This window comes from Microbacterium sp., from assembly GCF_011620665.1.
Classification (GTDB): domain Bacteria; phylum Actinomycetota; class Actinomycetes; order Actinomycetales; family Microbacteriaceae; genus Microbacterium.
Window position 1 is genome coordinate 1 of record NZ_WOYQ01000082.1, and the last position, 56,415, is coordinate 56,415.

General features: G+C 65.3%; 45 protein-coding genes. 21 read left to right on the forward strand and 24 right to left on the reverse strand.

What is annotated here, in order from left to right; genetic code table 11:
- Nucleotides 1-544 precede the first annotated feature (544 nt).
- A complete protein-coding gene (locus QZV81_RS10295; protein ID WP_292836726.1) occupies nt 545-844 on the forward strand; it encodes a hypothetical protein in 300 nt (99 codons plus the stop codon).
- Between the two features lie 64 nt (nt 845-908).
- On the opposite strand, the gene QZV81_RS10300 is transcribed toward QZV81_RS10295, so the two are convergent.
- The 3 genes from QZV81_RS10300 to QZV81_RS10310 are packed head-to-tail and all read right to left on the reverse strand — an operon-like array spanning nt 909 to nt 4,087.
- Complete coding sequence (locus QZV81_RS10300; RefSeq protein ID WP_292836729.1) at nt 909-1,802, reverse strand: carbohydrate ABC transporter permease; 894 nt, start codon at nt 1,800-1,802, stop codon at nt 909-911.
- Nucleotides 1,792-2,739, reverse strand: coding sequence for a sugar ABC transporter permease (locus QZV81_RS10305; RefSeq protein WP_292836732.1), 948 nt, complete (start codon nt 2,737-2,739; stop codon nt 1,792-1,794). Before QZV81_RS10305 ends, QZV81_RS10300 begins: the two co-directional genes overlap by 11 nt.
- A 13-nt stretch (nt 2,740-2,752) precedes the next feature.
- Nucleotides 2,753-4,087: an extracellular solute-binding protein gene (locus tag QZV81_RS10310; protein WP_292836735.1), complete on the reverse strand. Its 1,335-nt coding sequence runs from the start codon at nt 4,085-4,087 to the stop codon at nt 2,753-2,755.
- Between the two features lie 175 nt (nt 4,088-4,262).
- Between QZV81_RS10310 and QZV81_RS10315 the strand changes: the two genes are divergently transcribed.
- The 4 genes from QZV81_RS10315 (at nt 4,263) to QZV81_RS10330 (ending at nt 10,631) form a co-directional block, all read left to right on the forward strand.
- A complete protein-coding gene (locus QZV81_RS10315; protein ID WP_292836738.1) occupies nt 4,263-5,861 on the forward strand; it encodes an FAD-dependent oxidoreductase in 1,599 nt (532 codons plus the stop codon).
- A 117-nt stretch (nt 5,862-5,978) separates the two neighbouring features.
- A complete protein-coding gene (locus QZV81_RS10320; RefSeq protein ID WP_292836741.1) occupies nt 5,979-8,777 on the forward strand; it encodes a sugar-binding domain-containing protein in 2,799 nt (932 codons plus the stop codon).
- A gap of 165 nt (nt 8,778-8,942) precedes the next feature.
- Nucleotides 8,943-9,842 carry an SIS domain-containing protein gene (locus QZV81_RS10325; protein ID WP_292836744.1) on the forward strand — a complete coding sequence of 300 codons (900 nt, stop codon included), beginning with the start codon at nt 8,943-8,945 and terminating at the stop codon, nt 9,840-9,842.
- A gap of 48 nt (nt 9,843-9,890) precedes the next feature.
- Nucleotides 9,891-10,631 (forward strand): SDR family oxidoreductase, encoded by a 741-nt coding sequence (locus QZV81_RS10330; RefSeq protein ID WP_292836747.1) that lies wholly within the window; start codon nt 9,891-9,893, stop codon nt 10,629-10,631.
- Nucleotides 10,632-10,649: 18 nt separating this feature from the next.
- On the opposite strand, the gene rbsD is transcribed toward QZV81_RS10330, so the two are convergent.
- From rbsD to QZV81_RS10375, 9 genes are all read right to left on the reverse strand, one after another.
- The gene (rbsD, locus tag QZV81_RS10335) at nt 10,650-11,042 is read right to left on the reverse strand and encodes a D-ribose pyranase (protein ID WP_292836750.1); all 393 of its coding nucleotides are present in this window, start codon (nt 11,040-11,042) and stop codon (nt 10,650-10,652) included.
- Between the two features lie 16 nt (nt 11,043-11,058).
- Complete coding sequence (locus tag QZV81_RS10340; protein ID WP_292836753.1) at nt 11,059-11,784, reverse strand: SDR family oxidoreductase; 726 nt, start codon at nt 11,782-11,784, stop codon at nt 11,059-11,061.
- Between the two features lie 10 nt (nt 11,785-11,794).
- Nucleotides 11,795-13,282, reverse strand: a complete 1,488-nt coding sequence (locus QZV81_RS10345; RefSeq protein WP_292836756.1) for an FGGY family carbohydrate kinase — start codon at nt 13,280-13,282, stop codon at nt 11,795-11,797.
- 1 nt (nt 13,283) lies between these two features.
- A complete protein-coding gene (locus QZV81_RS10350; RefSeq protein ID WP_292836759.1) occupies nt 13,284-14,252 on the reverse strand; it encodes a shikimate dehydrogenase in 969 nt (322 codons plus the stop codon).
- Nucleotides 14,249-14,941: a deoxyribose-phosphate aldolase gene (gene deoC, locus QZV81_RS10355; protein ID WP_292836762.1), complete on the reverse strand. Its 693-nt coding sequence runs from the start codon at nt 14,939-14,941 to the stop codon at nt 14,249-14,251. The genes QZV81_RS10350 and deoC overlap by 4 nt, the downstream gene beginning before the upstream one ends.
- Nucleotides 14,925-15,536: a glucose-6-phosphate isomerase family protein gene (locus QZV81_RS10360; RefSeq protein ID WP_292836765.1), complete on the reverse strand. Its 612-nt coding sequence runs from the start codon at nt 15,534-15,536 to the stop codon at nt 14,925-14,927. Before QZV81_RS10360 ends, deoC begins: the two co-directional genes overlap by 17 nt.
- Nucleotides 15,537-15,728: 192 nt before the next feature.
- Complete coding sequence (locus tag QZV81_RS10365) at nt 15,729-16,652, reverse strand: aryldialkylphosphatase (RefSeq protein WP_292836768.1); 924 nt, start codon at nt 16,650-16,652, stop codon at nt 15,729-15,731.
- Entirely contained in the window at nt 16,649-17,278 is a 630-nt protein-coding gene (locus QZV81_RS10370) for a bifunctional 4-hydroxy-2-oxoglutarate aldolase/2-dehydro-3-deoxy-phosphogluconate aldolase (protein WP_292836771.1), read from the reverse strand. Before QZV81_RS10370 ends, QZV81_RS10365 begins: the two co-directional genes overlap by 4 nt.
- The gene (locus QZV81_RS10375) at nt 17,275-18,258 is read right to left on the reverse strand and encodes an NAD(P)-dependent oxidoreductase (protein WP_292836774.1); all 984 of its coding nucleotides are present in this window, start codon (nt 18,256-18,258) and stop codon (nt 17,275-17,277) included. The genes QZV81_RS10370 and QZV81_RS10375 overlap by 4 nt, the downstream gene beginning before the upstream one ends.
- Nucleotides 18,259-18,438: 180 nt before the next feature.
- Here QZV81_RS10375 and QZV81_RS10380 point away from each other — a divergent pair, with 180 nt between their 5' ends.
- Nucleotides 18,439-19,392, forward strand: coding sequence for a zinc-binding alcohol dehydrogenase (locus QZV81_RS10380; RefSeq protein WP_292836777.1), 954 nt, complete (start codon nt 18,439-18,441; stop codon nt 19,390-19,392).
- A gap of 8 nt (nt 19,393-19,400) precedes the next feature.
- Nucleotides 19,401-19,853, forward strand: coding sequence for a VOC family protein (locus QZV81_RS10385; protein WP_292836780.1), 453 nt, complete (start codon nt 19,401-19,403; stop codon nt 19,851-19,853).
- A 322-nt stretch (nt 19,854-20,175) separates the two neighbouring features.
- Here the strand turns inward: QZV81_RS10385 and QZV81_RS10390 are convergent, their stop codons facing one another.
- Nucleotides 20,176-20,499, reverse strand: a complete 324-nt coding sequence (locus QZV81_RS10390; RefSeq protein ID WP_292836782.1) for a helix-turn-helix transcriptional regulator — start codon at nt 20,497-20,499, stop codon at nt 20,176-20,178.
- Nucleotides 20,500-20,881: 382 nt separating this feature from the next.
- Between QZV81_RS10390 and QZV81_RS10395 the strand changes: the two genes are divergently transcribed.
- The 12 genes from QZV81_RS10395 to QZV81_RS10450 all read left to right on the forward strand — a co-directional run bounded on the left by QZV81_RS10395 (nt 20,882) and on the right by QZV81_RS10450 (nt 33,720).
- Nucleotides 20,882-21,619 (forward strand): hypothetical protein, encoded by a 738-nt coding sequence (locus QZV81_RS10395; protein WP_292836785.1) that lies wholly within the window; start codon nt 20,882-20,884, stop codon nt 21,617-21,619.
- 1 nt (nt 21,620) lies between these two features.
- Entirely contained in the window at nt 21,621-22,232 is a 612-nt protein-coding gene (locus QZV81_RS10400; RefSeq protein ID WP_292836788.1) for a M23 family metallopeptidase, read from the forward strand.
- A gap of 23 nt (nt 22,233-22,255) precedes the next feature.
- The gene (locus tag QZV81_RS10405) at nt 22,256-22,552 is read left to right on the forward strand and encodes a hypothetical protein (RefSeq protein WP_292836790.1); all 297 of its coding nucleotides are present in this window, start codon (nt 22,256-22,258) and stop codon (nt 22,550-22,552) included.
- Nucleotides 22,552-23,991, forward strand: coding sequence for a hypothetical protein (locus QZV81_RS10410; protein WP_292836794.1), 1,440 nt, complete (start codon nt 22,552-22,554; stop codon nt 23,989-23,991). The genes QZV81_RS10405 and QZV81_RS10410 overlap by 1 nt, the downstream gene beginning before the upstream one ends.
- Nucleotides 23,988-25,481: an SCO6880 family protein gene (locus QZV81_RS10415; protein ID WP_292836797.1), complete on the forward strand. Its 1,494-nt coding sequence runs from the start codon at nt 23,988-23,990 to the stop codon at nt 25,479-25,481. The genes QZV81_RS10410 and QZV81_RS10415 overlap by 4 nt, the downstream gene beginning before the upstream one ends.
- Nucleotides 25,481-27,091, forward strand: coding sequence for a hypothetical protein (locus QZV81_RS10420; RefSeq protein ID WP_292836800.1), 1,611 nt, complete (start codon nt 25,481-25,483; stop codon nt 27,089-27,091). The genes QZV81_RS10415 and QZV81_RS10420 overlap by 1 nt, the downstream gene beginning before the upstream one ends.
- A 2-nt stretch (nt 27,092-27,093) precedes the next feature.
- Nucleotides 27,094-28,383 carry an AAA family ATPase gene (locus tag QZV81_RS10425; RefSeq protein ID WP_292836803.1) on the forward strand — a complete coding sequence of 430 codons (1,290 nt, stop codon included), beginning with the start codon at nt 27,094-27,096 and terminating at the stop codon, nt 28,381-28,383.
- Between the two features lie 13 nt (nt 28,384-28,396).
- On the forward strand, nt 28,397-30,235 hold the full coding sequence (locus QZV81_RS10430; RefSeq protein WP_292836806.1) for a TraM recognition domain-containing protein: 1,839 nt from the start codon (nt 28,397-28,399) through the stop codon (nt 30,233-30,235).
- Entirely contained in the window at nt 30,232-30,627 is a 396-nt protein-coding gene (locus tag QZV81_RS10435; RefSeq protein WP_292836809.1) for a hypothetical protein, read from the forward strand. Before QZV81_RS10430 ends, QZV81_RS10435 begins: the two co-directional genes overlap by 4 nt.
- Nucleotides 30,624-31,106: a hypothetical protein gene (locus tag QZV81_RS10440; protein WP_292836812.1), complete on the forward strand. Its 483-nt coding sequence runs from the start codon at nt 30,624-30,626 to the stop codon at nt 31,104-31,106. Before QZV81_RS10435 ends, QZV81_RS10440 begins: the two co-directional genes overlap by 4 nt.
- 36 nt (nt 31,107-31,142) lie before the next feature.
- Nucleotides 31,143-31,589, forward strand: a complete 447-nt coding sequence (locus QZV81_RS10445) for a single-stranded DNA-binding protein (protein WP_292836815.1) — start codon at nt 31,143-31,145, stop codon at nt 31,587-31,589.
- Nucleotides 31,590-31,755: 166 nt separating this feature from the next.
- Nucleotides 31,756-33,720, forward strand: coding sequence for a DUF262 domain-containing protein (locus QZV81_RS10450; RefSeq protein WP_292836818.1), 1,965 nt, complete (start codon nt 31,756-31,758; stop codon nt 33,718-33,720).
- Between the two features lie 14 nt (nt 33,721-33,734).
- Here the strand turns inward: QZV81_RS10450 and QZV81_RS10455 are convergent, their stop codons facing one another.
- The 6 genes from QZV81_RS10455 to QZV81_RS10480 form a co-directional block, all read right to left on the reverse strand.
- The gene (locus QZV81_RS10455; RefSeq protein ID WP_292836821.1) at nt 33,735-34,283 is read right to left on the reverse strand and encodes a hypothetical protein; all 549 of its coding nucleotides are present in this window, start codon (nt 34,281-34,283) and stop codon (nt 33,735-33,737) included.
- 25 nt (nt 34,284-34,308) lie between these two features.
- Nucleotides 34,309-35,139: a hypothetical protein gene (locus QZV81_RS10460; RefSeq protein ID WP_292836824.1), complete on the reverse strand. Its 831-nt coding sequence runs from the start codon at nt 35,137-35,139 to the stop codon at nt 34,309-34,311.
- 129 nt (nt 35,140-35,268) lie between these two features.
- Nucleotides 35,269-38,274 (reverse strand): MobF family relaxase, encoded by a 3,006-nt coding sequence (gene mobF / locus QZV81_RS10465; protein WP_292836827.1) that lies wholly within the window; start codon nt 38,272-38,274, stop codon nt 35,269-35,271.
- Between the two features lie 118 nt (nt 38,275-38,392).
- Nucleotides 38,393-40,165 (reverse strand): hypothetical protein, encoded by a 1,773-nt coding sequence (locus QZV81_RS10470; RefSeq protein ID WP_292836830.1) that lies wholly within the window; start codon nt 40,163-40,165, stop codon nt 38,393-38,395.
- A gap of 238 nt (nt 40,166-40,403) precedes the next feature.
- Nucleotides 40,404-40,601: a hypothetical protein gene (locus QZV81_RS10475; RefSeq protein WP_292836833.1), complete on the reverse strand. Its 198-nt coding sequence runs from the start codon at nt 40,599-40,601 to the stop codon at nt 40,404-40,406.
- A 4-nt stretch (nt 40,602-40,605) separates the two neighbouring features.
- Nucleotides 40,606-43,221, reverse strand: a complete 2,616-nt coding sequence (locus tag QZV81_RS10480) for an ADP-ribosylglycohydrolase family protein (protein ID WP_292836836.1) — start codon at nt 43,219-43,221, stop codon at nt 40,606-40,608.
- Between the two features lie 444 nt (nt 43,222-43,665).
- Here QZV81_RS10480 and QZV81_RS10485 point away from each other — a divergent pair, with 444 nt between their 5' ends.
- Both QZV81_RS10485 and QZV81_RS10490 read left to right on the forward strand, forming a co-directional pair.
- Nucleotides 43,666-44,172 carry a hypothetical protein gene (locus QZV81_RS10485; RefSeq protein ID WP_292836839.1) on the forward strand — a complete coding sequence of 169 codons (507 nt, stop codon included), beginning with the start codon at nt 43,666-43,668 and terminating at the stop codon, nt 44,170-44,172.
- Between the two features lie 93 nt (nt 44,173-44,265).
- Nucleotides 44,266-44,772, forward strand: a complete 507-nt coding sequence (locus tag QZV81_RS10490; RefSeq protein ID WP_292836842.1) for a hypothetical protein — start codon at nt 44,266-44,268, stop codon at nt 44,770-44,772.
- 41 nt (nt 44,773-44,813) lie between these two features.
- Here the strand turns inward: QZV81_RS10490 and QZV81_RS10495 are convergent, their stop codons facing one another.
- The 5 genes from QZV81_RS10495 to QZV81_RS10515 all read right to left on the reverse strand — a co-directional run bounded on the left by QZV81_RS10495 (nt 44,814) and on the right by QZV81_RS10515 (nt 56,137).
- A complete protein-coding gene (locus QZV81_RS10495; protein WP_292836845.1) occupies nt 44,814-48,359 on the reverse strand; it encodes a sigma factor-like helix-turn-helix DNA-binding protein in 3,546 nt (1,181 codons plus the stop codon).
- Nucleotides 48,349-51,684, reverse strand: a complete 3,336-nt coding sequence (locus QZV81_RS10500) for a UvrD-helicase domain-containing protein (RefSeq protein ID WP_292836848.1) — start codon at nt 51,682-51,684, stop codon at nt 48,349-48,351. The genes QZV81_RS10495 and QZV81_RS10500 overlap by 11 nt, the downstream gene beginning before the upstream one ends.
- Nucleotides 51,671-54,769, reverse strand: a complete 3,099-nt coding sequence (locus tag QZV81_RS10505; protein ID WP_292836851.1) for a PD-(D/E)XK nuclease family protein — start codon at nt 54,767-54,769, stop codon at nt 51,671-51,673. The genes QZV81_RS10500 and QZV81_RS10505 overlap by 14 nt, the downstream gene beginning before the upstream one ends.
- 586 nt (nt 54,770-55,355) lie before the next feature.
- Entirely contained in the window at nt 55,356-55,877 is a 522-nt protein-coding gene (locus tag QZV81_RS10510) for a hypothetical protein (protein ID WP_292836854.1), read from the reverse strand.
- A gap of 44 nt (nt 55,878-55,921) precedes the next feature.
- Entirely contained in the window at nt 55,922-56,137 is a 216-nt protein-coding gene (locus tag QZV81_RS10515) for a hypothetical protein (protein WP_292836857.1), read from the reverse strand.
- Nucleotides 56,138-56,415 lie beyond the last annotated feature (278 nt).

Below are 56,415 nucleotides of genomic sequence, written 5' to 3' on the forward strand. Positions count from 1 at the left end.
TTAAAAGGGATCTCGGGGCTTCGGCTGTGGCGGTGACGGTGGGATTTGAACCCACAACGTCAAGATCTGCCTCGCTCTGAAACCCAGGTTTGGCAGGGATTCACTCAGGTGGACGCCCCGCTTCAATCAACTGAGTCCGGTCCAATTTCGTTCAGTTGTTGCCACTGTGTTGCCACACGGGTCGGGCCTGGACAACACAGGGCAACACTGCGGAGGTTCTCTGCGACCATTCGGCGATCTAGTCCGATTCTCTCGCACATGGTCAGGAGCCGCCGCGCAGCGGCGAGGTCCTCGCGATGCATGAATGGACGGAACTCGGTGTCTCTTGCGAGACACGAGGCCTCCGCGCCCCCCGGCTGACAACCACGAGTGGCGAGAGCGCGAACCCGGCCGGTAAGGCGATGACCAGCAGGAGGACGACCAGCGAGTTGCGGGTGGCGCCGCTGATGACGACAGCTCGTCGACCGGGTACGTCCAGTCGCGCGATGTTGCCGGAGAGCGTGCCGATGGGAACATCACGGCCGCGAACAGCACGGCTACGGGGATGACTGGGAGGAGAAGGCTCATCTGCTCGCTGACGTGGAAGATCTGTGATGCGACGACGACGGCGAAGGTGACCATCATCAGCGGCACCATGGCGGCGGCTGCGATCCTGCTCACCGCTTTCCCTGGGAGTGTGCTGGCCAGGAGCTGGGTGGGCACGGCGGCCGCGAGCGGGTTCACGATCAGGAACACGAACGCATCGATGAACGGACGAACGTCGATGGTCTCGACGAACTCGGGACCGACCATCACGCCGACATTGGGCCTCGTCGACATTCCATCGCTGGTGGAGACGCGCTGAAGTGCAGGTTGGCTCCCCTCCCGTGCGCCAAGCACTGGTGGATCGCGGCACACAGGATGACTCGCTAACCCTTCACTCCGCTTCTCGCCAACGCTTCGACGAATTGCCGCTGGGCGAACAGAAACACGATCAGCACAGGAATGATCGTTAGTGTCACTGCTCCGAGTTGGGTGTTGTAGAGCGGCTCGCCTAAACCCAAGCTAAACCGCGTGATTCCAACGCTGACGGGCAACACTTCCGGCGACCTGAGCAGAATCATTGGTTCGAAGTACATGTTGAAGGCGGTCAGGAACTTGAGGATGGAAACGGTGGCGATTGCGGGGCCGGAGAGCGGAAGGGCAATCCTCCAGAACAGTCCCCAACGACCGAGTCCGTCAATGCGCCCTGCGTCCTCAAGTTCCACGGGCAGGGACAGGAAGTACTGTCGAAAGATGAACACCGAGACAACGGAGCCGGGACCGAAAGTGTAGAGCACGATGATCGGGATGTGGTTGTCCATCAGCCCAAGCTCGGACACCCACTGGAAGATCGGGATGATGGTGACCTCGGCCGGAATCATCAAACCCGAAATGAGCACAAGGAACAGCAGGTTCGATCCTCGGAATCTGATACGCGCGAACGCGTAGCCCGCCATTGCCGCAAGTATGACTGTGGCGGCAGTGATCAGAACCGCCATATACAACGAGTTGTAGTACTGGACGGCGAACGGTGTCATTGTGAAGATTCGCTCCACGCCCTCAAGCGTCCACTCACGCGGCAGCAATGTCGGCGGGGTCGCGAACATCTCGCTATTCGGCTTGAACGCCGCAAAGATCATCCAGATCGTCGGGTAGACGAATGGTACCGCGAGGACGGAAAGCAGAAGGAACAGCAGGGTTCGACCAACCATCACGCGTCGGCGGCGCCCACTGGTGGCACGAATTGAGGTATCCGGTCGGCGGGTGGTCTCAGACTTCATCGTGAATCCAGGCCCTCCTGCTACTCCACTGCAGTGCTGCCAGAGCGAAGACGACCACGAAGAGCAGAACGCCGATCGCACTCGCGTAGCCGAACCGCTGCTCGGCGAAAGCTGTGCGGTAGAGGAGGTAAGACAGGACTGTGGTGGAGTCGCCCGGGCCGCCTGACGTCAGCACCTGGATCGGGACGAAAACGTCCATCGCCCCGATCGCGGTCAAGATGCACACCATGAGGATCGTCGGCGCTATCAGTGGAAGGACGATTGATCTGAACACAGTGAACCGACCTGCACCATCCATTCGTGCAGCCTCGACTAGTTCAGTAGGCACACCCTGCAACGCGGCGAGAAAGAAGATCATGTTCAACCCCAGCCCCTTGAAGACTTGGATCACGACCACGGTGAAGAGTGCCCAACCGGGTTCTCGGAGCCAGTTCGGGCCAGCGACTCCGACTAAGGCGAGGACGCCGTTTATCCCGCCATTCGGGGCAACCAGGTAGCTCCAAACGACGACCCATGCAACGCCAGAGACGACCACCGGAAAGAAGAAGGCAGCACGGAACACCCCCACTCCGCGGATGCGGCGGTTCAACAGCACGGCCAGCAACAACGCAAACGGGATGTTCAACACCATGAGCATTCCCGCGAATGCGAATGTCGTTCCTAGCGAGGACCATACTCGGGCGTCGCCCAGCATTGTCGCGAAGTTGTCGAGGCCGATCCACTCGAATCGACCGCTGAGCGGAGACCAATCGTGCAGGCTGTACCAGATCACATAGGCGAACGGAACAAGCCCGAGCACAATGACCCCAAGCACCAGTGGTGCAACGAAGGCGAGCCCAGTCGCAGCATCGATGCGCCGGAGGCGCGTGGATGCGTGCGTCACGTGGGGGGTGCGGCCAGGGCGCGATGGCCGGGCCGCACCCGTCACTTGCGTCATTGAGTTCCAGTGCCTATAGCGCTGAGATCACGGGATCGATGTTGTCACACACCAACTGCGCCGCGCTTGCCGCGTCACCGTCTGGTACCCACAACGAGTCCAGTGCAGACCGGACGAGAGGCACGATCGTGTTCATCTTCGGATGCCCCTCCTTCGTACTGCCCTCGAGTGCCTGGTCGATAACGGTGGCCTGGATTTGCTCGTTCGTAAGCGCCGGCGCCGCCTCCGAGATTACCTCGATCGTGAGAAGCGACTCGCGCGCCGGGGGGAAGAACGCAGCCAGCTGGCTCACACTCTCCGGGCTGGTGAAGAAGGCGAGGAACTGGGCAGCGACCTCGGGATTGTCGCCACGAGCGACCACGCCAACCCCCGCTTGTCCCACGACGGGGGCGACCCCAGCGGGCCCAGCCGGAAGGGGCACGAAGTCCCATTCAAGGTCCTCTCCAAACGCGCGCGTCCAACTCATCTGGCCCAACGCCAGCGCCGCCTGGCCGGCAGCGAAGTCCGCTGCCTCACCGGGTCGGGGGATGGCATCCGCTTCGAAGACTTGCGTGTGGAACCACTCTAGGAACGAGACCATTTCGGGCGACGTGAACTCGCACGTCGTGCCATCCGCCGACCAGCCGTTCGCTCCCCAGCTCTCCCAGAGGACGGGCAGGACGTCGTTCCAGGCTACATACGGATCCCCGACGAACAAACCGCCGACGTCCGCCGTCTGCGATACCGATGCGGCAATCTCCGTCGCTGCGTCCCACGTCCAGTCGCCCGAGGCGATGAGATCGCGCGGGTTGGGCTGCCCAGCTTGTTCGAGGAGGGCGGAGTTCACGAAGATGCCGTAAGGGCTATTTGAGAACGGGTAGGCGAAGACATCACTACCCTGTGACCACGGCGCGAGCGTGTCGATGAGGATGTCGTCGAAGTCGTAACCTTCAGTGCTCTGCAGCACATCAGTGACGTTAGCGAAGACCCCCTGCTGCACGAACTCGGGACCATTGCGTTCGAAAACCCATACAAGGTCTGGTGAATCTCCGCCCGCGATCTGGGTAGTCAAAGCCGCGATGTAGTCCGGTGCCGTGATGGACTCGTAGGTCACCGCAGAAACGATATCCGGGTTCGCCTCTACGAATGCGGAGCCAATAGCGTTGAGAACCTCAAGGTGCCCCTCATTGGCCGTCCAGACCGCCATCCTCAGCTCCACCGGACCATCTGGCTCGGCTGCCGGCGAGCACCCGGCCATGGCCACCATGGCGGCGGCTAGCGATACTGATAGAACCACTCTGTGTCGACGCATTACTTCCCCGTTCCTCAGACCTTCGAGCCGTACCGACATTGGTTCGGCGCGCTCCATCAGGCCACGTGTGTAGGCGACCCGTTCTGGATCGTCTCTCTCTGCTGTGTAGTAACACTATCCATAATGACGTGGAATCGCCAAAGATCTCGCCAGAATGGCTTCAATACCTTGGATATTCAGTAGGATGGCTACCGAACTAGACCGTGGAACGCGCAATCGGGAGGCACATAGCATGCACATTCAGGCGCACATCGCCGTGATCGGAGGCGGATTCGGCGGGGTCTCCGCAGCACTCGCCGCGCTCGGGGCAGGCCGAACCGTCGTGATGACCGAGCCAACCCGCTGGCTCGGCGGCCAACTGACCAGCCAGATGGTTCCTCTGGATGAGCATCGTTTCATCGAAACCGACGGCGCGAACGAGTCATACCGACACTTTCGCAACATGTTGCGTGAGTACTACAGGCAGAACTTTCCGCTTCGACCAGAGGCCAAGTCGACGCCGAATCTGAATCCGGGAGCTGGGTGGGTCAGCCCGGTCTGCGTTGATCCGCGAGTTGCCGTCGCCGTCATCGATCAACTGCTCCTGCCCCACCTGATTTCGGGGCGTCTGAGACTGCTGACGGAAGTCGCGGTTGTCTCGGTCGCGACAGAGGGCGACTTCATCGCCGGAGTGACGGTACAGGCCGCAGATGGGGAACAAACGACCATCGGCGCCGAGATCTATCTGGACGCGACGGAGCACGGCGACCTGCTCGACCTTGGAGGGGTCGAGTTTGTGACTGGAACGGAGTCACAACGCGAGACCGGGGAGCCAGGCGCCCCCGACTTCTCCGACCCCCTCAATACTCAGGCGGTCGCGTGGTGCTTCGCCCTGGAGCATAGGGAAGGCGAGAACCACACGATCGATAGGCCGCAGGACTACGCGCACTGGAGGGACCTACGCGCGCCGCAACTCCACGACGAGCCTCTCTTTGCCTTCGCTCCGCGCGATGAGACTCAGCACGGCTGGACATTCGAACCCAACCCCGATGACGATCCCTTCAGGGTCAACCTCGATCACTACGATCAAGGCCTACGCCCGTCGCTCTGGCTCTTCAGGAGAATTGCAGCACGCAAACTCTTCGCGCCCGGCTACCTTGCTAGCGACATCACGCTCGTGAACTGGCCGATGAATGACTACTTCGGCGGCTCACTTTACATGGGCGAGGACGCCCCGAAGCACTGGGGCCAGGCAAAGGCTCAGAGCACCAGCCTCTTGTACTGGCTGCAGAACGATGCGCCGCGACCCGACGGCGGAACAGGGTGGCCGGGGTTGCGACTGAGATCGGATGTGGCCGGCACGTCTGACGGATTCGCGATGCATCCGTATATCCGTGAATCCCGCCGGATCAAGGCGCGCAAGACCATTCTTGAGCAGGAACTGTCCACGGCCTATCGGGGAGACCGCGGAGCCGAAAGGTACTGGGATACGGTCGGCACCGGGCACTACTTCTGGATAGATCGTCATCACACGACGCGGCACGATCTACCCTTTCTCGGCTATCCGCACCCCTTCGAAATCCCTCTGGGAGCGCTAATTCCCGTTCGTATGCGAAATCTGCTACCTGCCTGCAAGAACATCGGCACAACGCAGATCACGAACGGCAGCTATCGCCTGCACCCGGTCGAATGGAGCATCGGCGAGGCAAGTGGCGCCTTCGCTGCCCACTGCCTAGACGTGAACTCCGAGCCTCACGCGATCTACGACGATCCCCAAGCCGTCGCCAACTTCCAGAACGTTCTCGCACACCGTGGAATCCAGTTGCGTTGGGCCGACTCAAAACGCCGTTGAACTGTCGGCAACTGGACACTCACGGCCCGGTTCATGACCGGAGCACTGAAGGCGCAGTCGGACTGTCGAAGCCGTCGATCACCGACTTCACAATCTCATCACGAAGGGAAGCCACCCATGGCCAGACAGCTAGAGGACGTTGCCGACGAAGAGTACGCGGAGGTGACAATCTCCGGGGATCGATGGGTCGACTTCGTCTCTACACGACCCGTCAGACCCGTCGAACTGCGGCCGGCCACGCCATTCCCCTCCGCGGAGGAAGACAACACCCGATCGCTCGACGGTGAATGGAAGCTTGCATCGAGCCCTAAGCTCAACCCCGTCGTCTCCCAGGTAGATTGGCCATCGTCATGGATGCATTGGGCCGGACAAGGCGGCCCAACCTGGTGGGAGGAAACCACCGATCGCTCCCGCTGGCTGCCGGTGAATGTGCCGACGACTGTGCAGAACGCACTCATCGAGTCCGGTGAGCTCCCGGACCCGCTCTGGGCGGGGACGACCTACGACGAGCAGCTCGAGCACGGCACACCTGCCGATTGGCAGGTCTCGTTTCGGCACACCCGCGTCGAGCAGCAGGACTGGTGGTTTGCTCGAACGTTCATTGTTCCCGCTGAGTGGACGGGGTCGCGCGTCGAACTGCGCCTCGACGGAATCAGCTACTCGGCGAGCGTCTATATCAACGGGAAGCCACTCGGCAACCACGAGGGCATGTTCGGCGGTCCGACCCTTGACATCACTGGCCTCGCGCGCTTTGGCGCGGAGAACACCGTTGTCGTAAGGGTCGACTCCGCTCCCCCACATTGGTATGGCCGCCCGATCGGCAGTGCCGGCTTCGGCTGGCACTACGGCCACCTCATTCCGATGGGAATCTGGCGTTCTGTCGGCCTCCGGCGGGTGGATCTCGTCGACGTGCGCGATCTGAAGGTGACCACCACGTCGGTCGAGCCAGATGGCACGGCGACCCTACGCGTGGGGTTCGACCTCGAAAACCCGAACGAGGTCACCGGTGTGCTCGACGTGCGCTTCACCCTCAGTGGCAACGGCAACGATCTGACTGTCGGCGCGAACGTGGATCTGACAGGCAGCGCGTACCAGCGCTTCGAGGGGACCATCACGGTACCGGACGCAGCAGTGTGGTGGCCCCTTGGGTTCGGGGACCAACCACTGTATGAAGCGACAATGCAGGCCGAGCTCAGGGTCAAGTCCGGTGCGCGGCGCCTTGCGCAACTGCACCGCCGTATCGGAATCCGCACCACTGAGATGGCTGCGGCGGCGGACTGGATCGGGGAGGACTACTACCGTTGGCAGCTCATCGTGAACGGCGTGCCTCTGTTCATGAAGGGCGCGAACTGGTGCTCGACCGACCCTCTGCTGCGTGGAGAGGTCGAGAAGTATCGCGACATCCTAAATCGCTGTTCCGACGCGAACATTCAGGTACTACGCGCGTGGGGTGCCGGTGTCGTCGAAGATGACTACTTCTACGACCTCTGCGATGAACGAGGCATCCTCGTGTACCAGGAGTTCCCGATCACATGGGGCCCCCCAGATTCTCCGCACTCCGACCTTGCAGTGATCGATCGCCAGGCACATGAGATCGTGACACGCCTGCGCCATCACCCCAGCGTGTTCATGTGGGGCGGCGGCAACGAGAACTTGGGGCCAGTCTCCGCCGACGAGGTTCTCCGACTAATCGGGCGGCGGTGCCGCCAGTTCGATCCCGACAGACCCTTCCACCGAAGCGACCCTTGGGGCGGCAGCCTCCACAACTATGAGGTGTTCCACGGTGGCCATCCAATAGATACCGGCTACCAGGGGATGGACCCTGTGCTGTACGGCGAGTGGGGTCTGCCGAGCTTGCCCTCACGACCGAGCCTCGAGCGGTACCTTCCGAATGAATCGATGGAAGCCTGGCCGCCCCGATCCGACGACACCGCGCTCCTGCAGCACCAGCCGGAGTTTCGGATGTTCGACTTCACCAAGCAGGCGCGGTACGCGAATTTCGGCCCGATCAAGTCGTTCGACGATATGGTCGAGTACACGCAGCTCGCGCAGTCGGAGGCGCTTCGATATGCAGCGAACCTCATTCGTGGCTCACGGCCCGGTCACACCACGGGTTTCTGGTTCTACAAGGCGACCGACCTCTTTCCCGGCAACTCGTGGGCAGTCATCGACTACTACGGCGTGCCGAAGAGTTCGTTCTACACCGCCAAACGCGTCTGCCGGAATGTCGCGGGTTTCGCGAAGGTCGCGACGCTCGATTTCGCGGCGGATCGCGACGTGACGGCGGCGATCTGGGCTGCCAACGACTCAACGCGGGCGCGTTCGGGCACCGTCGAGGTGACCTTCTACGACAACACGCTGCGCGTGGTTCAGGATGCATCGTTCCCGTTCGATCTTGCCGCGTACGACCGGGCTGAGATCGGCGTCGCGTCCGTGCCCGCGGCTTCTCATCGAGGCGAGCTCGTGCTCTTCCGGGTTTCAACGGTCGGCGTGGATGGTGAGGACTTCGGCGACGATTGGTACTGGGTAAACGCACGGCCGCGCACCGAGCGCATCCTCGAGATCGAAGCTCTCCCGCTGGATGAGATCCGGCTGTGGGACCAGATCGAGGTCCTCGCCGACTACGCCGCCGACCGACCGGCGCCGCTGCGGGAGCTGCCGCGAACTGCGCTGGAGGCCGTCGTATCGACGGCGTCACACGGCGGATGGACGCTGACGGTGCGAAACACTGGGGATGTACCGGCGTTTCCTGTGATCGTCGACGGGCTGCCAGCCGTGTCGAGCGCGTTCCTGTCCGACAACTGGTTCGGCCTCGTCGCCGGCGAGCAACGAGCCATCGACGTTCGGGGTATCGACACTCTGCCGCCGCTGACGGTTCGCGCCTGGAACGCAGACTCATCGGCAGCGAAGGTGTGAAGCAATGGGGCCGCTCCGCCTCGTTCCGATCGGCGCTTCGTCTATCGAGTCGGTGTGCGGGTCTCCGACGCGCTCTCACCGAACCAGAGCACCATCGCCACGATCGCGGGGCTTCCGGCGAATAGCATGGACCACGCCCGACCTGGAACGCGCCGAGGAGCTGCCGTGAACACTACCGATCCCGAGTCATTGGGAGACGATTCGACGTCGCTGACCCTCCTCGAGCGCATCACCCGAAGCCTTCCGTCTTTGCGGCGCTCAGAGGCCAAGGTCGCGGCGCTCGTGCTGGATGATCCGACGGGAGTCGTGCAGTTCACGATGGCTGGACTCGCCGAGGCGGCCGAAGTGAGCGAGCCGACCGTCATGCGCTTCTGCGCGTCCATCGGGTGCGAGGGCTTCCAGGACTTCAAGATCCAGCTCGCACAGACCATCGCGATCGGTCTGCCCATCACGCACTCGACCATCACGGCAAGCGATGGCGTCGCCGACCTCTCGGAGAAAGTGTTCGACCATACGATCTCGAGCCTGGACCGCGCCCGCCGCACGCTCGACGCCGCCCAGATGGAACGAGCATTAGACAGCATTCTTGCGAGCACGGATCTGCTGTTCATCGGCTTCGGCGCGAGTGGGATCATTGCGCAGGATGCACAGCAGAAGTTCCCCCTTTTCGGCGTGCCCTGCCAGGCTCCGGTCGACTTCCACCAGCAGTTCATCGCCGCAACGATGAGCCAGAAGTCGAGCGTTGTGGTCGCCATCTCGAACACGGGCCACACTCGCCAGACGATCGTCGCGGCGAATGCAGCGAAGCAAGCGGGCGCCACCGTCATCTCGCTCACGGGTCGAGAGAGCACTCTCTCGGAGCTCGCCGACATTCCTCTCATCGTGCGCACATTCGAGGACACGGACCTGTACACCCCCAGTACGAGCCGCATCGCCGGCCTCGTCGTCGTCGACATCCTGGCCACGGGGGTCGCTCTGCGCAGGCCCGACAACGCCGCCGTGATCCGCCGCATGAAGAGCGAGCTCGCACAGATGCGCCAGGATGTGGAGCCCGCGTCCGAATAGCGTCGCGTGGTCGTAGAAGTAGTTCGATGTGGCATGTAGTATTGCTACATGTACCGAGAACTTCTTGAACTGTACGGCAAGGTGGCGGTCGTCACCGGGGGCGGACGCGGCATCGGGGGTGCGATAGTAGACGCCCTGTCGGAAGCCGGCGCCACCGTTATCGCCGCGGATGTGCTCGATGTCGAGCAGGATGATGCCCATTCCAGGGTCACGCATCGACAGCTCGATGTCACTGACGCTGCGGCCGTCGAGGCGTTCTTCTCGCAGATAGTGGTGGACTTCGGTCGCCTCGACATCCTGGTCACCAGTGCGGGCATAGCCAGTCACACGCCCGCGCTCGAGTTGCCCGCGCGCGAATGGTCTCGCGTGTTCGACGTCAATACCACCGGCACGTTCTGGTGCGCACGCGAGGCCATTCGCAACATGGCCGGGAGCGGTTCCGTTGTGGCGGTCGGGTCGATGTCGGGCGACATCGCCAACGCGCCGCAGCGACAAGTCGCCTACAACGCGTCGAAGGGGGCCGTGCACCTCGTCGTGAAGTCGCTGGCCGTCGAATTCGCCGAGCAGGGCATCCGGGTCAACGCGGTGGCTCCGGGTTACGTCATGACCGATCTCACTCGGGAGGGCGTGCCGCAGGATTGGATCGCCGACTGGGAGCGTCGCACGCCGATGGGGCGCCTGGGTACGCCTCGGGAGATCGCTTCGCTCGTCGCGTTCATCGCGTCGGACGCCGCGTCGTACATGACGGGTTCGATCGTGACCATCGACGGCGGCTACACGGCCTGGTGAGCGCGCGACGCCGACCGCCTACATGAAGGCGACGCCGGCGATCAGCAGGACGTTCGCATAGGGCGTGTCTTCGGCCGTGCGGACCACGAAGCGGGCGTTCGCAGCCTTCGCCTTCAGTTCGTCGTGGCTCACAGCCTCGAGCCCCGGCACTGCGGCACTCAGCGCAGCGAACGACTCAGCATTCGCTCCAGGCATCTCCGACGCATACCACCCACCCTCGATGGCGACCTCGGGCACGACGGCGTCGAGCACTTGCGCGAACTTCGGGATTCCGTAGATCACGCGCAGGTCGACAATCGGCACGCCGGGTGCAACCGGGAAGCCCGAATCCGCGATCACGAAGGTGTCGGTGTGGCTCAGGTTCGCAATCAGGGCGTTGAGCTGGGAGTTGAGGATTCCGGTCTTCTTCACTGGGTGTCCGCCTGTCTCAAGAGTCCTGCGTGGTGGGGGCTACGACGACTTCTCGCAGCGTGATCTGCTGCGGCATCTGATACGCGGCAAGGATGGCCTCGCCGACATCGGCCGGCTTCAACCCGCCGCCGATGCTCGCCTTGTAGCCGAGGTATCCGGCGAGCACGTCACCGGCGCCCGTGTTCGAGAGCAGGTCCGTGTCGATCATGCCGGGAGCGACCAGGATGATCCGCACGTTGTGCGGCGCATTCTCGCGGCGCAGGCCCTCTGTCATTGCGTGTACCGCGTACTTGGTCCCGTTGTATACGGTGTGATCGCCGTAGATCGCCTTGCCCGCGATGGAGCCTATGTTCACGATCGTGCCGTGGCGTCGTGCTTGCATACCGGGAAGCACGAGCTGGCTGATCAACATCGGCGCGACGCAGTTGACGTCGAACATCTCCTGCACCTTCGCAGGATCCTGCTCGACGACGGAGGACAGCGCCATGAGGCCCGAGTTGTTCACGAGGAGATCGATGGCACCGAAGGATGCCTCGGCGGCAGCAATCGCGTCGGCGACGGCTCGCGTGTCCCGAACGTCTGCCGATACGGCGATCGTGTCGGGTAGACCCAGCTCGAGCATGGGCTCGATGCGGCGCGCGACGAGGAGCAGCGGGTGGCCTGCCGCCGAGAACGCGCGCGCGGTGGCGGCACCGATTCCGGAGCTTGCGCCGGTGATGACGACGAGTGGGAGATCAGACATGGTGCCTTCCTTACTGGGGGTTGTTGAACGACATCGCGGCATCGAACCGCTGTCGCACGACGTCGTAGTCGCGCTGGCGTGCAGCCTCTGGAACGAATCGGGCGATCACGTCGTGCGGGTCATCCGCCCGGCTGAAGTCGGGCCACAGGCCGAGGCCGACGAACGTGATCGCCGCCGCACCGAGCGTGGCAGCCTGATGGTCGACTGCCGTGCGCACGATCGGAGTGCCGAGCACGTCGGAGTACAGCTGGTTCCAGCCGTCGTGCCGGGCACCGCCGCCCGAGATGAGGAGGTCACCGCTGAAGTGCCCCAGCTTCCGGAGCTCGACGAAGCTGCGTCGCAGGGCCAGCGCGATTCCCTCGAGCGCCGCGCGCGCGAGGCTTGCGCTGCTCTGGCCGAGCTCCAGCCCCATCAGTGCGCCGCGGGCCTGCGGTCCGCCCTCGAGTGGTGTTCCGCCCGACAGCATCGGCAGGAAGAGCGCTCCACGCGCTCCGATGGGCTCGTTCAACCCCGAAGTGATGAACTGCGCGGTGGGCTGATCTTCCGCGACGATATCGCGCAGCCACTCGAGGCTCGTACCGCTGCTGAATGTCGACAGTGCGCTCACATGGAGTCCGGGGATCGCCGATCGGAACACATACGGTCGTGTCGCGGGATCGATGATGGGCTGCGCGGTCGTCACTGTGATCCAACTCGACGAGCCGAGGGCCGCGTACACCCGGCCATCGGCTGTGCCCCGCGACCCCAGCGCCATGCACGCATTGTCGACGCCGCCCGCGAGGACCGGGATGCCGGCGGCAAGGCCGAGGATCCGAGCGGCATCCGAGGTCAGTGCGCCTAATACATCCGTCGATTCGCGAGGCTCGGGCAGGAGACCCTCCGGAACACCCGCGGCCGCGAGGATCTCGGCATCGTACGAGCCGGTGAACAGGTTGTAGGCGCCGCTGCCCGACGCGTAGCTGTGGTCGGTCGCGATGACACCCGTGAGCGCGAGGTTGATGAAGTCCTTTGATCCGACGACGTGTCGAGTCGCAGCCCACTCCTCGGGGCGATGAGACCGCAGCCAAGCGGTCTTGAAGATGGGGTAGAGCCCTGCGGGGAACCCGTTGCCGGTGCGCGCATACCAGTCGCCCTCTTCGATGGAGTCGAATACCCCTGCGGTGAATCCGTCGCCGCGCGTATCGGACCAGATAGGAGTCGAGTCGACGATGACCTGAGCGCGGGCATCCAGCTGCACGAGCCCCAGACTCTGACCGGACAAGGCGATGCCGGAGATGGCCCCCACGCCCGGCGGATGCAACTGAAGCAGGCGCCGCGTCGAGGTGACGACCGCGTCCCACCAGTCGCTCGTCCGCTGCTCCGACAGTCCGGGGCCGGGATGCATCGTCGGGTACGACACCGACGTCTCGGCGACGCACTCACCACCGTGCGACCACAGCGATGCCTTGCAGCCACCGGTTCCCAGGTCGAGCGCCAGCGCCAGCTCTCGCGAAGGCACGCTAGCGACCGGTGCGGGCGAGTTCGCCCAGGACGTCGAACGCGGGGCCGCTGGTCGGGATTACCGTGTCGAAGACCTCGGCGATCACCTGCATCCAGCCGTGCAGGAAGTAGACCCAGCCATCCTCGATCTGAAGAGCCCGCTCCGCCTGCTGGCGGCGCGCCTGGTCCAGGAACACCAGATCGCCGCGGTAGTTGAGATCCCACGCAATCGAACGCTCGGGAAAGACGGCTCGATCTGTCAGCGGCGAACCGGGGGCATCCTTCCCCAGCCCCGTCGCGTTGACGACCAGCGCACCGGGGCTCAATCCGGCGAGCACCACGTCGTTGTCAGCGGCACTGGGGACGAGTTCGTAGTCAAACTCCGTTGTCGTGTCGAGGCTCGCGTGGATCTCGCGGATATGGTCGAGTCTCGCGGCCGAGCGATTGGTCACGATGATCCGTCGCGGCCGGTTCTCGCCGGCCGCCGCCCGCGAGAGGTACCAGCTGATCGCGATGGTCGACCCGCCGGCACCCATGCAGAGCGCCTCTTCGCCTTGGCCCATCCAGTAATCGGCGGGTACGAACGAATCGAGAGCCAGACCACTCGAGATCGGGTCTTTCGCATGGCATATCAGGAGTCCATCCCGCTTCGAGATGCAGCTGGTCTCGCCCATGAGCAAGGCGAACGGATCGAGGATGTCGACCATGTCCTTGCACGCGTTGAACAGATCGATCTTGTGGGTGGTGACGAGGGCTCCGAGGCTAAGTTGGTCACGTGCGATGAAGTCCACGACTCGACGGTAGTCTTCGGCGTCCGCATGCAACGGGAGGTCGATTCCCTTCAGGAGCGCACCCGTGAGTCCGAGCTGCTCGGCCCAGCGCGGAAAGACGGCCTGGATCGATGAGCTCGCAGTCGTCACTCCGATGAAGTAGAGCGTCGGGGCCGTCGCCGGTACGAGCGTTCCGGGCAGGAGGGAGATGATCGTCACGGCGTCCTCGTCGCTGGGCGGGTCACTGCGGCGACGGCTGAGGGCAGGTTCATTCCGAAGCGCGTGACGCCCGCGTCGATCATCCTCTCGATCGTGTCGATGTCTCGGATACCTCCCGCGGCTTTGATGGCGGCACGACCGTTCGCCGCGGCCGCGATCACCTCGATGTGGTGCACGGTCGTCGGGATGCCCGACCAGCCCGTGCCCGTCTTGATCCACGGCACGCCCGCCGCGATCGCGACCTCGACGCCTGCGCGGATTTCGTCGTCACGAAGGTGCCCGACCTCCAGGATGACCCGCAACGGAACTGCGCTGTCGATGAGTGCGACGACGGCTTCGAGTTCGTCAGCCACATAGTCGAGTTCGCCGGAGCGCAGACGGCCGATCGGAGCCACGACGTCGATCTCCTGTGCGCCGCCTTCGAGCAGTTCGGCCGCCTCCGCCAGCTTGATCGCGGTGCTGGCGCCGCCGCTCGGGAAGCCCGCGGGTGAGCCGACGAGGGTGACCGATCTCTCGAGCAGTCTCTTCATTGTGCCGAGCCAGTTTGGCAGCACATGTGCACTCACGAAGTCGTATCGGCGGGCGATATCGGCCAGTTCCTTCAGGTCGGCACGAGAGTGCTGGGCCTGAACGCAGCTGATGTCGATGTGACGCGCGAGGTTGTCTAGCATGTCACTGCGGTGCGGCATGGAATCCCTTGTGATCGGGGTTGGGCCTCGTCGACCAGCCGTTGGGTCCGGAGACGATCAGCTGCTTCATTCCGCCGGCTCGTTCGATGATGTCGTAATCCTGCCCCGCATCCGTGGAATAGCAGAAGAGGGTGGAGAGAGTGTCCGTCCCGACGTTCACGCTGCGATGCACCCAGCCCCCGGGCACATGCACAACCGTGCCGGGCGAGATCGGAACGGTACGCGATCGACCGTCGATGCTCTCGAGAAGCATGACGCCCTGACCGCTGAGGCCGTAGTACATCTCCGCTTCTTCGACCGCCCGATGAAGGTGTCCACGCGTCATGGCGAACTCGTCCCCGATCGTTCCAGGGCGAAGTACGCTGATGCCGATTGTGAGCGCACCGGCACCCTGTTCGATGGTGCTGCTCTCGACCCAGTACACGGCCGACCCGTCGTCTGAAGCGAGGGCCCGCGTGAACGCCGCGTCATCCCGATAGAGACCGGCGAGGTCACGGAGGTACTTCTCATAGCGCGCACTGTCGCCCACCATGCGCCCTTCGGCGGGCTGAACGTCCAGAGCAGCGGGCTCTACCGGCAGTGCGACGGCGCGCATGGATCACTCCAGATCGTCAAGAGTATGGACTTCCAACTACGTAGTCATACTACATCTGGAGGGGTATTCATCGCAACCCGCGGCCCAATAATCGATAAAATCGGCGATTCTCCGTAGTTCAGCTACGCATGGCGTCGCCGAGAAGCTAATCTCGACGATGCTTCAGTCCGCGAGATCTCGTGACGGTTCTTGTCACGACCAGGTGAGCAGCCGCGCGGGGTTCTCGCGAAGCACTTGCTCGACGAGCGAATCTCTGGACGCGTCGCGCAGACGGGGGATGAATCGGTCGCCGAGGTATGCGAGGCCCGGCATCCCGCCATAGCCCGCGTAGCGTGTCCGCCGTGCGACATCGCCGCCGAGCAGGAGTCGCGTCGACGCCCCGGCTTGGGCGACGCGTATCAGGCAATCGATCAGCTCGGAGTCCGGGTGCTCGCGATGGCGAGCCACGCCGTCATAGCCGAGGTACGCCCCTCGTGCCGCAAGATCGGTGTGCAGTCCCGGATCAAGGTTTCGGTCGATGTGCGCCAGCACGATGCGATCCGCCGTGACGCCCTCGTCTTGAAGCACGTCGAGCACTTCGTGGGTGGCGCTGCCGTGCTCGAGATGCACCATGACCGGGGCGCCGGATGCGCGGTGGGCGGCACCGACGGCGGCTATGACCCTTCTCGAGAACGCGTCGATAGTCCAGTAGCCGATCCCGCACTTGAGCATTCCCGCACGGCGCGGGGCTTCGGGCTCCTGCTCCCCCGCGGCGTCGAGCAGATCTCGGGTGAACCAGGTCGCGAGCTGGTCGGTGGTCGCCGAGACGAGCCAGTGATCGTCACCGTAGTGCTCGCGTCGATGGGCTCCGGTGGTCATGATGACCGAGACTCCGGTCATTGCGCTGATCCTCGCAATTGCGGCGGGGCGGCGGCCGAGCCCTAGCGGAGTCGCGTCGACGAGAGCGTCGAACCCGGATGCGGCGAGCAACGCGACTTCGTCCCGGCCGCGGTCCTCGTCGTCCAGTTCTTCGCCCGGCAGCAGCGGAGAAATCTGGAAGAGATGCTCGTGATAGTCGGTTCGGCCCAGCTCGCTCGGCGCGATGTCGCCAAGTACCGTGCGGATTAGTCCGTTCATGATCGGGCGGCCGCCGCGAATGCCCTGGCGTTCTCCTCAATCCCCGTCCAATCCCCCGCGGCGATCTGGGCACTCGAGCAGAGTTCGCTGCCCGCGCCGAGCGCGACGGCGCCCGCGCTCAGCCAATCGGGAATAGTCGTGGGGTTGACGCCGCCGGTTGGGCAGAATGCGACGTCGGGGAATGGCCCACGCAGAGATCTGAGGTAGGCAGGACCGCCGAGCGACGCTGGAAACAGCTTGACGAAGCCGGCACCCGCACTGAGCGCCGAGAGAACTTCGCTGGGAGTGAGCGCGCCGAGCAAGAGGAATGCCCGGGTGCTCGCCATCTGCACCGCGAGGTCGACGTCGGTGCCAGGGGAGACAAGGAAGGCCGCGCCTGCCTCGACCGCTATGGTCGCCTGCGCCGCCGTGCGTATGGTGCCCGCGCCTAGTGTGATGTGCTTCCCGTAGCGTTGCGCGAGCACTGCGATGGCTTCTTCCGCGCCTGGGGTCGTGAAGGTGATCTCGATGCCGCGCACACCGCCGGCCACGAGCGCGTCGACGGCACGCGATGCACCCGCCGCATCCTCCGCTCGGACAACCGCAACGACGACGTCCCGCTTCAGAGCCTCCGCGACCGTGCTCATGGTCGAGCCGCCGCGTGCACCGCGAACCTGGGCGAATCGCCCGCGAGCACTGCCAGCAGGTCATCGGTCGCCATGACGCCCATCCCATCGATGCCTTCGCGGGTCTGCGCGCCGAGGTGCGGGGTGATGATCACCCGATCGGCAAGCCGAGGGGCCAGAAGGGGTGAGTCGGTCCCGTGGTTCTCGGTGGCGAGCGAATCAGCTGCATAGGCGGACAGGCGTCGCGACTCCAGTGCGCGAACGACGGCGGCTTCGTCCACGAGATCCGCGCGCGCGGTGTTCACGAGAAACAGCTCACGGTCACCCATCGCAAGCCAGGCGTCATCGACGAGCCGCGACCCTCCTGGTACATGCAGGGTGACGACGTCGCTCAGTCGCGGGATCTCGTCCGCCTCGACTCGGCGGACCACGCGGAAGATGTCATCGTCGGGTGCGACCCACGGATCGTGACCCAGGATCTCGCAGCCGAAGACCGCCAGGCGGGTGGCGACGCCGCGACCGATGCGGCCCAGCCCAACAATGCCCACCGTGAGAGCGGAGAGCTCTCGAGCGGTCCAGCCGCTCCAATCGCCAGCCCTTACGCGTCGGTCCGCGGCGGGTATGCCTCGCAGTGCTGCAAGCAGGAGTGCGATCGTGTGTTCGACGACTGCTGCGGAGTTCGCGCCCGGAGTGTTCGTCACCACGATGCCGAGTGCATCGGCTGCATCCATATCAACGGCATCGATGCCCACCCCGTAGCGGGCGACGATCTTCAGATTCGGCGCCCCTTCCAACGCCGCCGCCGTCACCGGGCCGGTACCCGCAATCCAACCCACGGCCCGAGGCAGCACGGCGACAAGTTCGGCCAGATCGTGTGCAGGCGACGCGCGCACGACGTCATATCCCGCGTCAGCCAACTCGGCCACGAGGTCTCTATTTCCCGAGCCGAACGACCGTGAGGTCACGAGGACGACGGGTCGCGGAGATGGCGAAGTTGACACGGTAGTGAAACTATCAGAATTCATGACTCGAGCACCCGATACGTACGGTTCCACGGTGTCGCTCGATGTTTTCCAGTAGTATTGCTACCCAGTGGACGGAGATCGGTTCGATGACAGTGCGAGGGAAAGACGCGCAGCAGCAGGACGCGAGTCCGCGCGCGAATCGGGTTGAAGTGCGAAGTGCCTAGCAAGGTCGTCGCGGTCGCCCCGGGAGAGATCGCCCTCATCGATTTCGACCGCCAGGCGGTGGGTACTGACGAGGTCGCCGGTCCGACCATCGCGACGGTATTGAGCCCGGGCACGGAACTGGCCGTCGCCTACGGAACGCGTGACTCCATTCCCCTTCCGGCTGATCTCGGGTACTCGGCTGTCTTCCGGGTAGAGGAGGTCGGACGGGACGCCTCCGGCTGGGCGCCCGGCGACCTTGGGGTCACTCTGGGTCCGCACGCATCCTGGCAGCGGCGTTCCGCCGACGACGTGCTGCATGTGCCGAGTGGGTTGACTCCCCGCACCGCCACATTCGCCCGCCTCATGAACGTACCGATGAGCGCGGTCGCGACCTCGGCCTCGCGACCGGGCCGTCGCGCCGCGGTGCTCGGACTCGGGTTGATCGGTCAGCTCACCGCCCGAGTGCTGCAGGCGAGCGGCTTCAACACGGTGGCGGCCGATGCGTCCGAGATCCGGCGCAACCTGCTGCCGCCATCCATTCCTGCGTTCGATACCCTCGCAGACGAGTCCGTCGACTTCCTCGTGGAATGCTCCGGAACCGAGGGCGGCGTGAACGCTGGGCTGCGCGCACTGAAGCCGGGTGGGGAACTCGTGCTCAGCGGAGTGCCCTGGCTGCGTCGATCCGATGCCTCGGCATTCGATGTGCTCGATCCCGTGTTCCACAAGTTCCTGACGCTGCGCAGCGGCTGGGAATGGCAGCTCCCGTGGAGGTCGAAGCAATGGGTTCCCAGCATCGACCTGGCCACGCTCATGGGGCAGTCCCTGACATGGCTTGCCGACGGCATAGTAGATGTCTCCGGCCTCGCGACGACGATCGCACCGGAGGATGTGCCCGACTACTACCTGGCGGTGAAGACGCGGACCGCGTCGACGCTCACCGCGATCGTCGAATGGGAGAAGCAATGAGGCACCCGGTGTCCGAACAGTCGAGCGCGACCGAACTTCACTTCTGCATCGTCACCGACGACATTTCGCGAACAACCGAATGGTTGACGAGCCTCCTCGGCGCGCCCCTGCCCGCCATCGAAGATGGCCCTCGCCCCAACCTCCACCAGGAGTACCGAGGGGATGTCGTCGACGACGAGTTCCGCCAGGTGTACTTCATCTGGCGGGGCGTGGGCATCGAACTGATCCAGCCCGGTCCGCGACCAAGCAGTTGGCGGAGCCACCTCGAGCGATTCGGAACGGGTATCCACCACATTGGAGTGCGAGGCGGCGACACCCCCGAGACCGGCGAGGAGCTCACACGAATGGGGCACGCCATTGTTCACCAAGGTGGGTCGGATGCCGGTTCGTTCGCCTACTTCGACACCACGTCGGAGTTAGGAGTGCTGCTCGAGCTCGTCACCGACGTGAGCCGCCGGTAGGGGGCCGCCGGTAGGGGGGCCGCCGGTAGGGGGCCGCCGGTAGGGGAGCCGCCGGTGGGGGCCGGCGGTCGCGGGCCGGAGATCGCGTGCGTTGGCGCCCGGCAATCTTGAGACCTACTCATCGACGACCGTCGTTCCTAATGCGGACACTGGTGGGTCCCTCAGGCACCCCTACCGTGAGTGGGCATTCAACATCCTGATCCACCTTGCGAATTCCCCCGGATGCCCAACTCCCGTTGCGCGCCCTGCACTTCCGCAGTCGCGTGAGTGTCCGAAACCTACGGTGGGAATGATGCCCACCGTGGGTCCACGCGAACTCAATTCAGAACTCCCCGATCGCCATCCCGAGACGCAGGTAGAGGTCGGTTACGGCTTCGTTGTTCGCGCGGTACTTGACCCAGACGCCCTTGCGGGACTCCCCCGCGATCGCAGGCGGGTCGGCGATCACCAGGCCCGCGACCTCGAGCTCATTGAGCCGTGGCTGAATCGTCGTGGGACCCAGGTCGAGAGCGTCGCATATCGGCCCGACGGTGACGTCAGGGTTTGAGCGCAGGTAACGAAGGATCGCCGCTTTGACGAGGTTGCCCAGTAGGGCAATCGGATCTTGGGCGTCTTCCGAACCTGCGGGCTGGGCGAGACGAGGCATGCGCCTATTGTGCCGCACGGGTCGCACGCCAGTCCAGGAAACCATCCCGGTTAGTTGTGTACTTTTCTCCCATACTGTTATAGCGTGTGGGCATGTTTAAAGGCTGCGAGCTATCTGGACCGAACAGGAGGTCGCCGCAGGTCCACGTGTCCCCCGAACTACCTACAGACATTGCCCGTTTCCCAAGGGTACAATCGCGTCGGCGCTGCCAGATAGTCGTCTGTTCCTCCACAGGCCGCAGCAGTCGCGAGGTTATCCACAACTTCGCGTCACTTCCTTTTCCGAGACTGCGATTCGTGCGTAGGATGCCGTCACGGCGACCGACGCACGAGCCTTTCCATCCATGCACGGCAGCCGTCCTGGAGATCGGGAGGGCCGACCGATGATGACGAACAAGAGCCCAGGACGTCGCGGGCTCGTGTGGGCCCTCATCGGCGGGCTCGTACTCATCGCGGGGATCGTGGCGATCATCGTCAGCTCCACGCTGCCGCGGTCAGGAGCTGAACCGACCGCGACCTCCCCTGGCGCCTCGGTCGGGCCGACCGGCACCGCAACCGACCCGCCGACTGACAAGTTCGTGGATCCGACCGCCTCCGAGAGAGGTTGGACGCCGGAGCCGATCACGAAAGATGCCGAGATCTACATTCGCGCTGCCCTCGAAGCCGCATCCACCTTCGATACGACCAAGAGCAGCCGAGAAGAGTGGCTCAACTATCTGGACACGTGGTTCACGCTCGATACGCGGTACACGTCCGAAGAGGATCAACAGGCTGCAACGACATCTTCAAAGGTCGAGATGAGAACAGGTGTCGTGCTTCCGCAGGAGGAGTGGGATTCGCTCGCCAACGAGGACGGCCGTGTTGTGGCGACGACGACAGGTGAGGTCCTGTACGTCGCGGTCTCCGACGACGCATCCGGTGAAATGTCCATCGGAACGTCGGACGTGACGCTCACCTTCACTCGCTCTGACGGTGGCGACAGCGAGACCTCGTACGACGAGCAGGTGCGCGTGAGCGTGCAGGTCCTCTGCGGCCCAAGCTCCATCCCCACCCCAGACACGGCTCAACGGCCTGGCGACTGCAAGGTGGTCCGCTACTTCACGGAGCCGTTGGAGCCCTGACATGGGAGCCCCAGCGATCGCCGCCGCGGCCCTCAACACGAGGACCGGCCGGAAGATCCTGGTAGGGGCGATCGTCGGAATCGCGCTCATCGTCGCGTTCCTCGTGACACCGCTCATCGCGATCCCGTTCGCGATCGTCGGCGCGTCCGCGAGCACTACCGAAACGACAGTGGGTGGCGCTCCGGCAGTGAACGGCGACTGGGGCTACCCCCTCGCCGGCGACTACTCCAAGGGCCGCGGCTTCGGCTATAACCCGGTGATCGGCTGCGGCTACTGCTCGACGAACCACCAGGGCTACGACATGGCCCAGGGCTGCGGCGCCACGATCTACGCGGCTGGCCCCGGCCGGGTCATCACTGCGGGCACCTACCAGGGCTATGGCAACGCTGTCCGCATCGACCATGGCAACGAGATCGTGACCCTCTACGGCCACATGCAGTGGGACTCGCTCAGGGTATCCGTTGGCCAGCAGGTCGAAGCTGGCACGCCGATCGGCGCCGAGGGCAATACCGGCAAATCGTTCGGATGTCACCTGCACTTCGAAGTCCGCAAGTCCGGAACTCCGGTACCTCCGGAGCCCTTCATGGCCGCACTTGGCCTCCCCCTGAAGTAGTTCACAGAGCAAGGAGCATGACCATGATCACGCGTATCGTCCCGACCGATGTCGACGTCCCCGACATCCAACCAGACTTCTCCGCCCCGTTCTTCCAAGGCTTTCAGGTCATCGCGTCGTACATCCTTGCCGGAGCGATGCTGGTCGTCTTGATCATGCTGATCCTTGCCGGCGCCTCACTCGCCTTCCGCGGTCTCGCCTCCGATCGAGTGCGCACCTGGGCAGGTGAGAACATCCTCTGGATCTTCATCGCCGCCGCCGTCCTCGGCGCGGCGTCGGGCGTGTTCGCCTGGTTCATCAACTTCGACTTCGGGTTCTGATGAACGCCCTGCGCGCGCTTCGTGTCGGCATCGTAGTCGGCATCGCGCTGGCGCTCGGTTCGAGCGTTTCGGCGCAGGCAACGACGACCAGCGCCGCAAAGCCTGTATCGATGGCGTCGGTGAGCGGCGAGCCGTGGTCAGCCCCGGCGTATCCCGTCGACTGTCAGACCGCGAGCGGACAGGTCACGTGCACTCCGACCGATCCGAGTGCCGTCACTGCCCAGCAGTGCTTCATGGGAGTGTCCTTGGCCGGTAAGAACGCGACGGTCTGCACCACCTACGAGGGCCACGTGGAGGCGATCCAGTCCGACGGTGGCCGCGCGCTTCTGGTCAAGTACGGCTGCAGCCTCGGCGACGCCGTCTGCCTCACCTTCGAGAACGCCGGCCGCGGTATGGCTCTGGCAACGACCGGGATGATGTTCATCGTCGCGGACAACATGCGCTTCGACTCCTCCACCCTGCTGTGGACGGCGGCGGTCAATGAGTGGTCGTTCTGGCAATGGGCGATACTCATCATCACCTTTGGCGCGATGGTGTGGGCGATCGCCGCCGCTGTCATCTCCGGCGACCGCGAGGAGCTCGTCGGCGCGCTAGTCCGCTCCTTCATCGCGATCCCTGCGGTGCCGATCACACTGTGGCTCACCGGGCACCTGCTGAACGCGGTCGACGACATGACCTGGTACCTCATGAACCGCGATGGCCCATTCGGCCTCTTCTCCACGATGCAGTCGGTCATGTGGGCTGGCGGGCAGGCGAACTACTTCTTCGCGTTCCTCATCCACGGTCTCCTCATGCTCGGGATGCTGCTGCTCATGCTGGTATTCGCGTTCCGCAACATCGTGCTCGCTGCGCTCATCATGGTCGGGCCTGTGGCATGGATGCTGTTTCCCGTCCGAGGAATCGGACCCCAATGGGTCGTGCGCTACGTCTCTGCCGTGGTCGTGCTCTTGCTCACCGGACCGCTCACGATCGGATTCATCACCCTCATCATCAACGGGCTCGCGTCAGTGAAGACGATCTGGAACCCGCAATCCTGGCCGCTCATCGTCGGTCTCGTTCTCGTCGCATTCGCTCCGTTCGCGATCTTCGGACTGTTCAGCTTCGCCGGAGCGGTCGCCGCTGACGGGGTCGGCTCACGTCTCGGTTCACACGGTGGACGCATGGCCTCCGGCGCGGCACGGTCCGCCGCCCGCATCCCGACGCGGATGGGCGCTCTCCCCTCCGGGGTTCGACCGGGCGGCGCCGCCACTTCATCGAGCTCGTCTCCGAAGCCTGCAACAACGAGGTCGACTGCGGGCGGGGCAAGGGGCGCGTCAGCGCCCGCGCAGACCGGCACTACGGCCGGGAGCGCTCCTCGAGCGTCGACCGCTGGCCGCTCCTTCACCGCACCTCCGCCCTCATCGCCTCAGCCGCCCAAGACCGATCGGAGTCCGTCATGACTGCTACCCCCGAGTACGCGCGTCCGGTCCGATTGACGCGCCGGTCACGACAGGGCGTGGTGATGGGCATGGACCCTTGGCAGCTGGCGTTCCTGACTACGTCGGCGCTGATCCTCCTCGTCTTCGTGAATCGCTTCGGCCCGCTCGGGCTGCTGTACGGCGCTCCGCTGTACCTCGGCTTCGGCGTGACGGCGCTGACCAGCATCCATGGGGTGTCCGCGCCGAGGATGGCCGGTCTGTGGCTGATGAAGCAGGTGCGCGGTGCCACCGGCGCGACCACCCAGGCCTTCCGCCCCGAGCAGTCGCGGCTAACCGGGACCCTGAACCTGCCCGGCACGCGCGCGTCGATCGAACTCTGGGATGTGAACCACATCGCGGCCACCTACAACCCGCACGACCGATCCGTGTCGGTGATCGCCGAGCTCGAGGTGCAGGGGTTCCTGATGCACGACCTCCCTGAGCGTTTCGACCTCGCGGAGCAGTTCGACCGCGTCCTCGGCCCGTTCACGCAGCGCCCCGGCGTCAAGCGGGTCACGCTGCAGGAACGCACTCTACCGACAACTATCCGCGCGGCCCGCGAGCACTACGACACGGTGCGCCGGCTGCAGGATCTGAACCCGGACTCCCCTGTTGCGCACAACTATCAGGACGTGATGGATGGCTCGGAGCGCTTCGAGGTGGCGCACCGCAACTACATCGTGCTCACGCTTGACCTCGTCGCACTCGGCTCGCAGCTGAAGGCCCTCGGCGGAGGCAAGGAAGCGATCCTCACCCTCGCGCAGATCGAAGCAGGCAATCTTGCCGATGCACTCACCTCCGCGAAGATCACCGTGCGGCGCTGGCTCTCCCCGCGCGACGTCGCGGCGCTGGGGCGGCTTGCGTTCGACCCGGAGTTCGCGCCGATCGTCCAGAATCGCCCCGACGAACTCGCTGGAGTCGATCCGGTGGCGATCGGACCGATGTACCTCGAGGAGCCAAAGGGCCGAAACGGCATCGTCCTGACCGACTCAGGCGTGCACACCACAATGTGGGTGCACGAGTGGCCGCGGTCCGACTCCCCCGTCGGGTTCTTATCTCCGGTGGTGTTTGCCCGGCACCCGAACACCGGTGAAGCGATCACGCACATCCTCTCCATCGTGCTCACCCCCGTGCCGGTCTCGAAGGCGCTCAAGCGCATCCGTGACGACAAGAAGGTGTGGCGGGGCAACGAGTCGCTCCGCGCGAAGCGGGGGGCGGATGGTTCGGCAGCCGACGCCGCGGACTGGCGCGCGCTCGAGCAACGCGAGCAAGAGATCGCACACGGCCACGGCGAATTCCAATACGGGGCGTACCTCACGATCACGGCGCCCAACGAGGAACGGCTCGATCAAGCGATCGCCGGCATGCGCAACGCACTGTCCCGCGCGGGCATGGAGGCACAGATCCTGTACTGCCAACAAGCTGAGGCGCTCATGGTCAACGCGCTCCCGATCGGTCTGGGGATGAAGTGATGACTCGGCACGCCGCCACCTTCACCCCGGCAGAACTCACCCGCCGCCAAAAGCGCGACCTGCAACGCGAGATCACAAGGACCCGCGACGAAGAGAAGCCAGCGCGCTCATCTCGTCAAGAGCGCGGCCTCCCAGAGCCGGCCGTCGCAGGCCCATTCGGCCCCGGTCTGATCCTCGGCGGGTACTGGAACCTCGCGAAGGCGTGGATCCCAGCTCACCAGGCCACCTCGCAGCACATCGCGGGGATCTACCCGTTCGTCGCCGACTCGGGGCTCGGCCACCGCGGACCGATCCTCGGCGTCGACTTGAACGCCGACGCGCTGTGGCACTTCTCCCCCTGGGAGGCCTACGTGGACTCGTCAGAGCGCGGCACGTTCTCCACGAACATCCTCGTTCTCGGCGCCTACCGCGGCGGGAAGTCTGCCACCGTGAAAACCCTCGTCACGCGATCGATCGCGTTCGGCCACCAAGTCGTGGTCCCCTCCGACCCGAAGGGCGAATGGGTGGCAGTCGCCGAGGCGATACCCGGCGGGCGGGTGATACACCTCGGTGGCGGCACGGGAGCACGCCTGAACCCTCTCGATCGCGGTCCGCGCCGCACGGGGACGACCGACGAGCAGCACGAGCAAATGGTGAAGCAGCGCCGCATCGGCACGCTGATCGCTCTCATCGAGATGACGCTCGGCGGGCGGATGTCGGCCGTCGAGCACGCCGCGATCCTCGACGCCCTCGACCGTTGCATCGAACGCACGGGCGATCGGCCGACTTTGCGGGGCGTGTATGAGGAGCTCGAGCAGCTCGCAGGAGAGACGGATGCCGCATTCCACGCTGCCGACGGCGCGATCCAGCCCCGCTTCGTACTGCGCCGATTCGTGGAAGGCGACCTATCCGGGCTCTTCGAAGACGAGTCCACAGTCGAGTTCGATCAAGATGCGCCGATCGTGGTCACCGACACGAGCGAGCTTTTCGCGCGTGGGGACCTCGCCGCGCAGCTCACCCAGGTGTGCTCGACCGCGTGGATCCAAGCCGTCATTTCCGACCGTGCCGCGCGCCGCACCCGGTACGTGGTGCGGGAGGAGGGATGGCGCGACATGACCTCGCTTGCGTCGCTGCAGATGTTCCAGCAATGGCTGAAACTCTCCCGGCACTACGGGATCAGCAACATCGTCATCCTGCACAAGATGGGCGACCTCGACGCCGTGGGTGACGCCGACTCCATGGAACGCTCCCTCGCCTACTCAATCGTCGGCGACATCGAGAACAAGTTCATCTTCCGCGTCAACCACCAGGAGCAGGCCGCGCTGCGCACCCGCCTCAACCTCCCTGCCCCGCACGTAGAAATGGCGCGGCACTTACGCAAGGGAGAGTTTCTCGCGTACGTCGGCCAGTACTCCTACCTGGTCGACTGCTTCGCCACCTCGACCCCGTGGGAGTACGAGCTGTTCGCCACCGACGACGCCGTCTCCCCGGCCGATCACGAAGACGCCGCACTCCGGCTCGTCGACGCGGACGCGCTCGAGGCCTACTGGCCGGACGCCACCAAAGACATCGACACCGGATTAGAGGGCTGGCTCATCGCCGAGCCCCGCGACCTCACCGAGGAGCAATGACCATGAGCATGATGATCAGTCACCCCCGCGCCTACGCGACCGTCACCGGCCCGCACGCGACATTCGTCACCATCGACGGCCACTCCGAACCCGTCCTCGCCGACGCCGATGAAGACATCCGGCACGCGATCGTCCGGCGAGCGACCGACGAAGCGCGCCGCACGGGCGCCCCAGTCGAGCTCGTCACATCCGGCGATCGCGGCGAGCACCACTTGCTCATCGGCACGGAGGGAGAGCTCGCCCCGATAGACACCGCCGACGCGGCGTCCGAGCCTTCGAGCCGTCGCAGCTCACGAGACGAAAAGTCCGGACAGGAGGTGAGTGAACGGGCTCCGCAGTCGAGCGCCACCAACATCGGTGATGCGCCAGCTGCGGAGCCCCCCACCCGCCCCACCTTCCTCACATCGAGCAGCGACGCCGCAGCACTGACCCCCGGGTGGCGAGGAGTACTCGCCCGCCTCGGGATCACGGTGCGCCCGTCGACGGCAGAACGGCAGCGAACGGAGTGGACGGCGACCGTGTCCAGGCAGTGGGCCGGATGCCGCACCATCGCGGTCGCGAACGGCAAAGGGGGCGTCGGCAAGACGATGACCACCGCAATGCTCGCCTCCGTCTATGCCCGCGAAGGCGGCGGCAACGTCCTCGCCTGGGACAACAACGACACCCGAGGAACCCTCGGATGGCGCACCGAACAGGGCATGTACGACACCACCCTCCGCGACCTGCTCCCCGAAGCATCCACGCTCCTCGCCCACGGCGCAGGAGTGTCGGACATCACCCGCTTCGTGCATCACCAGGCCACAGACCGGTACGACGTGCTGCGTTCCAACCCGGAACTGCTCGCCACCGACCAGCGCATCGCCGCGACCGAGTTCGATCTGCTGATGCAGGTCGCCGCACGGTTCTACCGCCTCGTTCTCTTCGACTCAGGCAACGACGAGTCCGCCGAACGCTGGCTGCGGATGGTCGACAACTCGTACCAGCTCGTCATCCCCACCCTCGCCACGCCCGAATCCGCCGAGTCTGCGGCGCTGCTCCTTGATGCGCTCCGGGGCCGCGACGAACGGTCCGCCCTCCTCGCAGACCGCGCAGTCGTCATCGTCACCCAATCCGAGGCAGCACCCGTCGCATCACGCCGCATCGCCGACGGCTTCCGCGACCACGTCCGCGCAGTGCAGATCATCCCGTTCGACCCGGCACTCAAGACCGGTCAGCTTCGATTCGACGCACTCCGACGCCGCACGCGCGACGCCTGGTTCGCCGCCGCCGCATCCGCGGCGGAGGGCCTCTGAGGAGGCGAACGCCATGAACGGACTGCTAGGGAAGGGCATCGCGGTACTCATCGCCGCCGCCGTCATCCTGGCGCTCGCGTTCGGGTTCATCGCCGAGACCGTCACCCAACTCGCCTGCGGCTCTCGCCCGACGCCTGACAGCCTCTTCGCCGGGCTCTGGCTCGCCGTCACCGGCGACCCGACCGCATACGCCGCACTCGATGGGTGCGAATTGCCGTTGGCCTGGATCCGGGTCGCCGACATCGCCGCCGTGCTGCTCATAGCGGCGCTGGCGATCTGGATTCTGGTCGCGGTGCGCCGATACCGCGAGTCCGATCGGGCGTTCATCACCGACCTCCGGATGCGCCCCGGGTTCGCGACCAGCTCGGAGATCCGCGACCACCTCTCTGCGAAGGCGGTGCTGCGCCGCGCGGGGCAACTCCGGCCCGACCTCAAGAAGCCGACCGCGACCGACGTCGGGTGGCGGGTCGGCCGCTCCCGCGGTCAGGACGTGTACGTCTCGATCGAAGACTCCGTTGCCCTCGAGGGACCGCCCCGCTCCGGCAAGGGGTACCGGGTGCTGATCTCCGCGATCGTGGACTGGTCCGGGCCGCTGATCACGACGTCGACGACCAACGACAACCTGACCGCGACGATGCGGATCCGGCAGACCCGCGGCGACGTGCACGTGTTCGACCCGCAAGGGCTCTCCGGCATCCGGCATCCGCTGCGGGTCTCGCCGATCGCCGGCTGTGAGGATCCGCTCGTGGCAATGCAACGCGGGACTGCGATCATCACCGGCACGGCACTGGGCGCTTCAGCCACGAACGGGGAATGGGCACAGGCATCCGGGGTCGTCCTCGGCAGGCTGCTGCACGCCGCCGCCGTCGGCGGCAAGTCGATTGCCGAACTGTACGACTGGGGCACGAGCCCGGCGCAGACCCGTGACGCGGTCGACATTCTCAAAGCCGACGGGACACCCGGGTGGGGCGACAGCCTGGACGCGACAATTAGCGGTGACGAGAAGCTCGTGTCATCAATCTGGTTCGGCGTACAGGGTGCCGTCGCACCCCTCGCCGTCCCGCAGATCCGCGACGCCCTCTTGCCCCAGCCGGGTGACCCGGTGTTTGACCCGCGCGAGTTCCTCGACAGTGCCAACACCCTGTACCTGCTCGGGTCCTCCTCCGGGGCATCCGCGATGGGCGGGTGGCTCAGCGCGCTGCTCGACGACATCGTCGAAGTCGCCCGCACCACCGCGCTCGCCTCCCCTGGCTCCCGACTCGCCCACCCGCTGGGGTTGATCTTGGACGAGATCGCGAACATGTTCCGCTGGGGAAACCTGCCTCGCATCATGGCCGACGGTGGCGGCCGCGGCATCTGCACGTTCATCGTCTTGCAAGCCCTGTCCCAAGCTGAAACCTCGTGGTCGCGCGCCGAGGCCGACACCATCTGGGCCGCGGCGACCGCGAAAGTGCTGCTGGGTGGCGCCAGCCACGTGAACCACCTGCGCGACATCGAGTCCTTGCTCGGTACCCGTGAGACGCAGCGCACACAGCGGTCATGGTCGACCCGGGATGCCGGGCACTCCACCAGCGAGCATCATGAACGCCGACCCTTGATGTCGGTCGATGAGATCCGGCGGCTGCCGCCGACCGTCGGGCTCCTCGCGTATCGCAACAGGCGCAGCGTGCTCCTCGACCTCGCCGGTTGGGACGAACGCCGCGACGCGTCGTCGATCCAGTCCGGCAAGCGACAGACCGAGCAGGAGCAACGCGGCGTTTTCGACACCGCCGCCCGCGCAGCGTCACCGACAGCGGCTCTGGCATCGTCCCCACAAGAGGCGGATTCTGCGCAGGCGGTGAGCGAAGAATGACCAACCGTCGCCGGCCCGCACTGATGAACCTTTACCGGACCGAGTTCCTCCGCTCCCGCACCTGGTTCGCGCGCCGCGACCGCTGGTTCACCCAACAGGCCGCCCGCGGCATCCCACTCATCTGCGCAGGATGTGGGCGACCCGCCGGGAAGAAGCAGCTCGAGTTGCACCACCTCGACTACGCCGGCGTCGTCCTCGAACAAGGGCGCTGGAAGGCGCTCGAAGCACACGACGACCTCGTGCCGATGCACCCGTACTGCCACGACCTGTTGCACCGCCTCATCGACCGTGACGCGGTGCTCGCTCGAAACCGCACCCGCCGTGCGGCATCCGCCCATGCCCTGGAACGGCTCCGCCGCAGCCTGCAGCCCAAAGAAGGGACAGCGTCGTGACCGACTACGAAGACCCGCCCGACGTCGACGACCTCATCGCCGAGGAGATGAGCGACTTCGAACCCGACATCCGCTACGGCACCTCCGCACCGATCGGAGCGCGCGTCATCGACTGGCGGTCTCTCACACCGCAGGAGGCGCGCGCCGCTTGGGGCGAACTGCGGGTATGGGTCGAGTGGTTCACCGTCCGTTACCGGGTCTCCGAGTCCGTCGTCCCGGTCTGCTGGTTCAAGCATGGACAGCTCGTCGAAGAACTCTCCGCGTTGCACATCGCGCACACCGTGGCGTTCCACACATCCGACGCCGGGTTCGGGCCGATCGGATGGCACGAACGCCTCAGCCTCACAATTCCCCGCCTCGCCCGCGCATACGCCGGCGGATGCTCGCGCGGACACGACCCCGTAAGACCTCGCTCGTGGACGGGCGTCGTCGACGAGCAGGAATGGGACGCGTGGACCAGCCAGGCCCACGCACACTGAGACGCCTTGGGTGCCTCACGACAGGAAGGAAGAACAATGACCACCAGGATCCCGGTCACCATCGAGGGCAACCTCACCGGTGACCCCGAACATGGCGCGGGAGAGTCGGGCAACGAGTACGCCCGCTTCACCGTCGCCGTCAATGACCGACGCCTCAACGAGACCACCAACCGCTGGGAAGACGCGGGCACGGTGTTCCACCGCGTCGTCGTGTTCAACCAGCAGTCCCGGCACGTCGCCGACTCGCTCCGCAAGGGCGACAGCGTGATCGTCGCCGGCGACCTCCGCTTCGGCACGTACACCGACAAGGAGACGGGGCAGAACCACGAGACCCGCGACGTCGTCGCGGACAACGTCGGGGCGTCGCTGAAGTTCGCGGGCGTCGAGGTCGATCGCGCCCCAAAAGCTGAGAGGCCCGCAGCAGACGCTACGGGCCCGACAGCAGTACCGGCCTCGTACGCCGGCACCGGGGTTGTCCGCTGACCCATCGCAACAGGAGAGCGGCGTGGGAGTCATGGTACTCCCACGCCGCTCCGCGTGTGCTGGCGCGACGATGGCCAGTTCTCGGTGTCGGGATGCTGCGCCTCAACACCTCACCGCCCTCGAACACTCGGGCAAGTTGCCTCAGGCTGGCAGCTAAGTTGTGAGCATGTCGAACCCGAACCTCGAGCAACCCATCGAGGGAGGTCGTCTCGCGCCTCGTGACATCGTCCGACGACGAATAGAGAACGCGTGGGATTTGGCCCTCGTTCAACGGGACGAAGTGTGGAAGGAGGACCGTATTCGCCTCCTCCTTGACTCACTCATCATGGGGTACCCAGTTGGATCTTTGCTCTTCTGCCAGATCGATCGACCTGGCATGGCATCGATCCCGCTGGGTGGGGGCCAAGCGGCCGTGCGACAAGCGGAGACGTCCAACCCGCAACTGGTCGACGGCCAGCAGCGTGTCTTCGCGATCTATTCGATCTTCACCGGCCGCGGGTACGGCCGGTTCTACTTGAACGCATTCCGTGATCCTTCGCGAGATGCGGGATACATCCTGTGGCGCCGATTTGACCCCGTGCTCGATACGGAAGTCGACGGATTCAACGAGCGCGAAGCCGAACCGATCGCTGACCGTGACCGTTACGTCGACCTCTCGAACTGGCTGTCGCTCGGAGAGCTCATCGAAGCCGAGATCGACAACTCGCGCGTCGCCGCCGTGGTATCCATACTCGATTACCAATTCCGCCTCCCCGACGACGCGACTGCTCGAACGGCGATCGCGGCCCGCCTGGAGTCTGTGCGCGCGGCATGGCTTCGGAAGAGCATTCCGATGATCTCGGCCTCGGTGCGAGACCCGGAAGATGTGCTCGAGGTATTCAGCCGCGTGAATCGGGGCGGCGCACCGGTTTCAGGCAACGATCTCTATTTCGCCGCGGTCAAGACCTTCTGGCACGACCCTGAGCTGTCCGCGCCAGGGGAGACGTCCGCTCACGCCGCACTCAAGGGCATTGCTGATGCGACTGGGGGGTTGCTCGACGTCTACGGCGCCCTCAGTCTGCTGTCCCGGCTCGCGCTGGCGGGTATCGGACTCTCGGACATGGTTCCCGTGAACGTCGACCGACTCAGCAAGGCGAACAAGCGCCCCATACTCCGATCGATGAAGTCGACGGCCCCGCTGGTGGCGAAGGCCGTGCAACGCTTCACCGCAGTTCTGCACGAACACACCCGAATGGGGTACGCGCTCAAGATGACTCGAACCCAGTTATGGGAGGACGTCTTCGGCTGGGTGGTCGCGAGCGACGCTGAGCGCGAATGGACAGAGGGTGACATTTCGCAGGTCGAGGAGTATGTCCTTGGCGCAACTCTCTTCGGCTACCAGCAGGTCCTCGGCGATGCCTTCCGGCGAGATGCGTTTGCGGTGGCGCTCAATGCCGGGTCAGCAGGTCGCGAGTTTCCGACACGAGAGATCATCGGGGTGGCTCATGGGAGGTACCCGAAGCTCAAGCGCGGGCGTCAGCAGGTTCGTGGTCTACTCAATGCCGACGAACGGCTGGAAGTCGCCCGTAGCGCACCGCATCTGCTCGTCGCGTTTTCGCAGCAGCTCCCCCTCGGCGTCGGTTCGGTCGATTGGGACCACGTGGTGGCAGCGGAGAACCAATCCCGATTCCGATTGCCACCTGGCTTTGGCCGTCGATACGCACCAACGCACACATACCTCAACTGGCCGGGCAACTTCTGGTTCCTCGACTCGAGCGCCAACAGGTCAGTGCAGGAGATGCCCCCGCGTGAGAAGTTCGTTCGCCTTCGAGAATGGGCACTCAGCGACCCGCGAGGAAAAGGGCGCATCGGGCCGGACTTGAATGCGGGCATTTCCGGCGCGCATCTCAAAGCGTTCGAGGCCCTCGGCACAGAGCTGGCCAGTCTGACCAACGTGGCCGACGCCCCGAGGTCACACACGCGCGCATTCAAGAGGTCGGAAACACGCTGGCTGAACTCGTCCGCGACCGAACTGCATGGCTGCTCGATGAGGCGCTGGACGTGTTCCCGGGATTGGCCGCCTTCGCCGCAGATGCCGACGTGGTGGTCGCCGATGTCCCCGATCGACCGGACTCTCTTGCGGATCGACTAGGAATAGACGCGCTGCTACACGCGTTCGGACTCGACGCCGATTCGATGGCTCTCGCTAGGAAGCGGGCCAGCGACAAGATCTACTCCCGACGCGTCGCTTTGCAGCGGACGATTGTCGAGCGCATCGAAGATGTAGTTGGGATCGAGGAGCGGTGGATCTGGCCCGCGCGGCGCCGGATCGACCCAGTCAGCTGCATCGCGTTCCGGCTCCGCGGGGGAAACGCTATAGAGCTCATCAGTGACTGGAGTCCCGACTTTGGCTTCCGGCTGCGCATCAAGGCCTACGAGAAGCGTGAGAACAGGCGGTATCCCGACTTCGATCACATCCCGCTCGGTGAGACATGGGAGGAAGCCACCGATCAGGAGATCGCTGAAGCGTTCGCCCGTCACGCGATCGAGTTGCAGCGCGTTCATCCGCGCCAGTGACTCCTCAGGGATGGTTGAGAACTTGACAGGCCACTGCCTTATCGTCGACGTCCCTAGAAGTGCCGATGCCGAGCGCGCCTGTTCGCCCGATTGTGCTGCGAGGTCGCCCTCGTGGTCGACAAGATCGACGGTGAACATGGTCGATCTGCGTGCGTAGAGCCGGTCACACTTGCGCGTTTGGATGCCGCTGCGCTTCCCTGCCCACCTCTGTGTGTGAGTCAGCGAGCAGCAGAGCGAGTGCGGCCTTCCCTGAGGTCGGGTTCTGAGCGACGTTTAGTCGCACCTGCCAGTGTTCATCGGTGGCAAGCTGCTTGAGCACCTCACCGGAGGTATTCCGGTTCAAGGCCACAAACATGCGTACGCCCCACCATTCATCATCGGCAAGTCGTTCAAGGAGCGTCTCGGGCGCCTTCGGATGCCAAGCGACGGTCGCGCGAACTTCCCGGTCGCTGTCGCCGGAGAGCCGCTCAAGACTTCTGGATGGGATCCCCGGGTTTCGCGCAACGCACTCACGGACCTTTGCGACCCCATCGGACGCGAGGCGTTCGAGCACGTCTAGCGACATCTCGTTGTTTCCAGCCAACGCAATGCGCACCATCGAGTCGCTGTCGACGACGAGACCCTCGGCGATTCGCGACGGGACTTTTGGGTTGCCTGCAACACCGATTCGCACCAAGGGCTCCCCATCGGCAGCGAGCCATTCCAGCACGTCGACCGGAGTGCTTTCATTACCGGCGACGTGCCTCCTCACCATGAAGCTGTCGTCCTTGGCGAGTTGCCCGAGCGTGCTGGCCGGGGTGCTCGGGTTTTCCGCGACGGCTACCCGCAGGTCGTCTGATTCTGAGGCGGCGAGATGCTCAAGTACCGACCCTGGAGTGCTGGGGTTGTATGCGACAGCTTCGCGCACATAGTCGTCTGAATTGCGCGCGAGCCGGGCGAGCACGTCCGGGGGAGTACTTGGGTCATCTGCTGCCTCCAGGTCTGCTTCATACATAGACGCACTTCCCCCGTTTCAGACTTCGTTGTGGCACCGCCGAGGCTGACGCGGCCAGTTGTTGCGCAGGATCGCCGCACGCCTTTAGCTTGGCGCATCCGGCACCCGTTGAAAGGACACCAGCGCCGTTCATCGTCCGATTCCGACACCGTGCTGTTCGTGCGCGATGTCGGGCGCTGCAGATTGGTGTGCGCCCGTCCGGAGATCAGCCGCCGGTACCGTCTCATGCCACTGCTGCACGAGTTCTTCGTATCGGTAACGTTCGAGTCCGTATCGAGCAACCAGGCCATCCCGCGTCCCGCGAAGCTCGCCCGCTGCCGGTTCATCGGTTCCACGGCCATGCCCATTCGCCTCGGTCCCCGCGATCTGACTATCAAGGTCGAGTAGCTCGAGCTTGGCATCGCGGAGCCAGCCATTCAGCTCCACCAACTCGGCACCCAAGGTGTCTCGCGCTGGCCGCGCCGCCCGCCCAAGCTCGCTCCGCGCCGCCCGCAGCGAGTCATCGAGGCTGACTTCCGGGATGCCGCGCATCATGCTGTCCGCGACCTGGTCGCGCGCTGCGGCGTCGGTGCGGGCGACCGCGATCGCCTCGTTGTGTGCTCGGCCCCGAGTCATGCCGACGTAGAGCCCCGAGGCGTCCACGCCGGGTCCCACGATCGAGGCATCCGTCGTCTCTCCCTGGATGCCGTGGACGGTCGACGCGTAGGCGAGGTGTACGTGGTTCGCCGCGTACTCGTGGGTCACAGTCCGCGCATCGCCGCTGTCTGTGAGGCTGACCAGCTCGACCCCCGAGGGCGTGATCTGGTGGATGGTCCACAGCGCCCGGTTCTCGACGTCCGCCTGCCGGTCGTTGCGCCGCGTCTGGACGACGTCGCCCTCGAGCAGTCGCTGTTCGCCTTGCCCGACAGCTATGCGGGTCTCGTTGAGTTGGCCGTGGTCGATGCGGCGCTGCTGGATGGCTTCGTTGATCGCGTCGGCTTCCTCGTTGGTGCTCGTGACCAGCGCGACCCGGCGGTGGTCGGTGGCCCACCGGAAGTACGCCTCGACCATCACGTCGCGCGCGCCGACGTGATCGGACACCCGGTGGATCAGCCCGCGCTCGTCGAGCTCCGCGGCGACGGTCAGGGCGGCGTCCTTAGATGCCGGTTCCCGCATGCGCAGCGTCAGCGCGGCGTAGTCCGGGTCGCGGAAGCGGTGCACCGCGGTCAGCTCAACGACCGCGGTCGCGCGCCGCGTCATCGATGCCATCGCACCGGAGTGTCCGACCGGGCGGGCTTGGAGGTGGTCGCCGACCATCGCGATCCCCGCCCCGCTCTCGGCCGCGACCATGGCGAGCGCGTTCGCGGTGTGCAGGTCGACCATGCCGGCCTCATCCACCACCACCCGGTCCCCGGCGGCGAGCGGGAACCGTCGCGGACCTTCGAACACGTAGCCCGTCGTCGGGTCGACTTCTCCGACCGACAACCGCGTCCAGATCTCGGCACCGGCCTCGTCGCGGCCCCACCGGAAGCCGTGGTCGGCGAGTAGCGCGTGCAGGCTCGACGCGGACGTGCCGATCTCGCGGCCCGCGACCGACGCGGCCTTCTTCGTCGGCGCGACCACCAGCATCCGATGCCCTCGCCGTGCGATCGCGGCCTTCGCGACCCGCAACATCGTCGTCTTCCCCGCGCCCGCGGGCCCGGTCACCGACACGAGCTGGTCGGTCCCCGCGATCGCCGCCGCGGCCGCCACTTGGCGTTCGTCGAGCACGACGTCGTCGCGGAGCACCTCCGCTGCGACCGTCACGATCGTGGACGTCGCGACCGGCGCACCCGCCCGGGTCAGCGTGTCGAACCGTCCGGCAAGCTCGACCTTCAACGCGGCGGTCGTGGACGCCATGAACCCCTTCACGTGCGCGGGCCGCTCCGCCTCCTCTGCCAGCAGATCGACCGTCAGATGGAGCGCCTGGTCGATGACCTCGTCGATCACGTCCTGCACGTCGGCGCGTGCGGTGACGATTCCGGATGCCGCGACGGCACGTATCGCCCCGGCCCGGACATCGAACAGACTGAACCGTCCTCCGCAGCTTGCGGAGCGGGCATCCGCTTCCACGATCGCGCGGGCCGCCAACAGCCCGAGATCGAGATCCTCGACCGGCACCGAGCGGACCGGCCCCGCGCCCCGCGGGTGCAGAAGAGCCAGGTCGATCGCGGCGAGTTCGGCGGCGATGAGCTGCTCCCACGCCGTCTCGTCGACCTCGCCGGGCTTGTTCGGGCGGGCCTTCGCCCACGCCAGCCGGTCGATCTGATGCAACTGGTCGGGGCTCGGCTCCTGCCCAGGATGCTCCGCCCGCCACGCCGCGAGCAGCATCGCCCGGTTCGACTCGATCTGCGTCGACCGGCGCGACAGGGGCCGCACCGCGTGCGCGAGCTCGGCGATCTCGCCATCCGCATTCAGCGTGAACCCGTGCCTCGCGAGCGCAGCCACCCATTGCGGGTCGGTGCGGGCGGCGAGCTCGCCTTCGGCGTTGATGACGGTGTGCATCTTCATCGCCACCCGGGAATCGACGTTCGACCACTTCCCGTCCTCGCCCTGCACCTTCACGTTCAACCACAGGTGCCGGTGAATGTGCGGATCCAGCGCCCGCGAACGACGGTGCTGCAACTCGACGACCTCTACCCGATGGAGAGATTCGCGGATGCTGCCGCCCGCGCCACGACGGGCGTTCAGCTCCCGCTGCCACGTCGTGATAATCCGATCTCGCAGCCGGTCCTGCAGCTCCTCGAACTCCCGCGCCAGGTCCGGGGTGATCAGCGCGGCGATACTGTACGACTTCGGCGCGTTGATCGTGCCGTCGAGGATCAGATCAGCGTCCGGGGAACTCAGATCCCGACCGCGACGCTCGTCAGTCTCGGGGTCACGTCCGTCGACCCAGCGGCGCAGCTGCGTCTCGTCGAGGGTGTCGGTGGTGATGACGCCGGCCCCGACACTGAACCGGGTGGCGCCGGCCGACGCCGCCGCGCTGTAGCCGGCAAGCGCGTCGACACCTGCGGCGCGGAGGTGCGAGTCACACGAACCCTGAAACGCGTAGGCGAGCGCCTGTCGAACCCCTTGGGATCCGACACCCCTCTTCCAACGCTCGAGACCGCCTCGCATCTCATCAGAGTACGCCCTTCTTGCCTAAGTCGATATGAGTTCCACAGAAAGTGCCTGCGTGCATTGTTCGTCATTCTTGTTTCAGCGTGTGGGCTCGGATGAACTGCCTGCTGCCTTGCTAGAAGAGTTGGCCATCCAGTGCTGAGCCTTCTGTCGCGCGAGCCGGCTCGCGTAGTGCGGCTGAGATCTCCGCGATCACTGTTGGCAGGTGGTATCCGGGATGCACTTCGATGAGGCGACACGCGTTGGCCTCGCACCGCTCTCGCTTCTTCGCGTCGCGCGCTCGCTGATTGTGGAACGCTGCTCGACCGCCGAAGTACTCGATGGGTGTGGAGTGCTGGGCGCCCTGGTACTCAACCCCGACGTTCTCGTCCGCGAAGAAGATGTCGATCGACTGCGGGCGAAGCCATTGGGGGCGCGCCTGGTGCAGGATCCGAGAACCTGGAAACGCATCGCGCAGCTCACGCAACAGAAGCGATTCAGCGAGGTTGCCCTCGTTGACGCGAGGCAGTCCGGACGCAATGCGCACGCTGTTCTCGGCGTCACGGTAAAGCTGGCCCAGGCGCAGCTCCATGAGCTCTCGGAACCCATCCACCGATTGGAAGGGTGTCGGCCACGGAACGGGCTTGCGGATCGCCTTGAAACTCTGGAACGCATCTCCCCGAGAGCGACACTCGCGCGAACCCTCGCTGTCGCGCCCGAACTGCTCCAGCGTGACGGCGTCAATGAACCCGTCATCTCGTGCCAGTAGGCCGACAATCCCCTCTCCCGAACGGTGCGGAACAAACCTTTGCCAGATGTCCCAAGCGACGTTGACGCCATGTTCCTGACGGTAGGAGTCAAGGATGCCGAGTAGCGCCTGCTCGACGTCCTCACGGTTTTCGGCTCCAAAAGCGGTCAGCCTAGGCTGTTTCCGGCCCACCCAGGTGTTGATCGTGCGAATCGTGAGGGCCCGCTCTTCAACCAAAGGGTAAAGGTTGATATACAAATCGAGCGGGACGCCACGGTGTTGCAGGATGCTGAATGCGAGTTCATAATCCCCCCCTAGCAAGTGCGTCTCCGCATGGGTGCGCGCGAGCAGTCGGGGCAGGTACGTAGCCGGATACTCGTCCTCAAGTAGGAACAGGGCCCGTTGAAACTCATCAACCGGACCACTACTGAGGTCCTCGACAAGCCGCGATACATACTCCAGCTGACCTTCAATCGGCGGCGGCGACCCCCTGAGCACTCCCGCCTTGAAGGACGCATAGAACTCGAGTTGAGCTTTACGTCCTTCATCCGTACGCGTCGCCCAGACTGCTGCGGACGGAACCGAACGTTTGGGTCGCACCGGCCGAAGTTCGGGGGGCAGCGGCCCAAGGTGCACCTCGTCGCCGATGAGATGTGCGACGCCTGCCTTGCACATCCAATGCACGCGCTGGCGCACTGGACCGACCTCGTTGTCGCGCGCCCTTCGCTCCATCTCGTCAACTGATACTGGACCGACGACTTCGAGGATCGACCGAATGGAATTCATGACGTGAAGGTCGTCGAAATACGAAGCGGCGAGCGCGCGAGCGTCCGTCTCTTTGCTGGACATGGCCGCGCGCGCGACGCCGACGCGCTCCGCAGCCGCCGCAATGAGCTCAAGCGCCTCACGATCATTCAGCGCCGCGGCGACCCGCCCGTACTCCCCACCGAGCAAGCCGCGAACCGATAGTGGCCACACAGTGGTGTGCTCGACAAACTCGCGCAGTGCGGCCTTGAGGAAGGAGACTGCTTCCTCAGGGTGATTCGACAAGCGTGCACGTAAAGCTGCGTCAGCGTGCTCGCTGATTCTTGCCCGCGCGAGCTTGTCGGCTTCCCGTTGTTGTGCCCAAGAGGCCGAATCAGTCGGATCTTCGAGACTCACCGTGCCCCCTTGTAGGGATCGACGCGGTGGCTCCGCTGGTTGATGCTAGCGGGCTCGGACGCGTCGAACGGCACCGCACCCATCCTGACGAGCGGCACAAGGTCGGAGTTGGTAGCCCTCACCTGATCTTCACTGCCCCGCATGCCTCAATATGGCGGTCCTCGAAGTACTTCTCCGCGCGATCGTTCTTCATGTTCTCGAGTCCCTCCGAGCGAGCTCCAAGCGTTTGACCGACGACCTACAAGTACTCGATCACCGCGGTCGCACGGAGCACGCCGTTGAACTCGTCGCCGCCTGCGGCAGTGGTGAGGGCGACAATCCGATGCTCGCGTCGCGTCATGAGTTCCGCCTCGAGCGCCGCCTTCAGAGAGTCGCGCATGAACGAATGCACCGTCACCTCCACGATCTCCTGCTTCGCGGTCAGCCCATGCGACATGACCTCACTCTTTCCCTTGCGCGATGATCCGGGCGACCGCTTCCTGGAGGAAATGTGCCGGGTCGTAGTACGGGAGGACGCCGCCGCGACGGCCGTCGAGCGCCCGCCACGCCTTATCGAGCGGCACTCCGAGGTGCCGCACTGCGTACAGCGCGGCGACAGCGGAGGTCCGAGAGCGGGCCTCGGCGCAGTGGACGAAGACTTCCTTGCCCTCGGCGCGGAGCTCGGCTATCACGTCGGCAGCGTCCGCCAGGGTGACGTCGAGACTGAGGTTCTGGTCAGGCTTGTCGATGAGCCAGATACGGATCGACTCGATCCCTGCGGGGACCTCGTTCGTTCCCAGCCGGCCGAGTGAAACGACGGCACTGACGGTGCTCGGCAGCATCGGGAGAGCACTCTGCGAGCCGAGCCATACGCCGTCATCGTCTGGGTGGCGGACGGGCGCCGTGTGGCGGAAGTGCGGGTTGAGCACAGAGTCGCCCGCGGGCCAGCCCTGGGCGTCGGACTCACCGCGGCGAACGGCGAGGATCGCCAGACGTGCGAGGTCGTTCGCGTTGTAGCCGGGCCAGCCATGCACCTTGCGCTGCCAGGACAGCGGGATGCCGGAGACGCCCCACTTCGCTCCGGCGAGGGCGCCGGCGATCGCCGCGACCGTATCGGTGTCGCCACCGCCTTGGATCGCTCGGTGGATAGCCTCACGGAAGTTGGACGCCCCACGGATCGCGACGTGGGCAGCCTGGAACGCCCGTACCACCCAGCCGTTGTCGGCGCGGTAGTCGCGCGGGTGACCGTGGAGGCCCATGTCGACCAAGGTCGCACCATCGAGGCCGCGATCAGGATCGATGATGAATTCGCGCTGCTCCCACGGGTCGAAGTCGCCGGTGCGGATCGCTTGGCGAATGAAGAGGCACCAAAGGGCGCAGGCTTCGATGTTGCTCGGCTCCCAGTGAGTGAGCTGCGCGACGCGCGCGGCAGCTTCGACGAGTCGCTTCTCCCGCCCGTCTGCCAGGTAGGCGAGAGCGACGGGCGCGGTGCGCATGAGCGAGCCGTTTCCGGCGCTGCGACCGGTGCTGTCATGGTTCGCCTTCGCCGCAGCACGAGCCGCCGCCTCGGTGTGGACGCCCCCAAGACGCTGGAGCACCTGTCGAGTCTGCGTCCCGACATCCTTCGCGGTCTTCGCCCACGCATCCCACTCGCCGACGATCCAGCCGAGGACGGCCTCGTCGCGAAGGGAGTCGCCGCGGGCGATCGCTTCGAGGATCGGCAGCGCCATCGAGGTGTCGTCAGTCCACTCGCCGATGCCGTGCCCGAAGGCCCCGATTCCGAACTCGGGCGCGAAGTCGTCGGGGTGGGACGGCCCGAACTCATACTGCGAGCCGAGCGCATCGCCGATCGCCATGCCGACCATTGCGCCGGCCGCTCGATCGAGCCACTGAGCCGGGATCGTCGCCGGCGACTGCTTGCCGTGGGTCCTGCGCCCGACCGCCGGACCGAGGGTGCGGGCCGACCGCAGCACGGCTGTCGCTGGGGGCACGGGTGACGGCCCAGTCGTGGGCGCCGGGGCGGGCGCAGCCACGGGCTCCCGCCCAGCCCGGGGCGTCGGCGTAGTTGCGGGCACCGCCACAGGTACCGCCGGCAGCGCCGCCCAGAACTCCTGCGGCAATGCGACGTTCGCCTCCGCCCCGGCGAAGTACTGGGCGACCTGGGCGTGCGAGTACCCGGCGATGCCGGTGCCGATCGCGGTGACCAGGAATACGGACCCGGGGTTGACTGCGGCGTAGCCAAGGAAGCGCTCGATGGCGGCCTTCATCGTCGCCTCGCCGCTCATCGTGTCGATCGCGTAACTTTGCCCGGTGGGCCCGTCCGCGACGCCCCACTCGGCTCCGAAGCTGTCGAAGGCGGCCCGGGCAGAGCCACTGCCGTGTTTCCCCCTGCCATTCGCACCGAACACGAAGATCTCGTCGGCGTCTATGGCGTTGATGCCGTCGATGCTGACGAGGCGGCCGTGTTCGTCGATGAGTGTGTTCCTCGTTTTCCTAGGCGCAAACGTTTCGCTGTCAGCCACCTCACCACGCGTATCGACAACGTCCGCGACGCCGTTGTAGACATTCGGATTCCCGTACTCGAAGTGAGGGCCGCTCGCGTATTCCCCTGCCTCGGGCCACCGCGCTCCGAGCAGCTCGAAAGCGTGCTCGTACTTGTCGCGGAGCTTCGCCCGAGTCTCCGCAGGCAGTTGCGCCACCCGCTCCGGGTTCGTGTTGTGGAAGAGATCCGAGAGCTTCACCGCCCGAGCAGCGGGGCTGTGGGCGATCGCGTCGTAGTACTCGTCGCCCTGACCATCTCGTCGCGTCAAGAGGGCCACGACCTCGATCACCTCGGGGTGCACACCGGCGAGCGCGAGTTCCTCGGTTGTGACTCCTGTGTCTTCGACGACGTCGTGCAACCATGCGGCACAGCACTCGAGGGACTCGGTCAACGGATCGAAACGGGACGCGACGGCGGCCGGATGATGAATGTAGTCCACGCCGAGCTTGTCAACCTGCCCGCGGTGCGCGATCACCGCAATGGCCTGCGCACGCGCCACTTGGTCGATACGAGCGGCCCGAGGGAGATCTGCCATGGAAGGGGCGCTGCTCCAGTCGGACGAAAGCCTGCCCCAGTCGATCGGGCCGTCGCCATTGTCCCCTACGGTCGCTCGCAGGTCCGTCGGCTCTTCGTTGAGTTGGTCGTCCATTGCCATGCCTCGTCGATCCTGGTGATGTGGCGGCCCAGTCTTTCAGCCGTTCGGGTGTGCGCAAGGTGGTCCGTTGTCGACCCCGCTCGCAAAGTAGAGCAGGCTACAAGAGACCACCGACATTGGGTGATCGGACACCCACGGCAATCCTCACCCATCGGGATGCCGGGACATACGTCAGGCCAGTCACCCTCACTTGGCCGAGCACGCGCGGGAGAGCTCGGACTCAGTGCCGCCGCTCCATCCCGCGCGCCACAGAAGATCATCGATCGGGCGAACAGGTGCTTGTATCTGTGCCGTAGCCAACGAACGGAGACGGGCCGGAGCCGAATGTCCGGAGCCACCTGCATACTCGTCGTCGTGCACTTCGCCGAGTTGACCTCCGATCCCGCGACCTCGACCATCAGTTCCGAAATCGACCTCTGGCTCTCGCGCATCACGAAGGACGAGGCGGGCGAGTCGATCCTTTGGGCCTCCGATCACCGCGCCACCCCTGAGGACTGGGTAGCCGCGCGGCACGTCGAGCACCTGGCCGTGCTCCTGTCGACGTGTTCCCGCTCGAACAACAACGTGTGCCAGGTCTACGGAGCACGCGACAGCAGGGTCACTCGATCGACCAACGTCATCGGACTCCAGCCGAGTCGAGGACCGCAGGGAGGTTTCGCCGTCCTCCTGCACGACAGAGGGAGAGAATGCCTCGGTGACATCCGCCGAGTCGGCTATCGGTTCGACAACTACGACGCGTTCAGCGCAATGGCCGCGGCGGAGATCAGCTGGGCGTGGGTGACATCGGGCTTGCTCTCGCACGAGCTCACAATCCGGGCCCGCCGCGGCTGAGTCAGACCCACAACCACACTGACACCCGCGAGGCGTGCGCCAGTGCGGGATCATTTGACCACGGGCATCGATGGCCTACGAAGGAGACACGAAATGACCGATTCGAGCGACGCACCGCGTCGCCTGATCTACGGCCCCGCCGATTTCCGGGGGTACGACGGCGTCGTCATCGACGCCGACACTGGTGCGCGCTGGGCCGCCGCCACTGCAGCCCGAACGTGGGGCGAGTTCGTCAGCACAATGTACGGAGAGGATTGGGAAGGCTTCGCTGCGAGAAACGAACTCGAACATGAGGGAATGGATGCTGCGGACCCCTTCAACTTCGAGGAATGGGTGAGCGAGACATGGGACGCCGCTCCTGAAAGCGTCGCCTACGACCTCGCCGCCCGTCGCATCGCAGAACTGAAGGCAGAACATCCCTCTGGACTCAGCGGGGTCAAGCAAGGGGGTGGGTCACCTGGCGGCAACATCGACGTCATCTCCGGTCCCTTGGACCAACTGGAGCTTCTCGCTTCGCTAATCGCGGCACACGATGGGTTCACGCTGGAGCGCGACGACGCCGCGGTCGAGGGGGGGATGCTGCGAAGCATCTGGCGATAGGGCGGACCGGGGCCCAACACGCGGCATTCACAACGCGAAAGTCACTCCCGCGCCAGGCGCCGGGCGACATAGGCGTCGAGCTTCGGACTGTGGGGTCCAAACTCGATGTCGTCGTCGGGTGTCAAAGCGATTGCATCCAGGAGCGTTTTGGTCAGAATCTCTGCGATGCGCTCTAGTGGCACGTCGCTCGAGAATGTCTGGTGATGATTGGGCAGGCCATCGGTTGGGTCTGGATCGCTCCACCCCAGGAAGCGCAGGGCCTCCAGCTGTCTTTCGTAGAGAGGTGGCGACAGGTATGCGTTGCTCGACAATTCGCAGGCGAAGCCACCTGCGTACTCGCGCAGGCCTTGGACATAGGGCGAGAATTCCGCCCCTGCTCGGTAGGTCTGCGCGGTCCAGACGTCGATCTCGCGGAGCAGGTACGTGAAGATGGCCCGGAGCGAATTCGCCGTCGCTGAACCTGATCCACCGCTCGCGTCCGATGGGTCGACGGCATCCGATTCCTGCGTTGGTTCGTCCAACGCGCGCAGACTAGCGACTGTCAGGGAGAGCTCGCCGCTCCGTCCGAGGAGGTCCGCGAGTTGGTGTTCGCCGCGTGTCGAGAAGGCCTGCGCGAGCTCGGCGATCGAGGACGCATCGGAGTCGATCCGATCCGCCAACGACTCGATAGCGTCTCCACTCGTAGGGCCGCCGGTCAGCGCGGCGACCTGGCCGAGCGGGTCGAACGCAAACGCGAGGGCTGTGACCTCGAGCGTTCTGTCTGCGTGAAAGATGAGAAACGCAATGTCGCCGGCAGCAAGCCCCAATTGCAGGACCTCTGTTCGGATGCTGCCAATTGCAATCTGCGGGCCTCTCCACGACAGGGTCACCGTGCCACCTCCGCGCACGGGAACGTCGCGCTTTTCGGCTTGAAGCAGATCGAGCTCTTCGCCGAGTGCGTTCGGCAGGGGTGTGCCGCTGCCACGCAGGTGCTCGCCGGTGATTGTCAACCGGTAGGCGACCGACGTGCCGTGCCGGAAGAGACCGCGTGTCTGGGCGAGACCCTTTCGTCGCTCAGGATGCCGCATCTCTCGACGGGTACGTCGGCGCACGATGCCGGCCTGCGTGATGAACGGATGAGCTGCGGCGTACGTTGCGATGCTGTTCGCTGACACATCTACTTGGGCTGTGATCTTCTCGACGAGCGTCGACAGAGCCACACCCTCGGGCGAAGCATCCACAATCTGCGCGATGGACTTCTTGATTGACTGGTATCCCTTCAGGCCCCACTCCCTGAGCGCCCAGCTCTGGCGGCCCACGCGGGTGAACCGCTCGTCGTCCGCGAGCGCATTCTTCACGGCGCTCACAGCTCGTGGAACCCCGAGGCGCTCGTGAATGTCCTCTGCCGTCAAGGGCGCTTCCTCGGCCGCCAAAACTACGGCCGCGCGGTCGGCGATGCCGGCTGCGCCGACGAGTGCGTATCCGAGGAGCCGCTTCGTGCCGCAGTAGTCAAGCCACTCGTCCGTCAGAACAGTGGAGGACTCATCGATCGTGGCGACTTCCACGTAGGCGCGCCCGGTCGCGTGCCTCACGAGGAGTGCCTTGGTGCGGGCGACGGCGTCGGCGACACGAGGCCTGGCCGCCCAGTCGTCCCGAATCTCGTAGGAGTCGTCGAGCCGATCGAGCACACGCCACACGGGAGCGTCCATGCTGTCGATGGCCGCGGCGAGTGACGGAAACTGCTGTAGGAGGACCCTGAGGGGCAGCACGTCCACGATCGCCGCGCGGATCACGCCAGCAAGCCCTGCGAGCTCGCCCTCGGCGACCATGGCGGCAACCCGCGTCTTGGCCTTCGCTTCGCGTTGCCGAACGTATTCGCGCGTGATGCCGAGTTCGGCGCCGAGGACGTCGAGGGTCTCGGGCTTCTCAGCGAAGACCCGCCGTTGAAGGATGAGGAGATCGCGCTGGTCGAACTCCGCCAAGAGGCGCTCGAGAAGGTCGCTCGCCGACCCATTGCCCTCCGGTGCGGGAAGGACCTCGCCCGCCGAAAGTTGGCCCAACCGCTCTCTCGCTGTAACGACGGCCGGAGGCTCGGCAACCCCATCCGGAACAACGAAGACCGAGGCACTCTCGGCGCCGAGCAGCCGATGCCAACGCGCAAGAGCCTCGATATCGGCGAGCGATTCCGCACGCCAACTGTCAAGACCAAGACTCGATGATTCGGCCTCCACGACACGGGTGGCATCTCGGTCGGAGGACTCGGTGGGCTTGATCGAGACGAGAAGAAGACTCCTCAGGGTCTCGAGCACCGACCCCTCGCCGACGCCACCCCAGCCGAGAACATCACCGACGGTGTACGGCGCGAGACCTGCGAACGTTGTCACGCCGTCGCGGACAAGTCGATTGTGCACACGTGCCGAGAGCCGAAGCGCCTCGAGCGTGACGTCTGGCCCGATGTGAGGGAATAGCTGTCCGAAGGTTTCTGATTGGCGACGCTCGATGATCTCCCGCGCATTCGCCTCGGTCTCGTGAGTCGCGACGGGCGCTGTGCCATTCGCCGGCAGTGCAGCGGAGGGAAGAGCCGCTGGGTTCTCTTCCGCGGAGGGATCTTCGCGTTGATTCAGGATGTCCAGGTCGTCAGCAGACACGCGTCCCACGAATCGTCTCCACAACCAGGTGAGAGCGTCATAGTCAGCAGGACCGAATTCGTCGCTGGACAGGATCGATCGCCCCAGAATCGCCGCGAGGTGCCACCACGCGGTCTTTTGGGCAAGATCCCCCTGCTGAATCCACGGCGGCCGCACGGGCAGCAGCTGCACGTGTCTGTTCATGAGGTCTTTGGTTGACATCCCCGTCGTGTTTTCGAGCGAGCGAAGGATGCCGTTGGCCAGCGCCATTTTCGTCTGCATCTCGCCGAACCACGCCCTATGCAGGGTCCGATTCCGCTCCGATCGGTCCTCTGCGCTGTATGACATCCATGGCCACTGACCGCTGCGAGTCGCCGCCGTGAGCGGGTGATCCGAGCCGATCTGCCGCACGCTGCTCTCGTCTACTTCGACGAAGAGCCGCACCACGGCTCGCACATCCGGGACGAGAAGCACCGCGAGTTCGATCGCCGCATCCACCGCGTTCGTCCACGGCACGCGATCACTCTCGAGATCGAGCTCACCGTAGACAGCCCGACTCACGGAGATGTCCTTGTTGACGGCCCTCCATCCCAGCGACTCCATCAAGCCACGAACGTCGGCGCCGTCCGCCTGCTGCGAGCGTGAGGTCCAGACGGCACGCGCCTGCCGGCCGACGCTGATGCTCGCGACGCCGACATCTCCGACGTCCACGCCGATCATCAGACCGAACAGCGCGGGATCCTCGGTTGCACGGTGAAGCTCACGAGCGAGACCCACCCACCCGGCCGAGACGTCGAGAAACGGCCTCCGGGCGGGGAGAGAACTCACCGTGGTGCCGTCGCCGATGACACTCAAGGAGTCTTCCGCGCCCGTCCAAGCGACGAGGGACCGCGCCTCGTCCGCGCCTCGGGCCATCACCGGGAGAAAGCGCCCGCCCGCCGCTTCGTCGTGCAGCCAGAACGTGTGGAAGTCATGCGTCATGCAAATCCCCTGCCCCCAGATCTCCGCGGGGCACGTCGACGACCTGTCCTGCCGCCCCGGTGTCATTCAGAAAGACGAGACAAGCCCGCGCTCGCTCACTCGTTGCCGCCTCCAAAGCACGCACGTACGCCTGCAATTGCGGAGCGTAGTGCTTGGCACGATCGGCGAGGGCAACGGCATCCCGAACCGTGTCCGTCTTGTAGTCCACGATCACGAGTTCACCCGCGGAGCTGCGGAAGACGAGGTCGATGAAGCCCTCGAGCACCAGGCTGTCCTCGATCGTGCCGACGTACATCTCGCACCAATGCTCACGGTCAAAGGCTGTTCGCACGACCTCTGTCGCGAGTGCGGACCGCGCGAAACCGGCAACCGTCGAGAGAAGATCCGGGATGCCTTCCGCGAGCGCCTGCGCACGAGCCGCATCATCGACTTGCGAATCGCGACCATCCACGACCTGCAGCGTGCCGTGCACGGCACGGCCGATGATATTGCCGTAACGGCCCTTGAGCGACGACGGCAGTTCAGCATCCCGGACGCCCTTCGCACCGCCAGCGATCTGCTCGGATAGCGCAGTATCTCCCGCCGCGTCGTCCACCGCCCACTGGACCTCTGGCTCGGTTCCCTCCAGTCCCGATGCCGTCCGCGCTGAAGGAGCCTTCGACCGAGCGCGTGCGGCCGTGACGGCCTCGAGCCACTCGTCGTAGTCGCGACCTGACCCCGGATCGCTCCGAAGTTCGAGTGGCGCTGTCCGATCTTCAAAGCGGGACTCGTACCGTTCGACTCCGGCAGCATCGACCGCCCCCGCGTCGACGAAGATCTTCGCCGCGGTCTCGGAGCCGCCTTCCGCGCGGTGCAGCGACACCACGAGATGATCACGGGCACGCGTCGCAGCGACGTACAGGAGGCGGCGACGTTCGGCGTCATCCATCTGCTCGTCGATGGGTGAGGCGTCAGCGAAGTCGTTAGTCTCGATCGATCCCCCGAGCTTGACCGCGTAACCGCGATCACGCCAGAGCAGGCGAACGCCCGTCTCCTTGCGGGGCTGGCTGGTCATGCCGGAGAGCACGACGACGCCGAACTCGAGCCCCTTCGCGGCGTGCACGGTCATCACCCGCACCACGTCGACGTCGGTCTCGGGCAACAGAGCTTCAGCGACCCGCGCGGCGTCTTGCGCCTGATGGGATGCCCAGGCGAGGTATGCCCGCAGTCCACCGTGCTGAACGTCCGACCACGCGCGCGCTTGGTCGATAACGAATCGAACGCGTCCCCACTGGTCGCGCGCCCTCGAGGAGGGCTCCACCGTGGCCGCAACTTCGAGCACTCGACGGTCGACCGCGAGCTCGGTGAGCAGCTCTGCGGGGCTCAGCCAGCGGCTGCGGCGATAGAGCCCGTTGAGGTACGCCATGGCTCGCCCGACAGGCGAATCGGCGATTTCGTCGCGCACGGGCGAAGTGACCGAGAACCGCCCACCCGCGCGCCGATAGCGGAAGAGGTCGTCATCGCCACATCCGAACAGCGTTGTACGCAGCGCCTGCACAGTCGCGAGCTCGTCGCTTGGGTCGGCGATTGCTCGCACCGCCGCCATGAGCGCGCGGATCTCATCCGCCTGGTAGACGAGGGAGCTTGATTCAGTGCGGTAGGGAATGCCAGCGCGGTCGAGGGCCGCCTCGAGGAATCGGAGGGAAGTGCGGGCGGGCAGCAGGATGGCAATGTCGCCGGCGCGCACTGGGCGCCAGAGCTCAGCGCCTTGGTCGAAGACAGTCCAGCCCTCGGCGAGCGCGGTGCGGACGACGGATGCCACGTCCGCGGCTTCTGCCTCACGCAGAGCATCCGCGAGTGTGCCCTTCTCATGCGGGTCGGCACCCAGCACCGTCACGGCTGCTCCCACGCAGGGAGGATCGATCGTGCGGTGTGCGTCGAGCCCTTCGTATCTCGGCTGTTTGCCCGGATTCTCGACGATGATCCGGGCGAAGACGTCGTTGATCCAGTCGAGGACCGGCGGCACCGTGCGGAAGTTCGTCGTCAGAGATACGCGTCGCCCGAAGTGCGCTCCCGCCTCGAGGTAGGTCTCGATGCTCGCCCGGCGGAAGCGGTAGATCGACTGCTTCGGGTCGCCGACGACGAACAATGAGCCGGGTGGCACCAAGATGTCGTGCCAGTCTTCGGCCGCGGCATCCGCTCCGCCGGCAATGCGGACCGCGAGCTCGATCTGGATCGGATCGGTATCTTGGAACTCGTCGAGCAGGATGCGCCGATATGTCCGCTGCAGGGCGGCGCGGGCTTCACCGTCGCGACGCAGCAGGTCGCGCGAGGCGACGAGCAGGTCGTGGAACTCCAGCGCGCCCGATGCGACGCGCTCCTCCGCCGCCGCGAGTACTTTGACCGCGAGTGCGCGCGCGAGCGGCCGCAGCAACGCTTCTGAAAGCTTCTTACCCAGTTGCTCGGCGGCACTGCAGAAGTCGACGACCTGGCTTCGCACGTCATCGATCCGGCCATCCCAGTTGCCGGCCGCGCCGATTTGGCCGCGACCGACTCGCAGCGGATCTTTCGAGCGGTTGACTGCCGCAGCAAGAGCAAACCGTTCGGCGGGTGACGTCGCCGCATGCAATCGGCCTGCGATGACGGCGATCGTGTCGATGGATGCCGAGAGTTTGTCGCCATGGCTCGTGCATACGCTCCGCAATTCGGCGACAGCGACCGCATGGCGGAGGAAGGCCTCCGTATCGGGAGCCACGAAGTTCGAATCACCGCCCGAGAGCACATGACTCTCGATGAGGTCCCAGTCGTTCCCGAGCGCCCGGGCGAGCGAGCGCAGATGATCGGGCTTGATGCCATTCGCAAGCGCGAGCAGCAGTGGCTCCGCGAGCGCGTCGTCATCCAGGAGCTCTCGCCACATGACCGACCAGCGACGGTCGAAAGCTATCGACGATCCGACCTCGTCGAGCACCTCGACGAGCGGTGGCATACCCGCCTGAATCGGAAACGCGGCGAGGATCCGCTGCGCGAACGAGTGCAGCGTGCCGATCGCGGCGCCGTCGAGGTCGTCGAGCGCCGCCTGCGCCCTTGCTCGCGAGCCACGATCGCCGGCGAGCCGATGCTGCTTTTCGAACTCCGCGCGGAGGCGGTCTCGCAGTTCCGCGCCGGCCTTCTCTGTGAAGGTGACGACGGCGGTGTGGGCGAGCGGCACTCCGTCGCCGAGCACCGACGTCGCGACGCGGTCGACCAGCGCGCTCGTCTTGCCCGATCCCGCACCCGCATCGACGAAAAGGCTTGCGGCGGTAGCCTCGCGGATTTCGCGGCGCGCGGTCTCGTCAGTCAACGTCATCGCTGGCCACCCCATGAATTGTCGGATCGATGAGCGCGAAGAGATCAGCGAGTGCGGCATCCGTCTGCTTCCTCGCGGATGCGGATCGCACATGACCGTAGCCGACGCCGTCAGGGTTGCAGTAGCTGCACTTCAACTTCACGTGCGACCAGTCCTCGTCTTTCGGCGGACGCGCAATGAACTGGCCCTCACGGATGCCGCGCACGAGTGTCGATAGGGCTGCGCGATAAACCGTCTCGAGGTTCTCGTCGAGCACGACGGGCACCACGTCGCCTCGGTTTCGTCGTCCGACGAACCAGTAGCGTGCCTCGACCTGCTCCTTGCCATAGGCCGCACGAGCGGCGTAGGCGTAGAGCGGCAGCTGCAGTTTCGTTCCGCCGACGACCGGATCGGTCGCGATCTTCTTGAAGCTGTCGGAGCGTCCCGTCTTGAAGTCAGTGACGACGAGCGTTCCACTTCGGGTCTCGTCCACCCGGTCGGCGCTCCCGCGCATGGTGAGGGCTCCCTCGTCGATTTCGACGCGAACGGGCGGCGCTCCCCGCAGCCCGAATGCGAGCTCGCTGGCGACGACGCGAGCGTCACGCGCAGCCCGCGCGCGGTCGTCTTCGTCGAGGATCCATTCCAGGTCGGCGAGCAGGGCCTCGCGCTCGCGCTCCCACAGTCGCGGATGACCGGTGAGTCCGCGTCGCTCATAGCTCGCCATGATGTCTGCTGCGATCTCGCGCATGCGCTCGCGCTGCACCTGCGACCACGGTGCGCCGTAGTCAGGCAGGTCGTCGGAGAACTCGCGAGCGAGACCATCCATCGTTTCGTGCACGATGTTGCCGATGTCGCGCTGCTGAATCGTGACGATCTCTTCCGGATTCTCGAGCGCATTGACGCTCAGGAGCCGCTCGACGAAGAAGGTGTGCGGACAACCGGCGTATCGTTCGAGCGCGGTCGGCGAGATCAGGATGCTGCCCTGGGCGTAGTCGGGAAGACCTTCGACCTCGACGAGATTGCCGTCGAAGCGGGTGAAGTCATCGGAGAGGCGAGCGGCCGACAGGATCTCTGCGGCCTCGATCGCAAGATCGTCGAGATGACCGCCGCCTGCCTGGTGGCGGAGACGCCACTCCTGCTCTGTGCTGGGGAACTCCGCGAAGCCGATGCCACGCCAGTGCGAGTCGACCGAGACGATCTCTGGCGCGGATGCCTCGAACCAGCGTGTCGCTTCGAGATCCGGCATCCGTGCCACCACTCGAAGGGTCGGCATGAGCCACCGACTCTGCAGACGCTCGGAACCGCGGCGAAGGTCACCGCGCGGAAAGCTCGCGGTGACGCGAGGGGCGCCATCGAGGGCGGCGAGCAGGGCACGGTGCTTCGCACGGAGCGAGTCACGGGACGTCTGGAGCGGGACGGCTTCACGGACCGCGTCGGGCAGCAGCGGATCGGGCACCTGTCTGCCGGGATAGAGGTCTTCAGAGAGCCCGAGGAGGAACACATCGGTGACGTCGAGGGATGCCGCGGCCGAGATCGGTCCGACGAACACGCCATCTCCGAACCGGCCGACGCGCGGGCGACGCTGGTCGAGATCCACGTCAAGGATCTCAATGAGCTGGTCATGACTGGGCTTGATACCGAGCTCGTCGAGTTCGGAGAGTCCCCGGAGGGTCGTTTCGATCGCTGTTGCGGCGCGCTGTTCGGGATCGGGGAGCCGATTCATCGAGTGCGCCGCGCCGAAGTAGACCCGGAAGGCATCCAGCCCCCACCTGCTGAGGCTTGCCCAGCTTTGGCATGCCCGACCAGCGCGGAGAATGGCAGTCAGATCTCCCACGAAGGCGCGCAGTGCTGCGACTGCGTCGAGCGCTCCCTCTTGGTAGGTGAGCGATCCAGGGCTCACCGCCGGGTCATCGCGGTCCTGATCGAGGCGGGCCTGCAGGCGCACGCGATGCTCGTCGAGCCGTGTCGTCCAGTCGCCGCTCGTGATGCCGGCGTCGCGGGAGAGCCGCTCCCACTGGGTGCGGGGAACCGTGCTGCCGTCCGCAGCCAGGATCGGCGCACGCCCGAGCCAGTCGAACACCGCAACTCGCTGCAGGTCATCGGGGTCGAGAGCGAGCATGGTGAGGAACGCGTCGGCGATGGCGCGGCCGCGAAGCGGCCGCACGCCCGGCCCGTTTGCGGTGATGCCCGCCTGTGCGAGGTGGTCGTGGAGCAGCTGTGCGTACGGGATGTCTTTCGGATACAGCACCGCGATTCGGTGCGCCGCGGTGCCGGCGGCGAGGAGCGCGACGATCTCGCGTACCGCGGCACGGACTTCGTCATCCGCATCGGACGCGTGGATGACGCGGGATGCCGTCGCCGGCGCATCCGCGTCTGCTGCTGTCGACGTCTCATATGCGGGAGCGTCGAACTGCGCCCGCAGATCGCGGTCGAGCTCCTCATTCCCGGTCGTCCCGACGATGACCTGGACGCCGACGGCCCCATCCAGCGAGAGCACGAACGCGGTCTCCAACTGGTCGAGCTCATCCGGTAGGTACAGAATCAGCGCCCCGAGTGTTGCCGCGACCTCGGGGTCCTGATCGACCATCGCCGTGGCATCCCGCAGCACGGCGGCTTCGTCTCGCCTTCCCGCGAGTACTCCCCCAGCCACCGTTCCGTGCAGACGAACGAGATCCGCTGCCAACGGGCCGCCCGCCGCCACCGTCGCAAGCTGGGTCGAATCCAGCCCACGCAGCTCTCCGTGTGCCCGCGCGAGTGCACGCACCGTCGCCGGGTGTGTCGCGACCAGCTCGAACACCCCGGGTGCTGCATGCAGTTCGGCACGCCAGACAGCCGTGAGCCGAGCCGAGGTGACCGGCGGAAGCGTCGAGCCAACAAGCGACAGCAGGTGGTCGGCGACGCGGCGCAGGGTGGTCACGTTGACTGCCGCAACCCCGCGGCGTTCGCCGACGCCGTGCGCGAGCGCGCGACGAGCCGTGATCGCAGCGATGTTGTCGCGGACGACGACAGTGACCGGCGCCAGCGAGTCGTCGCTCTTCAGTCGCCCGACAAGTCCTCTGAGCGTGTCGAGCGCCGCCGCGCCGTGTGCGGATGCCAGCGTGCGCATCGTGCCTCCCCATTTGCAAAGTCTTGAAGACTACATGACGCCTGCGACATTCATGAGAATCCGACCAAGGCTATTGCCTGGAATCTGCGGATGGATCGCGGCCATGGCGCTTTCGGAGTCAATGTCGGTGGCCCGATGTAGTCTGGTCGACTTTCCCGAGCTGGGGAGGTGGGTTGGGCGCGAGCCCGTCCTTCGGCACCGTCGATGCACCCTGACGAAGAGGAGAGATCCATGGCCAAGAAGACATACCACGACAGCGAGCTCGAGCACGTGCCCGCCGTGATGCTCGGTGGACCGATCGACGGGAGGCGGTATCGCATGCCCGTCTTCCCCGATGGGGGCGTTCCGACCGCATTCAGCACTCCGTTGCAACAACCGCACGAGTCGAGCCCCCGCGCGGTGTATCTACGCGAGGGCGATGCGCCGGTTGGCGGCTACTACGTGTACTTCTTCGATCGGATTGCCGACTCGAATGGCGAGCCCGCCTTGCACGCGACGCCGGATCGCCACCGCGAGAGGACCAATCAGGGGTATCCGATCAGTTGCTCACCATCGACGCGGATGCAGATCGGCGGCGGGGACCCCGCTAGACGTAACGTCCATCGCTACCGCCGCTCTCTTCCGTACGCCCCGCTACTGCTGCGAGGGCCTGACGGACTTGGTCAGCGCGATCGACCACCCATGCATCGGCCTCCTCGTCGTACACACCCGACCTTGCGGTGGTGAAGAACGGACGGTGGTTGAACCCGATCCCGCTGAGCATCAGCTCACCAAACCGCCAGAACTCCCAAGGTAGGCCGATGTTGTGATACTCCTTGCTCTCGATCGAGTCAAAGAAGAATAGGAGCCCGACGCAATGAGCCGCCGTCGCCTCAAGGTAGGGGTACGGTGCCGCGAGGTCTTCGGCAAGATCCCGTGCGCGCGGGATTGGTGAGTGTCCAATCGGCGTGCGGTAGGCCGTCAGAGCCAGCATCGTGGTGCGGGCGATCGTCACGGCTTCAACCCGCCTCGCTTCGGGTAGGGACTGCATTCGCATCGCGGCGAGACGCGCCTCCGCGACCCAGTGCCAGTCAATCGCCTGCGAGGCGGGGTTGTCTTCAGCGGTCACGGTTCTCGTCAATCAGGATGATGAAGCGGCGTTTGGAGTTGCGTCTACTTCAGCGGAGTGCCACGGACTACCTGGTTCAAAGGATAGGAGCGAACGTTCTCGGCGCCCCGAGTCGACTCGTGCTTGACGAGGATGTTGCCGGGGCGCTTCGTGTCCACACCGACGACGACCCCGGTCCAGTCGAGGCCGAGACGATCGACGACGACGACCTTCGCGCCGACGTTCGCGGTGCCGCGGCCCGCTTCCGCGGCTACGGGCACCGGCCCCCGCCCGGCGGACGCGGCACGTGCTGGTCGCTCAGCAGGCGGCGGTGGCTTCTGCGGTGCAGGGCGCGCCGCTGCCCCACCACCCTGCGCTTTGCCGGAGCCCTTCGAGCTCCCGGCAGGAAGAAGATCACGAACCTGCTCCAGTGCGGCTGCGGCAGTTGGTCGCTCGCGCGCGTCGAAGGCGAGCATCGGGAGGATTACGTCTCGTGGCCCGGGTCCTAGTGTCGTGCGCCTGAAGTTCTCTGGTTAAGTTGTAGAATGGGGTATGCCGC

Excerpts from the sequence above, each read along its gene's own strand:
- QZV81_RS10405 (WP_292836790.1), top strand. The coding sequence starts at position 22,256 with ATGATCACGCGTATCGTCCCGACCGATGTCGACGTCCCCGACATCCAA.
- QZV81_RS10330 (WP_292836747.1), top strand. The coding sequence starts at position 9,891 with ATGTACCGAGAACTTCTTGAACTGTACGGCAAGGTGGCGGTCGTCACC.
- QZV81_RS10480 (WP_292836836.1), bottom strand. The coding sequence starts at position 43,221 with ATGGCAGATCTCCCTCGGGCCGCTCGTATCGACCAAGTGGCGCGTGCG.
- QZV81_RS10485 (WP_292836839.1), top strand. The coding sequence starts at position 43,666 with ATGTCCGGAGCCACCTGCATACTCGTCGTCGTGCACTTCGCCGAGTTG.
- QZV81_RS10400 (WP_292836788.1), top strand. The coding sequence starts at position 21,621 with ATGGGAGCCCCAGCGATCGCCGCCGCGGCCCTCAACACGAGGACCGGC.
- QZV81_RS10450 (WP_292836818.1), top strand. The coding sequence starts at position 31,756 with ATGTCGAACCCGAACCTCGAGCAACCCATCGAGGGAGGTCGTCTCGCG.
- QZV81_RS10455 (WP_292836821.1), bottom strand. The coding sequence starts at position 34,283 with ATGTTCACCGTCGATCTTGTCGACCACGAGGGCGACCTCGCAGCACAA.
- QZV81_RS10295 (WP_292836726.1), top strand. The coding sequence starts at position 545 with ATGACTGGGAGGAGAAGGCTCATCTGCTCGCTGACGTGGAAGATCTGT.
- QZV81_RS10420 (WP_292836800.1), top strand. The coding sequence starts at position 25,481 with ATGACTCGGCACGCCGCCACCTTCACCCCGGCAGAACTCACCCGCCGC.
- QZV81_RS10495 (WP_292836845.1), bottom strand. The coding sequence starts at position 48,359 with ATGACGCATGACTTCCACACGTTCTGGCTGCACGACGAAGCGGCGGGC.
- QZV81_RS10500 (WP_292836848.1), bottom strand. The coding sequence starts at position 51,684 with ATGACGTTGACTGACGAGACCGCGCGCCGCGAAATCCGCGAGGCTACC.
- deoC (WP_292836762.1), bottom strand. The coding sequence starts at position 14,941 with ATGCCGCACCGCAGTGACATGCTAGACAACCTCGCGCGTCACATCGAC.
- QZV81_RS10475 (WP_292836833.1), bottom strand. The coding sequence starts at position 40,601 with ATGTCGCATGGGCTGACCGCGAAGCAGGAGATCGTGGAGGTGACGGTG.
- QZV81_RS10445 (WP_292836815.1), top strand. The coding sequence starts at position 31,143 with ATGACCACCAGGATCCCGGTCACCATCGAGGGCAACCTCACCGGTGAC.
- QZV81_RS10305 (WP_292836732.1), bottom strand. The coding sequence starts at position 2,739 with ATGACGCAAGTGACGGGTGCGGCCCGGCCATCGCGCCCTGGCCGCACC.
- QZV81_RS10365 (WP_292836768.1), bottom strand. The coding sequence starts at position 16,652 with ATGAACGGACTAATCCGCACGGTACTTGGCGACATCGCGCCGAGCGAG.
- QZV81_RS10370 (WP_292836771.1), bottom strand. The coding sequence starts at position 17,278 with ATGAGCACGGTCGCGGAGGCTCTGAAGCGGGACGTCGTCGTTGCGGTT.
- QZV81_RS10300 (WP_292836729.1), bottom strand. The coding sequence starts at position 1,802 with ATGAAGTCTGAGACCACCCGCCGACCGGATACCTCAATTCGTGCCACC.
- QZV81_RS10395 (WP_292836785.1), top strand. The coding sequence starts at position 20,882 with ATGATGACGAACAAGAGCCCAGGACGTCGCGGGCTCGTGTGGGCCCTC.
- QZV81_RS10360 (WP_292836765.1), bottom strand. The coding sequence starts at position 15,536 with ATGCGCGCCGTCGCACTGCCGGTAGAGCCCGCTGCTCTGGACGTTCAG.
- QZV81_RS10390 (WP_292836782.1), bottom strand. The coding sequence starts at position 20,499 with ATGCCTCGTCTCGCCCAGCCCGCAGGTTCGGAAGACGCCCAAGATCCG.
- QZV81_RS10340 (WP_292836753.1), bottom strand. The coding sequence starts at position 11,784 with ATGTCTGATCTCCCACTCGTCGTCATCACCGGCGCAAGCTCCGGAATC.
- QZV81_RS10460 (WP_292836824.1), bottom strand. The coding sequence starts at position 35,139 with ATGTATGAAGCAGACCTGGAGGCAGCAGATGACCCAAGTACTCCCCCG.
- QZV81_RS10415 (WP_292836797.1), top strand. The coding sequence starts at position 23,988 with ATGACTGCTACCCCCGAGTACGCGCGTCCGGTCCGATTGACGCGCCGG.
- QZV81_RS10430 (WP_292836806.1), top strand. The coding sequence starts at position 28,397 with ATGAACGGACTGCTAGGGAAGGGCATCGCGGTACTCATCGCCGCCGCC.
- QZV81_RS10315 (WP_292836738.1), top strand. The coding sequence starts at position 4,263 with ATGCACATTCAGGCGCACATCGCCGTGATCGGAGGCGGATTCGGCGGG.
- QZV81_RS10425 (WP_292836803.1), top strand. The coding sequence starts at position 27,094 with ATGAGCATGATGATCAGTCACCCCCGCGCCTACGCGACCGTCACCGGC.
- QZV81_RS10410 (WP_292836794.1), top strand. The coding sequence starts at position 22,552 with ATGAACGCCCTGCGCGCGCTTCGTGTCGGCATCGTAGTCGGCATCGCG.
- QZV81_RS10435 (WP_292836809.1), top strand. The coding sequence starts at position 30,232 with ATGACCAACCGTCGCCGGCCCGCACTGATGAACCTTTACCGGACCGAG.
- QZV81_RS10505 (WP_292836851.1), bottom strand. The coding sequence starts at position 54,769 with ATGCGCACGCTGGCATCCGCACACGGCGCGGCGGCGCTCGACACGCTC.
- mobF (WP_292836827.1), bottom strand. The coding sequence starts at position 38,274 with ATGCGAGGCGGTCTCGAGCGTTGGAAGAGGGGTGTCGGATCCCAAGGG.
- QZV81_RS10490 (WP_292836842.1), top strand. The coding sequence starts at position 44,266 with ATGACCGATTCGAGCGACGCACCGCGTCGCCTGATCTACGGCCCCGCC.
- QZV81_RS10320 (WP_292836741.1), top strand. The coding sequence starts at position 5,979 with ATGGCCAGACAGCTAGAGGACGTTGCCGACGAAGAGTACGCGGAGGTG.
- QZV81_RS10310 (WP_292836735.1), bottom strand. The coding sequence starts at position 4,087 with ATGGAGCGCGCCGAACCAATGTCGGTACGGCTCGAAGGTCTGAGGAAC.